The organism is Microbacterium ginsengisoli (assembly GCF_000956535.1).
GTDB lineage: Bacteria > Actinomycetota > Actinomycetes > Actinomycetales > Microbacteriaceae > Microbacterium > Microbacterium ginsengisoli.
This window is the reverse complement of record NZ_JYIY01000064.1, coordinates 1-57,671: the sequence shown is the minus strand read 5'-3', so window position 1 is coordinate 57,671 and position 57,671 is coordinate 1. Positions and strand designations below refer to the sequence as shown.

Annotated in this window: 54 protein-coding genes; 52 read left to right on the top strand and 2 right to left on the bottom strand. The window is 69.3% G+C overall.

What is annotated here, in order from left to right; all coding sequences use genetic code 11:
* The first annotated feature begins 195 nt into the window (after positions 1–195).
* From rpoB to RR49_RS04245, 3 genes are all read left to right on the top strand, one after another.
* On the top strand, positions 196–3,693 hold the full coding sequence (rpoB, locus tag RR49_RS04255) for a DNA-directed RNA polymerase subunit beta (RefSeq protein WP_045246825.1): 3,498 nt from the start codon (positions 196–198) through the stop codon (positions 3,691–3,693).
* Positions 3,694–3,734: 41 nt separating this feature from the next.
* Positions 3,735–7,610 carry a DNA-directed RNA polymerase subunit beta' gene (gene rpoC / locus RR49_RS04250; RefSeq protein WP_045246824.1) on the top strand — a complete coding sequence of 1,292 codons (3,876 nt, stop codon included), beginning with the start codon at positions 3,735–3,737 and terminating at the stop codon, positions 7,608–7,610.
* A gap of 152 nt (positions 7,611–7,762) precedes the next feature.
* The gene (locus tag RR49_RS04245; protein ID WP_045246823.1) at positions 7,763–8,362 is read left to right on the top strand and encodes a hypothetical protein; all 600 of its coding nucleotides are present in this window, start codon (positions 7,763–7,765) and stop codon (positions 8,360–8,362) included.
* 42 nt (positions 8,363–8,404) lie between these two features.
* Here RR49_RS04245 and RR49_RS04240 read toward each other — a convergent pair whose 3' ends face one another.
* The gene (locus tag RR49_RS04240; RefSeq protein ID WP_048809285.1) at positions 8,405–9,016 is read right to left on the bottom strand and encodes a hypothetical protein; all 612 of its coding nucleotides are present in this window, start codon (positions 9,014–9,016) and stop codon (positions 8,405–8,407) included.
* A 164-nt stretch (positions 9,017–9,180) separates the two neighbouring features.
* Between RR49_RS04240 and RR49_RS04235 the strand changes: the two genes are divergently transcribed.
* From RR49_RS04235 to RR49_RS04000, 48 genes are all read left to right on the top strand, one after another.
* Complete coding sequence (locus RR49_RS04235) at positions 9,181–10,134, top strand: hypothetical protein (RefSeq protein ID WP_045246822.1); 954 nt, start codon at positions 9,181–9,183, stop codon at positions 10,132–10,134.
* A 19-nt stretch (positions 10,135–10,153) separates the two neighbouring features.
* On the top strand, positions 10,154–10,555 hold the full coding sequence (locus RR49_RS15095; protein ID WP_048809284.1) for a DUF6121 family protein: 402 nt from the start codon (positions 10,154–10,156) through the stop codon (positions 10,553–10,555).
* Between the two features lie 65 nt (positions 10,556–10,620).
* Positions 10,621–11,298, top strand: a complete 678-nt coding sequence (locus RR49_RS04225) for a hypothetical protein (RefSeq protein ID WP_045246821.1) — start codon at positions 10,621–10,623, stop codon at positions 11,296–11,298.
* 128 nt (positions 11,299–11,426) lie between these two features.
* Entirely contained in the window at positions 11,427–12,560 is a 1,134-nt protein-coding gene (locus RR49_RS04220) for a serine/threonine-protein kinase (RefSeq protein WP_045246820.1), read from the top strand.
* Complete coding sequence (locus RR49_RS04215; protein ID WP_045246819.1) at positions 12,561–18,512, top strand: Ig-like domain-containing protein; 5,952 nt, start codon at positions 12,561–12,563, stop codon at positions 18,510–18,512. It begins immediately after the preceding gene.
* A 47-nt stretch (positions 18,513–18,559) separates the two neighbouring features.
* Entirely contained in the window at positions 18,560–19,525 is a 966-nt protein-coding gene (locus RR49_RS04210) for an AAA family ATPase (RefSeq protein ID WP_045246818.1), read from the top strand.
* Complete coding sequence (locus RR49_RS04205; RefSeq protein WP_045246817.1) at positions 19,522–20,880, top strand: DUF58 domain-containing protein; 1,359 nt, start codon at positions 19,522–19,524, stop codon at positions 20,878–20,880. The genes RR49_RS04210 and RR49_RS04205 overlap by 4 nt, the downstream gene beginning before the upstream one ends.
* Positions 20,877–23,378 (top strand): transglutaminase domain-containing protein, encoded by a 2,502-nt coding sequence (locus RR49_RS04200; protein WP_048809281.1) that lies wholly within the window; start codon positions 20,877–20,879, stop codon positions 23,376–23,378. Before RR49_RS04205 ends, RR49_RS04200 begins: the two co-directional genes overlap by 4 nt.
* Positions 23,379–23,381: 3 nt before the next feature.
* Entirely contained in the window at positions 23,382–25,064 is a 1,683-nt protein-coding gene (locus tag RR49_RS04195; RefSeq protein ID WP_045246816.1) for a DUF5684 domain-containing protein, read from the top strand.
* On the top strand, positions 25,061–25,633 hold the full coding sequence (locus RR49_RS04190) for a hypothetical protein (protein ID WP_045246815.1): 573 nt from the start codon (positions 25,061–25,063) through the stop codon (positions 25,631–25,633). Before RR49_RS04195 ends, RR49_RS04190 begins: the two co-directional genes overlap by 4 nt.
* 290 nt (positions 25,634–25,923) lie before the next feature.
* On the top strand, positions 25,924–26,292 hold the full coding sequence (gene rpsL / locus RR49_RS04185; RefSeq protein ID WP_045246814.1) for a 30S ribosomal protein S12: 369 nt from the start codon (positions 25,924–25,926) through the stop codon (positions 26,290–26,292).
* A 5-nt stretch (positions 26,293–26,297) separates the two neighbouring features.
* Complete coding sequence (gene rpsG / locus RR49_RS04180) at positions 26,298–26,768, top strand: 30S ribosomal protein S7 (protein ID WP_045246813.1); 471 nt, start codon at positions 26,298–26,300, stop codon at positions 26,766–26,768.
* Between the two features lie 81 nt (positions 26,769–26,849).
* Positions 26,850–28,964: an elongation factor G gene (fusA, locus tag RR49_RS04175; RefSeq protein ID WP_045246812.1), complete on the top strand. Its 2,115-nt coding sequence runs from the start codon at positions 26,850–26,852 to the stop codon at positions 28,962–28,964.
* A 168-nt stretch (positions 28,965–29,132) separates the two neighbouring features.
* A complete protein-coding gene (tuf, locus tag RR49_RS04170) occupies positions 29,133–30,326 on the top strand; it encodes an elongation factor Tu (protein ID WP_045246811.1) in 1,194 nt (397 codons plus the stop codon).
* A 449-nt stretch (positions 30,327–30,775) separates the two neighbouring features.
* Positions 30,776–31,084, top strand: coding sequence for a 30S ribosomal protein S10 (gene rpsJ, locus RR49_RS04165; protein WP_045246810.1), 309 nt, complete (start codon positions 30,776–30,778; stop codon positions 31,082–31,084).
* Between the two features lie 8 nt (positions 31,085–31,092).
* Positions 31,093–31,752: a 50S ribosomal protein L3 gene (gene rplC, locus RR49_RS04160; protein WP_045246809.1), complete on the top strand. Its 660-nt coding sequence runs from the start codon at positions 31,093–31,095 to the stop codon at positions 31,750–31,752.
* 4 nt (positions 31,753–31,756) lie between these two features.
* The gene (rplD, locus tag RR49_RS04155; RefSeq protein ID WP_045246808.1) at positions 31,757–32,416 is read left to right on the top strand and encodes a 50S ribosomal protein L4; all 660 of its coding nucleotides are present in this window, start codon (positions 31,757–31,759) and stop codon (positions 32,414–32,416) included.
* Positions 32,413–32,712 carry a 50S ribosomal protein L23 gene (rplW, locus tag RR49_RS04150; RefSeq protein ID WP_045246807.1) on the top strand — a complete coding sequence of 100 codons (300 nt, stop codon included), beginning with the start codon at positions 32,413–32,415 and terminating at the stop codon, positions 32,710–32,712. Before rplD ends, rplW begins: the two co-directional genes overlap by 4 nt.
* 23 nt (positions 32,713–32,735) lie before the next feature.
* Positions 32,736–33,575: a 50S ribosomal protein L2 gene (gene rplB / locus RR49_RS04145; protein WP_045246806.1), complete on the top strand. Its 840-nt coding sequence runs from the start codon at positions 32,736–32,738 to the stop codon at positions 33,573–33,575.
* A gap of 11 nt (positions 33,576–33,586) precedes the next feature.
* A complete protein-coding gene (rpsS, locus tag RR49_RS04140) occupies positions 33,587–33,868 on the top strand; it encodes a 30S ribosomal protein S19 (protein ID WP_045246805.1) in 282 nt (93 codons plus the stop codon).
* 40 nt (positions 33,869–33,908) lie between these two features.
* The gene (rplV, locus tag RR49_RS04135) at positions 33,909–34,301 is read left to right on the top strand and encodes a 50S ribosomal protein L22 (protein ID WP_045246804.1); all 393 of its coding nucleotides are present in this window, start codon (positions 33,909–33,911) and stop codon (positions 34,299–34,301) included.
* Complete coding sequence (rpsC, locus tag RR49_RS04130) at positions 34,301–35,062, top strand: 30S ribosomal protein S3 (protein WP_045246803.1); 762 nt, start codon at positions 34,301–34,303, stop codon at positions 35,060–35,062. The genes rplV and rpsC overlap by 1 nt, the downstream gene beginning before the upstream one ends.
* Positions 35,062–35,481: a 50S ribosomal protein L16 gene (gene rplP, locus RR49_RS04125; RefSeq protein WP_045246802.1), complete on the top strand. Its 420-nt coding sequence runs from the start codon at positions 35,062–35,064 to the stop codon at positions 35,479–35,481. The genes rpsC and rplP overlap by 1 nt, the downstream gene beginning before the upstream one ends.
* A complete protein-coding gene (gene rpmC / locus RR49_RS04120; RefSeq protein WP_045246801.1) occupies positions 35,481–35,795 on the top strand; it encodes a 50S ribosomal protein L29 in 315 nt (104 codons plus the stop codon). The genes rplP and rpmC overlap by 1 nt, the downstream gene beginning before the upstream one ends.
* Positions 35,795–36,121: a 30S ribosomal protein S17 gene (rpsQ, locus tag RR49_RS04115; protein ID WP_045246800.1), complete on the top strand. Its 327-nt coding sequence runs from the start codon at positions 35,795–35,797 to the stop codon at positions 36,119–36,121. The genes rpmC and rpsQ overlap by 1 nt, the downstream gene beginning before the upstream one ends.
* A gap of 35 nt (positions 36,122–36,156) precedes the next feature.
* Positions 36,157–36,525, top strand: a complete 369-nt coding sequence (rplN, locus tag RR49_RS04110) for a 50S ribosomal protein L14 (RefSeq protein WP_045246799.1) — start codon at positions 36,157–36,159, stop codon at positions 36,523–36,525.
* A 2-nt stretch (positions 36,526–36,527) separates the two neighbouring features.
* Positions 36,528–36,887, top strand: coding sequence for a 50S ribosomal protein L24 (gene rplX / locus RR49_RS04105; RefSeq protein ID WP_045246798.1), 360 nt, complete (start codon positions 36,528–36,530; stop codon positions 36,885–36,887).
* Positions 36,887–37,477 (top strand): 50S ribosomal protein L5, encoded by a 591-nt coding sequence (gene rplE / locus RR49_RS04100; RefSeq protein WP_045246797.1) that lies wholly within the window; start codon positions 36,887–36,889, stop codon positions 37,475–37,477. The genes rplX and rplE overlap by 1 nt, the downstream gene beginning before the upstream one ends.
* A 70-nt stretch (positions 37,478–37,547) precedes the next feature.
* Positions 37,548–37,946 (top strand): 30S ribosomal protein S8, encoded by a 399-nt coding sequence (rpsH, locus tag RR49_RS04095; RefSeq protein WP_045246796.1) that lies wholly within the window; start codon positions 37,548–37,550, stop codon positions 37,944–37,946.
* A gap of 6 nt (positions 37,947–37,952) precedes the next feature.
* On the top strand, positions 37,953–38,489 hold the full coding sequence (gene rplF, locus RR49_RS04090) for a 50S ribosomal protein L6 (RefSeq protein WP_045246795.1): 537 nt from the start codon (positions 37,953–37,955) through the stop codon (positions 38,487–38,489).
* A 2-nt stretch (positions 38,490–38,491) separates the two neighbouring features.
* Entirely contained in the window at positions 38,492–38,851 is a 360-nt protein-coding gene (gene rplR / locus RR49_RS04085) for a 50S ribosomal protein L18 (protein ID WP_045246794.1), read from the top strand.
* A 20-nt stretch (positions 38,852–38,871) separates the two neighbouring features.
* Positions 38,872–39,525: a 30S ribosomal protein S5 gene (gene rpsE / locus RR49_RS04080; RefSeq protein WP_052672000.1), complete on the top strand. Its 654-nt coding sequence runs from the start codon at positions 38,872–38,874 to the stop codon at positions 39,523–39,525.
* Positions 39,525–39,710 (top strand): 50S ribosomal protein L30, encoded by a 186-nt coding sequence (gene rpmD, locus RR49_RS04075; RefSeq protein WP_045246792.1) that lies wholly within the window; start codon positions 39,525–39,527, stop codon positions 39,708–39,710. The genes rpsE and rpmD overlap by 1 nt, the downstream gene beginning before the upstream one ends.
* Positions 39,710–40,345 (top strand): 50S ribosomal protein L15, encoded by a 636-nt coding sequence (rplO, locus tag RR49_RS04070; RefSeq protein WP_048809280.1) that lies wholly within the window; start codon positions 39,710–39,712, stop codon positions 40,343–40,345. The genes rpmD and rplO overlap by 1 nt, the downstream gene beginning before the upstream one ends.
* A 143-nt stretch (positions 40,346–40,488) precedes the next feature.
* Positions 40,489–41,811 (top strand): preprotein translocase subunit SecY, encoded by a 1,323-nt coding sequence (secY, locus tag RR49_RS04065; RefSeq protein WP_045246791.1) that lies wholly within the window; start codon positions 40,489–40,491, stop codon positions 41,809–41,811.
* On the top strand, positions 41,808–42,398 hold the full coding sequence (locus tag RR49_RS04060; RefSeq protein WP_045246790.1) for an adenylate kinase: 591 nt from the start codon (positions 41,808–41,810) through the stop codon (positions 42,396–42,398). The genes secY and RR49_RS04060 overlap by 4 nt, the downstream gene beginning before the upstream one ends.
* A 47-nt stretch (positions 42,399–42,445) precedes the next feature.
* On the top strand, positions 42,446–43,231 hold the full coding sequence (map, locus tag RR49_RS04055) for a type I methionyl aminopeptidase (RefSeq protein ID WP_045246830.1): 786 nt from the start codon (positions 42,446–42,448) through the stop codon (positions 43,229–43,231).
* A 63-nt stretch (positions 43,232–43,294) separates the two neighbouring features.
* The gene (locus tag RR49_RS04050) at positions 43,295–44,002 is read left to right on the top strand and encodes a DsbA family protein (RefSeq protein WP_045246789.1); all 708 of its coding nucleotides are present in this window, start codon (positions 43,295–43,297) and stop codon (positions 44,000–44,002) included.
* A gap of 296 nt (positions 44,003–44,298) precedes the next feature.
* Entirely contained in the window at positions 44,299–44,700 is a 402-nt protein-coding gene (locus RR49_RS15090; RefSeq protein WP_048809278.1) for a type IV pilin protein, read from the top strand.
* A 7-nt stretch (positions 44,701–44,707) separates the two neighbouring features.
* Positions 44,708–45,094, top strand: coding sequence for a prepilin-type N-terminal cleavage/methylation domain-containing protein (locus RR49_RS04040; protein ID WP_045246788.1), 387 nt, complete (start codon positions 44,708–44,710; stop codon positions 45,092–45,094).
* A 32-nt stretch (positions 45,095–45,126) separates the two neighbouring features.
* Positions 45,127–45,636, top strand: a complete 510-nt coding sequence (locus RR49_RS04035) for a hypothetical protein (RefSeq protein WP_157013151.1) — start codon at positions 45,127–45,129, stop codon at positions 45,634–45,636.
* Positions 45,633–47,414 (top strand): bactofilin family protein, encoded by a 1,782-nt coding sequence (locus RR49_RS04030; RefSeq protein ID WP_157013150.1) that lies wholly within the window; start codon positions 45,633–45,635, stop codon positions 47,412–47,414. The genes RR49_RS04035 and RR49_RS04030 overlap by 4 nt, the downstream gene beginning before the upstream one ends.
* Positions 47,411–48,229: a prepilin peptidase gene (locus RR49_RS04025; RefSeq protein WP_045246785.1), complete on the top strand. Its 819-nt coding sequence runs from the start codon at positions 47,411–47,413 to the stop codon at positions 48,227–48,229. Before RR49_RS04030 ends, RR49_RS04025 begins: the two co-directional genes overlap by 4 nt.
* 55 nt (positions 48,230–48,284) lie before the next feature.
* Complete coding sequence (gene pilM, locus RR49_RS04020) at positions 48,285–49,289, top strand: type IV pilus biogenesis protein PilM (RefSeq protein ID WP_048809277.1); 1,005 nt, start codon at positions 48,285–48,287, stop codon at positions 49,287–49,289.
* The gene (locus RR49_RS04015) at positions 49,286–49,942 is read left to right on the top strand and encodes a PilN family protein (protein ID WP_045246783.1); all 657 of its coding nucleotides are present in this window, start codon (positions 49,286–49,288) and stop codon (positions 49,940–49,942) included. The genes pilM and RR49_RS04015 overlap by 4 nt, the downstream gene beginning before the upstream one ends.
* Positions 49,943–49,947: 5 nt before the next feature.
* A complete protein-coding gene (gene pilO, locus RR49_RS04010; RefSeq protein WP_045246782.1) occupies positions 49,948–50,601 on the top strand; it encodes a type 4a pilus biogenesis protein PilO in 654 nt (217 codons plus the stop codon).
* A gap of 10 nt (positions 50,602–50,611) precedes the next feature.
* Entirely contained in the window at positions 50,612–51,760 is a 1,149-nt protein-coding gene (locus RR49_RS04005) for a type IV pilus twitching motility protein PilT (RefSeq protein ID WP_048809275.1), read from the top strand.
* A 3-nt stretch (positions 51,761–51,763) separates the two neighbouring features.
* A complete protein-coding gene (locus RR49_RS04000; RefSeq protein ID WP_048809274.1) occupies positions 51,764–53,005 on the top strand; it encodes a type II secretion system F family protein in 1,242 nt (413 codons plus the stop codon).
* Positions 53,006–53,037: 32 nt separating this feature from the next.
* Here RR49_RS04000 and RR49_RS03995 read toward each other — a convergent pair whose 3' ends face one another.
* Positions 53,038–54,708: a GspE/PulE family protein gene (locus RR49_RS03995; RefSeq protein WP_045246781.1), complete on the bottom strand. Its 1,671-nt coding sequence runs from the start codon at positions 54,706–54,708 to the stop codon at positions 53,038–53,040.
* Positions 54,709–54,854: 146 nt separating this feature from the next.
* Between RR49_RS03995 and RR49_RS15355 the strand changes: the two genes are divergently transcribed.
* Positions 54,855–57,659, top strand: coding sequence for a lamin tail domain-containing protein (locus RR49_RS15355; protein WP_211255137.1), 2,805 nt, complete (start codon positions 54,855–54,857; stop codon positions 57,657–57,659).
* Positions 57,660–57,671: the final 12 nt, after the last annotated feature.

The window sequence follows — 57,671 nt, the reverse complement described above, 5'->3', positions numbered from 1 at the left end:
AATCGTGCTGGACATGTCGCCCAGAACGACGTATAGTCAGTAGTTGCGCTCTGTCTCCCCCTGCCTTCATATGGTGGTCGGCTGCTGCGCTCGTGCCCCCGCAGATAGCGGCGTGCGGTGCGAGACCGGGGGAGAGAGCACTCCACCTGACGACAAGGACGATGAGCCCCGTATCGGGCCTCTGGAGGTTACCCCTTGGCTGCCGCGCCCAACGCATCCGCCCCCACCACCCCCAAGAACGGACGCGCGGCTTCGCGCCTCTCGTTCGCGAAGATCAACGACACGCTGACGGTCCCCGACCTGCTGGCGCTGCAGACCGAGTCTTTCGACTGGCTCGTCGGCAACACCACCTGGAAGGCGCGGGTCGCCGAGGCCAAGGCCGCCGGTCGCACCGATGTGCCCGAGCGCAGCGGCCTCGACGAAATCTTCGAGGAGATCTCGCCGATCGAAGACCTCAGCGAGACGATGCAGCTGAGCTTCACCAACCCGTACCTCGAGCCCGAGAAGTACTCCATCGAGGAGTGCAAGGAGCGCGGCAAGACCTACGCCGCCCCGCTCTACGTCGAGGCCGAGTTCATGAACCACCAGACCGGCGAGATCAAGACGCAGACGGTCTTCATGGGCGACTTCCCGCTCCAGACCGACAAGGGCACGTTCATCATCAACGGCACCGAGCGCGTCGTCGTCTCGCAGCTCGTCCGCTCGCCGGGCGTCTACTTCGACAAGGTCGCCGACAAGACCAGCGACAAGGACATCGTGTCCGCGCGCGTCATCCCCAGCCGCGGCGCCTGGCTCGAGTTCGAGATCGACAAGCGCGACCAGGTGGGTGTGCGCATCGACCGCAAGCGCAAGCAGTCGGTTACCGTCTTCCTCAAGGCCCTGGGCCTCACGAGCGAGGACATCCTGACCGAGTTCGCCGGCTTCGACTCGATCGCCGAGACGCTCTCGAAGGACACCATCCTCACCAAGGAAGACGCGCTCCGCGACATCTACCGCAAGCTGCGTCCGGGCGAGCAGGTCGCCGCCGAGGCCGCTCGCGCGCTGCTCGACAACTTCTACTTCTCGCCGAAGCGCTACGACCTCGCGAAGGTCGGCCGCTACAAGCTGAACCAGAAGCTCGGCATCGACAAGCCGCTCACCGACTCGGTGCTCACGGTCGCCGACATCGTCGCGACCATCAAGTACCTCGTTGCACTGCACCGCGGCGACAAGACCTTCGAGGGTGTGCGCGCCGGTAAGCCGGCCGACATCCGCATCGACGTCGACGACATCGACAACTTCGGCAACCGTCGCATCCGCGCGGTCGGCGAGCTGATCCAGAACCAGGTCCGCACGGGTCTGTCCCGCATGGAGCGTGTCGTCCGCGAGCGCATGACCACGCAGGACATCGAGGCCATCACCCCGCAGACCCTGATCAACGTGCGCCCCGTCGTCGCCGCGATCAAGGAGTTCTTCGGAACGTCGCAGCTGTCGCAGTTCATGGATCAGAACAACCCGCTCGCGGGTCTGACCCACAAGCGCACGCTGTCGGCGCTCGGCCCTGGCGGTCTGTCGCGTGAGCGCGCAGGCGTCGAGGTGCGCGACGTGCACCCCTCGCACTACGGCCGCATGTGCCCGATCGAGACGCCGGAAGGCCCGAACATCGGTCTGATCGGCCGTATGGCGACCTTCGGCCGCATCAACGCGTTCGGCTTCATCGAGACCCCGTACCGCAAGGTCGTCGCGGGTCGCGTCACCGAGCAGATCGACTACCTCACCGCCAGCGAGGAGAACGAGTTCCGTGTCGCCCCGGCCAGCACCCCGCTGAACGCCGACGGCACGTTCTCGCAGGACCGCGTCCTCGCCCGTCGTGGCGACGGCGGCGAGGTCGACCTGTTCCCGGCCGACGAGATCGGTTACATGGATGTCTCGCCCCGCCAGATGGTGTCGGTCGCGACCTCGCTCATCCCGTTCCTCGAGCACGACGACGCCAACCGCGCCCTCATGGGTGCGAACATGCAGCGCCAGGCCGTGCCGCTCGTGCGCAGCGAGTCGCCCGTGGTCGGCACCGGCATGGAGGGCTTCGCGGCCATCGACGCCGGTGACGTGGTCACCGCGCAGAAGTCGGGTGTCGTGCTCGAGGTGTCGGCCGACGTCGTCACCATCCAGCTCGACGAGGGCGGCACGCAGGACTACTTCCTGCGCAAGTTCGACCGCTCGAACCAGGGCACGTCGTACAACCAGCGCGTGGTCGTCTCGGCCGGCGAGCGCATCGAGGCCGGCGAGGTGATCGCTGACGGCCCCGCCACCGAGAACGGCGAGCTCGCTCTCGGCAAGAACCTGCTGGTCGCGTTCATGACGTGGGAGGGCCACAACTTCGAGGACGCCATCATCCTCAGCCAGGACCTTGTGAAGGACGACACCCTCTCCTCGATCCACATCGAGGAGTACGAGGTCGACGCCCGCGACACGAAGCTCGGCAAGGAGGAGATCACCCGTGACCTCCCCAACGTCAGCCCCGACCTGCTGAAGGACCTCGACGAGCGCGGCATCATCCGCATCGGCGCCGAGGTGCGTCCCGGCGACATCCTCGTCGGCAAGGTCACGCCGAAGGGCGAGACCGAGCTGAGCGCCGAGGAGCGCCTGCTGCGCGCCATCTTCAACGAGAAGAGCCGTGAGGTGCGCGACACCTCGCTCAAGGTTCCTCACGGTGAGCAGGGCACGATCATCGCGGTCAAGGAGTTCAACGCCGAGGAGGGCGACGACGAGCTCGGCTCGGGCGTCAACCGCCGCGTCGTCGTCTACATCGCCCAGAAGCGCAAGATCACCGAGGGCGACAAGCTCGCGGGCCGCCACGGCAACAAGGGCGTCATCGCCAAGATCCTCCCGGTCGAGGACATGCCGTTCCTCCGCGACGGCACCCCGGTCGACGTGATCCTGAACCCGCTCGGCATCCCCGGCCGCATGAACTTCGGCCAGGTGCTCGAGACCCACCTCGGGTGGATCGCGAAGCAGGGCTGGAAGGTCGAGGGCACCCCGGAGTGGGCCGCCCAGCTGCCGAAGGCCGCGTTCGAGGCCGCGCCGAACACGAAGGTCGCGACCCCCGTGTTCGACGGTGCGTTCGAGGAGGAGATCGCGGGTCTGCTCGACTCGACGAACCCGACGCGCGACGGCGACCGCCTCATCGACCGCTCGGGCAAGACCACGCTGTTCGACGGCCGCTCCGGCGAGCCGTTCCCGGCGCCCATCTCGGTCGGCTACATGTACATCCTGAAGCTGCACCACCTGGTCGACGACAAGATCCACGCCCGCTCGACCGGCCCCTACTCGATGATCACGCAGCAGCCGCTGGGTGGTAAGGCGCAGTTCGGTGGCCAGCGCTTCGGTGAGATGGAGGTGTGGGCCCTCGAGGCCTACGGCGCCGCGTACGCGCTGCAGGAGCTCCTGACCATCAAGTCCGACGACATCCTCGGCCGCGTGAAGGTCTACGAGGCGATCGTCAAGGGCGAGAACATCCAGGAGCCCGGCATCCCGGAGTCGTTCAAGGTGCTCATGAAGGAGATGCAGTCGCTCTGCCTGAACGTCGAGGTGCTCTCGGCGGACGGCACGGCGGTGAACCTCCGCGACACGGATGACGACGCCTTCCGCGCAGCGGAGGAGCTCGGCATCAACATCTCCACCCGGTTCGAGACCTCGTCGATCGACGAGATCTGAACCCGGCCAGGCAAGAACTGAATTTCGACACAGGAGAATTCGTGCTCGACGCAACAACTTTCGATGAGCTTCGCATCGGCCTGGCCACCGCCGACGACATCCGTCGTTGGTCCTTCGGTGAGGTCAAGAAGCCCGAGACCATCAACTACCGCACGCTGAAGCCCGAGAAGGACGGGCTCTTCGGCGAGCAGATCTTCGGCCCCTCCCGCGACTGGGAGTGCGCCTGCGGCAAGTACAAGCGCGTGCGCTTCAAGGGCATCGTCTGCGAGCGCTGCGGCGTGGAGGTCACCAAGAGCTCCGTGCGCCGTGAGCGCATGGGCCACATCGAGCTGGCCGCCCCGGTCACGCACATCTGGTACTTCAAGGGCGTTCCCTCGCGTCTCGGGCACCTGCTCGACATGGCGCCGAAGGACCTCGAGAAGGTCATCTACTTCGCCGCGTACATGGTCATCTCGGTCGACGACGACGCTCGTCACCGTGACCTGCCCACGCACGAGGGCCACATCCGCAACGAGCTGAAGACGATCGCCGATCGTCGTGACTCCCGCATCGCGACCCGTCTCGCGAAGCTGGAGGAGGAGCTCGCCGCGCTCGAGGCCGAGGGTGCGAAGGCCGACCAGAAGAAGAAGGTCAAGGACGCCGCCGAGAAGGACATGGCGACGATCCGCAAGAACGCGGACGAGCAGATCGCCAAGCTCGAGCGCGTGTGGGAGGAGTTCCGCACGCTCGCCGTCGGCCAGCTCAAGAGCGAGGACGAGGTCTTCAACGAGCTCTACGACCGCTTCGGCCAGTACTTCGAGGCGCACATGGGCGCCGAGGCGATCAAGCGTCGCCTCGAGGAGTTTGACCTGCAGACCGAGGCCGACAACCTGCACCTGCAGATCGCCGAGGGCAAGGGCCAGCGCAAGATCCGCGCGATCAAGCGCCTGAAGGTCGTCAACTCGTTCCTGTCGACGGGCATGAGCCCGGCCGCCATGGTGCTCGACGTCGTGCCGGTGATCCCGCCGGAGCTGCGTCCGATGGTGCAGCTCGACGGTGGCCGCTTCGCGACATCCGATCTCAACGACCTCTACCGTCGCGTGATCAACCGCAACAACCGTCTCCGTCGCCTGATCGACCTGGGTGCGCCCACGATCATCGTGAACAACGAGAAGCGGATGCTGCAGGAGGCCGTCGACGCGCTGTTCGACAACGGTCGTCGTGGTCGTCCCGTCACGGGCACGGGCAACCGTGCGCTGAAGTCGCTGTCCGACATGCTCAAGGGCAAGCAGGGCCGCTTCCGTCAGAACCTGCTCGGCAAGCGCGTGGACTACTCGGGCCGTTCGGTCATCATCGTGGGCCCGCAGCTCAAGCTCCACCAGTGCGGTCTGCCCAAGCAGATGGCGCTCGAGCTGTTCAAGCCGTTCGTGATCAAGCGCCTCATCGAGCTGCAGCACTCGCAGAACATCAAGGCCGCCAAGCGCGCCGTCGAGCGCACGCGTCCCGAGGTCTGGGACGTGCTCGAGGAGATCATCCGCGAGCGCCCGGTGCTGCTGAACCGTGCCCCCACGCTCCACCGTCTGGGCATCCAGGCGTTCGAGCCGCAGCTCGTCGAGGGCAAGGCCATCCAGCTCCACCCGCTCGTGTGCGCCGCCTTCAACGCGGACTTCGACGGTGACCAGATGGCCGTGCACCTGCCGCTGTCGGTCGAGGCCCAGGCCGAGGCCCGCATCCTGATGCTCGCCTCGAACAACATCCTCAAGCCGTCGGACGGCCGCCCGGTGACCCTGCCCTCGCAGGACATGATCATCGGCCTGCACCACCTGACCACGGTCAAGGAGGGCGCCGCCGGTGAGGGTCGCGTGTTCGGCTCGGTCGGCGAGGCGATCCTCGCGAAGGACGAGGGCACGCTCGACATCCAGGCGAAGGTGCGCATCCGCGTTCCGGGGCTGACGTTCCTCGAGGGCCAGGCGCCCGAGGGCTACGAGCGCCACGGTCTGCTGGATGCCTCGCTCGGCCAGGCGATCTTCAACGACACCCTCCCCAAGGGCTTCCCGTTCGTTCGCGAGCAGGCCGACAAGGGCAAGCTGTCGCAGATCGTCAACAAGCTGGCCGAGGAGTACCCGCGCGTCGAGGTGGCCGCTTCGCTCGACCGCATCAAGGACGCCGGCTTCTACTGGGCGACCCGTTCGGGCGTCACGGTGGCGCTGAGCGACGTTCTCACCCCGCCGAACAAGGCCGAGATCATCGCCGGCTACGAGAAGCAGGCCGCGAAGGTGCAGGGTCAGTACGACAAGGGTCTGACGACCGACGCGGAGCGCCGCGCCGAGCTCATCAAGATCTGGACCGAGGCCACCGACGAGGTGCAGAAGGCGATGCGCGCCAACTTCCCCGACGAGAACACCATCAACCGCATGGTGTCCTCGGGTGCTCGTGGTAACTGGCTGCAGATCCGCAACATCGCGGGTATGCGTGGTCTGGTGAACAACCCGAAGGGTGAGATCATCGCCCGTCCGATCATCTCCTCGTACCGCGAGGGTCTGTCGGTGGCGGAGTACTTCATCGCGACGCACGGTGCCCGTAAGGGTCTGGCCGACACCGCTCTGCGTACCGCCGACTCGGGTTACCTGACCCGTCGTCTGGTGGATGTCTCGCAGGACGTCATCATCCGCGAGGAGGACTGCGGCACGACCAAGGGTCTCGAGCTGCCGATCGCCTCGGTCGGCGCCGACGGCGTCCTCATCAAGGACCCGAACGTCGAGAACTCGGTGTTCGCCCGCACTCTGGCCGCCGACGCGGTCTCGGAGTCGGGTGAGGTGCTGGCCCCGGCCGGCTCCGACGTGGGCGACGTGCTCATCAACAGCCTGGTCGAGGCGGGCGTCACCGCCATCAAGGTGCGCTCGGTGCTCACCTGCGACTCGGCCGTCGGTGTCTGCGCGAAGTGCTACGGCCGTTCGCTCGCGACCGGCAAGGTCGTCGACATCGGAGAGGCCGTCGGCATCATCGCGGCCCAGTCGATCGGTGAGCCCGGCACCCAGCTGACGATGCGTACGTTCCACACCGGTGGTTCGGCATCGGCCGAGGACATCACGCAGGGTCTGCCGCGTGTCCAGGAGCTGTTCGAGGCCCGTACCCCCAAGGGCGCGTCCCCGATCGCCGAGTCCGACGGTCGCATCACGATCGAGGAGACCGAGAAGCAGAAGAAGGTCATCCTGACGCCCGACAGCGGCGACGAGCCGCATGTCTACCCGGTGCTCAAGCGCGCGACGCTCCTGGTCGAGGACGGCCAGCACGTGACCGTCGGTCAGCCGCTGCAGGTCGGCACGCTCGACCCGAAGGAGATCATGCGCGTGCAGGGCGCCCGCGAGGTGCAGAAGTACCTCGTCGGCGGCGTGCAGGGCGTGTACCGCTCGCAGGGTGTGCCGATCCACGACAAGCACATCGAGGTCATCGTGCGTCAGATGCTCCGCAAGGTCACCGTGGTCGACCACGGCGACACCGGACTCCTGCCGGGTGAGCTCGTCGACTCGCGTCGCTTCATCGACATCAACCGCGAGTCGGTGTCGGAGGGCAAGCGTCCCGCGTCGGGCCGTCCTGAGCTGATGGGTATCACGAAGGCGTCGCTCGCGACGGAGTCGTGGCTGTCGGCCGCGTCGTTCCAGGAGACGACCCGCGTGCTCACGCAGGCCGCCATGGAGGGCAAGCGCGACCCGCTGGTCGGTCTCAAGGAGAACGTCATCATCGGAAAGCTCATCCCCGCGGGAACCGGTCTGTCGAAGTACCGGAACGTCACGGTGGAGGCCACGGAGGAGGCGAAGAGCGAGCGGTACCCCAACCGCATCTTCGCGTCGGACGGCGCGTACAGCGACGCCGACTTCACCTACGTCGACTACGACAGCTTCTCGACGGACGACATCGCTCCCGGTACCTACAACTGAGAGTGAGCGGATGCCGCGGCATCCGTCTCGACCGAAGCGCCCCGGCTCGTGCCGGGGCGCTTCGGCGTTTCCGGGTGCATCCGCCGCGCGCCGTTTCCGGCGTGTCGGCCGCGGGGTCCGTACCGTGGGGGCGGGAGGTGCGGATGGCGCGGGTGGGTGGACGCAACGAGGTCATCGCGTGGATCATCGGGCTGCTGTCGGTGGCCGTGGTGCTCGCGCTGCTCGTGTTGGCGCTGCCGGCGTTGCCGTTCGGCTCGGGGTTCGTGTCGCAGCTGCTCGGCCAGTCGCGTCCGACGACGTCGCCGACGGTCGATGCGACCGAGGCTGCCGTGCCGACGACGGGATGCGGGCCGTATCTGGGCGATGCGCTGTGGCAGTCGGTGGCGCTGCGTCGGGGCGTGCAGCTGGTGGAGGCCAAAGATGCACCGACGAGCGCGGCGAAGGACCTCGTGGGCGCACTCTCGCCGCAGGTGCAGCTCTCGTGCGCGTTCACGGGCCCGGGTGGGACCGAGAAGATCGTGACGTCGATCTCGACGGTGACCGTGGGTGCCGAGCAGGTGGCGACCGCGGCACTGGGGAGCACCGGATTCCAGTGCGTGCCGTTCGGTCAGGGCACCCGCTGCACCCGCACGATCGGGGCGGTCACCGAGGACGACGTCATCGAGGGGCAGACGTGGCTGTCGACGACCTTCACGAACTGGCGGCCGCTCGGCTACACCGAGGCATTCGCGGCGAAGATCTGGCCGAAGTGAGCGGATGCCGCGGCATCCCCGCCGGCGGGTGGGAGGGGGCGGTCAGCCCCAGAGGTGCGCGACGATCGCGGCGGTATACCCGGTGGGGGCGAGGTTCGACCAGAGGGTGTCGAGCAGCACGCCGTCCTTCCAGAACACCGTGCGCCCGTCCATGACGGGGTAGGTGGCGTCCTTCCAGGTCTTGCCGCAGCGTGAGCCGCCGTTCTCGGGGTAGCAGTCGAACTTCTGGTCGACCTGCAGCGTGGCGAACAGGGTGGCCGCGTCGCTCTGCGAGAGCTTCGAGATGCGGGTGCTGATGCCGGTGGTGTCCGATTTCGGGTCCCGCCAGTTGCACACCAGCGATCCGTCGGCCTGCACTCCGCCGCCGACGGCCGGGTCGTTGAGGGGCGTCTTGCCGAGCTGGGTCAGCACGTCGGCGGTGAGCAGAGACCGGCAGTCGGTGGGGATCGCGATGGGGGTGGCGGACGGCTCGGGACTCGGGGTGACCAGAGCGGATGCCGCCGGCGTCGGCGTCGCGCCGGCGGTCGGTGTCGCGCTCGAGCCCTCGGGTGACGGCGTGACGGCGCGCGGAGGTGCGGTGTAGCTGCCGCAGCCCGCCAGGGCGAGTCCGGCCGCGAGCAGGAGGGCGACGGCGGGCAGACGGCGGGCGGGCATGCTGGGAGGGTAACCCGCGGCATCCGCCTCTCGGCCCGCCACACCCGGACCGTCGCCGGATCGTGTCGCGGTGTGGCGTGGGAGGTGTGTGGTTCCGGCGCGTCGCGCGTGTGCGGCGGTACCCTCGCCATGCGGACGCACGTCCGCGTGAGGAGCAAGGTCTGATGAGCGACGCCACCCCGAAGGACACCGACGCCGCACCGGAGCAGCCGGTCTCCGACGCCTCCGTGGAGACGGCGCCCGAGGCCGCGCCGGTCGTCGAGGCCGCCCCGGCGTCGGCCGCCGACACCCCTGCGACAGTCGAGCCGGTCGTCGCCGAGCCGGTCGCCGCTGAGCCCGTCGTGGTCGAACCCGCCGCCGAGCCCGTCTTCATCGAACCTGCGCCGGTCGCCGAGACCGCGGCATCGGACTCGACCCCGTGGTACGAGCGTCCCGAGGTCGTCGCCGCCGCAGCCGCGGCGCCCGAACCCGCCTATGTTCCGGCAGCCGCGTACTCCGCCGAGACCACGACACTCGCTGAGCAGCCGCCGACCGTCGCCTACGCGCCGAGCCCGATCTTCGTGCAGGCGCCCGAAGCGCCGCTTCCGCGCGGCAACCGCGCCGCCGCCGGTGGCATCGGTCTGATCGCGGCTGTCGCGTTCGGCGTGGTGCTGGCCGTCGCCACGCTCATCAGCGGTTTCGTCGACCGCACCGTCGACTTCGGCAATGTCGGCACCGCCGCCTTGGCGCTGCTGCCGAGCTGGTCGTTCTGGCTGCCGATCGCCGCGTTCTTCGTCGCATTCTGGTTCCTCGGGGCGATCCTCAACCGCGCCCGCTGGGGACTGTGGGTGATCTTCGGCATCCTCGTCGGCGTGGCCGCGTGGGCCGGTGTCGTGCTGGGTGCGCTCATCGATGCGCCGTTCTGGCAGCTGACGGCACGCCAGACCCTCACGCTCGCCGAGGCCAACGTGCTCACGCCGCTCTCGGTCGTCGCATTCATCGCCGGTCGTGAGCTGACCATCTGGTTCGCGGCGTGGGTCGCGGCCCGCGGACGTCGCATCACCGCGCTGAACGAGGAGGCGCAGGCCGAGTACGAGCGCACGCTCGAGGCGGGTCCCCAGCTCGTGCACCAGGCCTGATCGCCGCCGGAGCGATCGGATGCCGCGGCGCCTCGCGGTCGCGATGGCCACGGTGCTGTTCGTGGCGCTGGTGGTCTGCGGGTTCGGCTTCGGCACGCTGCTGACCGATGTCGACGTGGTGTCGGCAGGCGGCGTCGGACCGGTGCCGGGAGCGTTGGCGGTCGTGGCGGCAGCGGGCGCCCTGGCGCTCGTGATCCTTCCGCCCGGGCGAGCGGTCGTGGCGGTGCCGGCCGCCGTCGCGGCGGCCTTCCTCTCCTACGTGGTGGTTCTCGGTGCGGGGGTGCTCGTCGCCTCGAGCGATCCGGCGGTGGCGTTGTCGGCCGTCGGGCGGGCCGCGGCATCCTGGCCCGGAATCGTCGTGGCGGGCGCGGCGGCGCTCGCCGCGCTGTCGGTACGGGTGTTCACTCCCCGTCGCGGCTGACCAGATCGGATGCCGCACCGCGCGCCCCGTGACCGTGGGCGTCGGGCGCACTACCGTGTTCTCCTGTGGAGCGTTCGCTCGAGACACAGGTCAGCCAGGCGGTGGACGCCTGGCTGCGCTGGCTGCCGCGGTGGGAGCCGGCGACGCATCGGGGTCGGTCCGCACCGTGCCGACGCTGCTTCGGATCGCCGGTGCTGTCGGCCGCGGGTCTCGGCTCGGACGTGCCGCACGGCGTGCAGCACGGGCTGTCGACCCGGGTCAAGGCAATCGTCGATCACGCGGTCGCCGACTACACGGCCAAGAACCTGCCGCTGCTGAACGCCGAACTCGACCAGCAGGCCGCCCGCAACCGGGAGCGCACCTACCGCCCGACCGAGGGGCTCGAGCCCGAGTTCGAGGGCATGCCGCTGGACCCCGACCCCGTTCCGGGGATGCCGTTCCTGTTCACGATCGCGGGGCTTGCCGCCGAGGCCGACGGGGATGTCCCGAGCCTGCCGCCTCTCTCGGACGAGGCCAAGGCCGCGCTTCGACAGGAGGTCGGCCTCGCCGACGACTACGCGAACATGGTCGGCCGGGAGGTGTGCAGCATCCTTCTGCACCATCGCATCCGCATCCAGGCCGCGGTCGCCGAGTACGTCGAGCCGCAGATCGCGCTGATGCTCGAGGAGCTCACCCGCACCCTCGACGCCCCGTTCTGGGCCGATCCCGATTCGGATGCCGGGGGCACCACCCCGCTCGTCTGAGCCATCCACAACGCCGTGTCAAGCATCCGGGGGCGACCTATCGCTTTGTTAGCATGAGCGGGCTCCGGGGCGCACCACACCACCCACACCGCTTCGCGTGACCGGAGGACGGTTCCGGGGGTTCGATGATGGCGCAGCGAATGCCTTCCGCGCCGCCCGTCCTGCCCGGGCTGACCTACGTGAGACCTCTCGGATCCGGCGGATTCGCCGACGTCTTCCTCTATGCGCAGGATATGCCGCGCCGACAGGTCGCCGTGAAGGTGCTACCGAGCGATGTCGGCGACCCCGACCTGCTTCGCATGTTCAACGCCGAGGCCGACGTGCTCGCGCACCTGTCGGCGCACCCCTCGATCGTCACCGTCTACCAGGCCGGCATCTCGGCCGACGGACGCCCGTACATCGTGATGGAGTACTGCCCGGGGTCGCTCGCTCAGCGGTACCGCCTCGAGCGGCTGCCGGTCGACGATGTGCTCGCCACGGGTGTGCGTATGGCGAGCGCCCTCGAGTCGGCGCACCGTGCCGGCCTCATCCACCGCGACGTCAAGCCCAGCAACATCCTCGTGACGACCTTCGGCTCACCGGTGCTCGCCGACTTCGGCATCGCGTCGGCGCTCGCCCGCTCCTCGAGCGAGGAGGTGCTCGCGATGTCGATCCCGTGGAGCGCGCCCGAGGTCGTCGAGGAGCAGAGCAGCGGCACGATCTCGAGCGAGGTGTGGAGTCTCGGCGCCACCGTCTATTCGCTTCTCGCCGGCCACAGCCCGTTCGAACGACGTGAACGCGGGCAGAACTCGAAGGACCAGCTGCGCCGACGCATCGCCCGGGCGAGCTACACCGAGATCGCCCGCACCGACGTGCCCGCCGAGCTGCAGCAGGTGCTGCAGCGGGCGATGAGCCGGGATCCACGGAAACGGTATCCGACGGCGTTGGCCTTCACCGAGGCGCTGCGCGAGGTGCAGCGCGACCTCGGCCTGGCTCTGACCCCCCTCGAGGTGGCGCAGGGTGAGTGGGAGCCCGGGGTCGCCGCGGTCGATCTGACGGATGCCACGCTCCGCGGCAGCGTGCGCTCGCACGTCGTCCACGACTCACGCCGCAAGAAGCGGGAGCAGTCCGGTGTGCGCGGGCTCGCGCGCGATGAGGACTCCGACATCTCCGCGCCGACGCGCGGCGGTGCGCGGGTGCCCTGGGTGCTGGCCGGTGTCGCGGCCGCGGCGGTGGCCGCTCTGGTCGTGATGGTCGTGCTCGTCGTGGTCGGAGTGATCTGAGTGCGGCGCGTCGGGATCATCGCCACCGTCTCCGCGGTGGTGGTCGCCGGTCTCGTCGTCGCGCTCGCGGTGGTCTGGCCCGGTCTCGATGCGCAGGAGACGCCGAAGTACGACACCTCGGTGTGGGCGCTGCAGACCGGCGACGGCCGGCGGTACGCGCGGGTGAACACCAGCATCGGAGAGCTCGACACTGTGCGCTCGATCAGCAACCCGAGCGAGGTGGCGCAGGGACCTGACGGGGCGTACCTCTACTCGGACAGCTTCACGAAGCTCACGAAGATCGACCCCGCGCAGCCGGTGAACCTCGACGAGGAGACCCTGCGCGCATCCGACTCGACACCGTCGGGAACGAAGGATGTCGCCACCTCCGGCGACTTCGCGGCCTACCTGACCGACGCGGGCGCCGTGTTCGCGGGCCGGCTGTCCACAGGATCGTCGAGCCTCGTCGACCCGGACGCCGCCACCGACAACGCGCCCCAGTATGCGGCGGATGCGATCGCGGTCGATGCCCGCGGCCGGCTGTACGCCTATTCGAAGCGCGACAAGCAGGTGCTCGTCTACGACATCGTCACGGGGAAGCAGCTGCGCCGGGACGACGCGAGCGCGATCGATCCGGCGACGCCGCTGATCTCGGCCGCGGGGGACACGTGGGTGCTGGTGGGCGCCGACACCGGCGACGTCCTCGTGCAGGGGCGCGCCGCCGAGAAGATCCCGGTCACCGGCACGGCCGTGGTCGGGGCACCCTCCACCTCCGTGGGTGCGGTCTACGTCGCGTCGGCCTCGGCACTCGTGAGCGTGCCGGTCGACGGGTCGTCCCCGCGGGTCGAGGAGGGGTCCGAAGGAGGCGCGAGCCTCGGTGTTCCGGCGACCCCCGTCGTGCACGACGGCGAGGTCTTCGCGGCGTGGGTCGGCACGGGCGCCGACGGCGGGGTGCTGTGGAGCTCGAAGACCGGTCGCAAGACGCTCGACTACGGCGGATTGAGCCTCCCCAACGACGTGCGCCCGGCGTTCGTGCAGAGCGCGAACGCGGTCATCCTCAACGAGACGCGCTCCGGATGGGTGTGGCTCGTGCCCGACGGCACCCTCGTGACATCCAGCCAGGACTGGTCGCTGGATGATCGCACCGATCCGACGCAGGCGCAGAGCGATCAGCAGCAGCAGGTGGTCATCGACCCGAAGCCGCCGATCGCGGAGCCCGACACGTTCGGGGTGAGAGCGGGCGCTCTCGTGTCGCTGCCGGTCCTCCTGAACGACCACGACCCCAACCAGGACGTGCTGAGCATCGATCCGGCCTCCGTCACCGGACTCGATCCCGGCTTCGGCACCCTCAGCATCACCGACAACCGTCAGCAGTTCGCCGTGCAGGTGGCGCCGGGTGCGAGCGGCACGGCCACGTTCCAGTACGCGGTGAGCGACGGCACGACCTCCGACGGCCTTCTCTCGAAGCCGACGACCGTGACGCTGACCGTCGTGCCGCCGTCCCAGGACGGTGCGCCGGTGTGGTGCGGCGTCGAGAAGTGCCTGCAGCCGTGGCCGACCCCGGAGGTCGCGCGAGGGGGCACAGTGACGGTGCCGGTGCTGCCCGGCTGGGTCGACCCCGAGGGCGACCCGGTGTTCCTGCTGAGCGTGCAGAACCCGTCGGGCGTCGGCACCGTCGCGGCATCCCCGTCGGGGGAGGTCGTCTATCAGCACGCCGACGACGGGTCGGGTGGCGAGCAGCAGATCGACCTCATCGTCACCGTGTCGGATACGACCGGCAAGACCGCCGAGCGCACGCTGACGATCAGGGTGACGCCCCAGCCGAAGCTCACCGTGCAGTCGTTCGCGTCGGTCGACGTCGTCGGCGCGGGTGCCGAGATCGACGTGGCCCCGCACGTGACGGGTACGGCGGGTTCACTGCACCTCACCTCGGTGCGGGTGCTCGATCAGGCCGCCGCGAGCGCGACGATCGTGGACGGCTCGACCCGTTTCGACTTCTCGGCGCAGGCGGCGGGCACCTATCGCGTCGACTTCACGGTCTCCGATGGGCAATCGGATGCCACGGGCACCGCCAAGATCACCCTGCTCCCCGCCGACGCGCCCGCGCAGCTGGCGACGGCCCCGGTCGTCGCGTTCGTGCATCCGCAGCAGGACGCCACCCTCGACGTGCTGAAAGCCGTCTCGAACCCGACCGGCCGGGTGCTTCTGATCAACGACATCGTCGGCACCGCGGCGTCGGGGGCGAGCCTGTCCGTGGACGGTGTGGGTCAGAGCTACATCCGCGTCTCGGGTACGACGGCGACGGGCGCGTCGGGACTGCTCGGCACCGTGACCTATGCGGTCAGTGACGGCACCGATGACGCGGGCTCCCGCGTCACCGGCACCGCGACGGTCTACCTGCTCCCCGAGGCGCCCGCACTCGCCCCCATCGCCGTCGACGACACCGTCACCGTGCGCGAGGGAACTCAGATCGACATCCCCGTGCTCGACAACGACATCTCGCCGGCCGGAGGGGTGCCGGTGCTCGATCCCTCCTCGGTGCGCTCCTCGACGCCGGATGCGCTCGCCTTCGCCTCGGGAAGCACGCTGCGCTACCTCGCCCCGGCCACCCCCGGCGACTACACCGTGGAGTACTCCGACTACACATCGGGCTCGCCGAGGCTGCAGTCCACCGCGACCGTGCACGTGCACGTGCTGTCGAACGACACGAACCGTGCCCCGACCCCGCGCACGCTCGAGGGTCGCGTGCTCGCCGGTCAGTCGGTGCTGATCCCGTTCGACGGGTACGGCATGGACCCCGACGGCGACACCGTCACCCTCACCGGCATCGACGGGCAGCCGCAGAGCGGTGTCGCCACGATCTCGCCCGACGGCGCCTCGATCCTCTACACGTCGGTGTCGGGCTACCGCGGTCAGGTGTCTTTCACCTACGAGGTGACGGACGAGTTCGGCGCGGTCGGCAAGGGCACGGTGCGGGTCGGGGTGCTCGACGACCAGTCGAACCCGAGCCCGGTCACCTTCACCGACTACGTGCAGGTGCAGGCGAGCGAGACCAACAGTGTGCGGGTGAGTCCCCTCGCCAACGACATCGATCCGACGATGCAGGGTCTGACGCTCACCGACGTGCGCCCCGACCTCCCGGCGACTCTCGACGACGGATCTCCCAACCCGCAGTACGAGGCCGAGAAGGCGCGGGTGACCTCGACGACCGACGGCATCGTGGTCATCACGGCCGGCACCGATCCGGGAACCACGTCGTTCCTCTACGACGTGAAGTCGGGATCCGGCAACACCGGTCGTGGACTCATCGTGGTGCAGGTCATCCGCGATCCCGTGCCGGATTACCCGATCGTCGCCGACACCGTGCTCACTCCCGAGAATCGAGACGACATCGTCGGCGGTGTCGACGTGCTCACGGGCAGGTCGAGCTGGTCGGCGGGCGATGTGTCGTCGCTGACGGTGTCGCTGTGGCATCCCGTCGCGGGCTTCACCGCCGACGGACGCACGATCTCCGGCGCGGTGCCCGAGGCGACCGAGCTGATCCCGTTCGTCGTCACGGGGAAGATCGGCGACACGCAGGTCTCGACGTACGCGTTCCTGCGTGTACCGGGGCGCAACGACATGTCGGTGTCGCTGCAGCCGAGCATCCGGCCGGTGCAGGTCACCGAGCTGGAGTCGGCGGAGTTCGACATGACCGACCTCGTCAGCGCACCGCGCGGGACGACGATCGAGGTCGGCCCGGATGTCTCGGCCTCCGGGGCGCGGCAGGGTGCCCTGTGCTCCGTGGTCTCGGGCACCGTGCTGCGGTACGACGCGAACGCGAACGCCCCCTGGGTCGACGCATGCCGCGTGCCGGTCCGCGTCGTCGGCCAGCACCAGTGGACCTACCTGTCGGTGCCCATCACCGTCATCCCGCGCGACCCGCAGCCGCAACTGTCCCCGGCCTCGATCACCGTCGGCCCGGGGGAGACCCAGACGTACGAACTCAAGACGATGACGACGTGGCAGCTGCGCCCCGACTGGGAGAACATCCGCTACGCGGTGCAGTACTCCGGGTCGCTGTTCCAGGTCTCGCTCGCGGGCTCGGTGCTCACTGTCACCGGAAACGACCGGGCGCTCCCGGGTGCCCAGGACGCCGTGGTGGTCACCGTCACGAACTACACCTCGGTGCAGCCGGCGCGTCTGATCCTGAGGGTGGGCGCGGCGCCGTCGACGCTGCCCGCGGGCGGCACCGTGGCGCGGCAGTGCTCCCAGGCGAACGGCTCCTCGTGCACGTTCGCGGTCATCGGCGCGAGCGGCGAGGTCAATCCGCTGCCGCGCACGCCGCTGATCGTCGTGGCGGCGCGTCCGGTCGGCGCGTGCGTCGGGGTGAGCTTCCAGGTCGCGTCGCCCACGAGCGTCACCGCCTCGTGGACATCGGATGCCCCGGGCGCGACGTGCACGGCTGCGTTCTCCGTGCAAGATGCGCAGGGCCGCATCACGACCGCCGAGCGCGACGGCACGATCCTGCTCGATCTGCAGGGATACCCCAAGGCTCCCGCGAGCGTGCGGCAGACCGACTACGCCGACGGCACCTTGACGCTCCGGGTCGACCCCGGTGCCGCCGCGCTGGCGTACCCGGCGCTCACCGGGTTCGTCGTGCGCTGGCAGGGACAGGTCGTCGCCCAGTGCGCCCCGAACGGTGTCTGCCCCGACATCTCTGCGCCCAACGGCGAGCAACGCACCTACGAAGTCTGGGCGGTCAACGCCGTCGGCGAGTCGCGATCGAGCGTGCGCACCCTGGGCTGGGCGTACGACGCGCCGGCCACGCCGGGTCAGGTCACCGCGACCCCCCTCGTCACCGCCGACGGGTCGGGCAAAGTCGTCGACCTGCAGGTGAGCGGGATCGACGCGGCCCAGACGGGCTCGCTGCGCATCCAGAGCGCCGTCGGCGAGACGCGCACCGTGACCATCGCGCCGAACCAGACGAGCGTCTCGGTGTCACGGTTCGTGGTCGGATCGAACACCCAGACCCCGGTGACCGTGACACCCGTCTCGCGCTACTCGCTCCCGCCCGGGCTCGCGGGGTCGACAGCCGGGTCGGCGGCGACGGTGAACACGAACGGCGTGGGTGCGCCGGTGAACGCCGCCCTGGCGCTGCAGGCCACCTCGAATGGGAACGGCACGTCGACGATCCTCGCCACCGGCACGGCCCAGCCCGGCGGCGATGGGTCGCAGCTGCGCTTCGGCGTCGTGCAGGGCACCGGCGGGTGCACTGCATCACAACCTCCCACGAGCGGGTCCGGCACGTATCAGGTCGAGTCGACGGTGCCCGACGGGATCGTGTACACCTTCACGCTCTGCGTGCGGTCGATGATCGGCGGCACGTCCTTCGGGGACGCGGGCGACACCGAGCAGGTGCGCGCCGTGCAGAGCCAGGCCGCCCCGCAGGGCTACACCTTCACGGTCGCCCCCGCACCGCAGGTCTCCGCCAGCACGCCGAACCAGGTGTTCTGGACGATCCAGAGCGCGCCGACCTCGACCGAGCAGCCGCCGACGAACAACCACGCGGAGTTCTCCGGATACCCGACGAACGTCGTCGGCTCCGACCCGGGGATCCGGGTGCGGTACGTGCACAACGACTGGGGCACGACCAGCAATTGGGCCGATGTGACGCCCGCCGCCGGGTCCGCGCCGTACCAGCTGCAGGCGCGGTGGAGCGCCGTCTGCACGACCGGCTCCGATCTGCAGCGCACAGGGGCCTCGTCGAACAGCCGGGCCGCCCTCACGTTCTCCGACGTGCATTACTACCGCAACGGACTGCTCGGACCGGTCGAGCTCACCCCGGACGCGAACGATCCCTGGCTGGTTCCGGCGGGCGCCGACTACGCGACCCTGTCGGTCGCCGTCGACTGGTCGGCGACCGGGTGGAACGTGAACGGCTACTCCACCAGCTTCCGCGTCGACTGCAACCCGCCCAGCGCGGGCGGCTGAGCCGCGGCATCCCTCTGTTCCCCGTCCCCTCACGCAAAGGATTCCCGATGACCCTCACGCAGGAGCAGGCCACCTGGTTCGCGCAGACGTTCGGTCAGATCGCCGACAACGTCGAACGGGCGATCCTCGGCAAGCGGCACATCGTGGAACTGGTGCTCACCTCGATGCTGAGCGACGGGCACGTGCTGCTCGAGGACGTCCCCGGCACCGGCAAGACATCCCTCGCGCGGGCGCTCGCGCAGTCCGTGCAGGGCACGAACACGCGCATCCAGTTCACCCCCGACCTGCTGCCCGGCGACATCACCGGCATCACCGTGTACGACCAGAAGTCGGGGTCGTTCGAGTTCCACTCCGGGCCGATCTTCGCGAACATCGTGCTCGCGGACGAGATCAACAGGGCGAGCCCCAAGACCCAGTCGGCGCTGCTCGAGGTGATGGAGGAGGGCAAGGTCACCGTCGACGGCGTGTCCCGCGCGGTCGGCGATCCGTTCCTCGTGCTCGCGACCCAGAACCCGGTGGAGCAGGCGGGCACCTACCGGCTGCCGGAGGCGCAGCTGGACCGGTTCCTGATGCGCACCTCGCTCGGGTATCCCGACCACGCGGCGACGGTGCGCATCCTCGACGGCGCCGCGGTCGCCACGGCCGATCTCCCTCCGATCGTCACGCCGCAGGCGCTCGCCGGCATGGCCGACCTCGCGTCGCACACCTATGTCGATGCCCTCGTCCTCGACTACATCGCGCGCATCGTCGACGCGACCCGCTCGGCCGACGAGGTGCGCCTCGGGGTGTCGATCCGCGGGGCGCTCGCGCTCACTCGCGCCACCCGCACGCGCGCCGCCTCGCAGGGGCGCACCTACGCCACCCCCGACGACGTGAAGTCCCTCGCGGTCGCGGTGCTCGCCCACCGGCTGATCCTGCACCCGGAGGCCGAGTTCGACGGCGTCACCCAGGAGGCCGTCGTCGGCGAGGTGCTGCTCGACGTCGCGCCTCCCACCCAGCGCGAGACCGCATGACGCTGAACGACTCGCGCGTCGCGCGCACGCAGACCTCGGGGCACACGACCACCGCCCGCACGCAGGTGACCACCGTCGGTGGCCGTCGCATCGTGGGCGCCGTCGTGTGGCTGACCGAGGTGTGGGGCGTGCTGCGGCGGGCGGGTGCGGCCACCGCGGAGTGGCTGCGCGACACGGTGCGTCCGGCGGGTGCGGTGCTGGCGGTCGCCGGCACGGCAGGCCTCGTGCTCGGGCTCGTGTTCGGGTGGGTGGAGGCGATCGTCGCCGGATGCCTCGGACTGCTGCTGCTGGCGATGGCGGTGCCGTTCCTGTTCGGCGGCCGGTCGTACGACGTCGACCTCACGATGACGCATCAGCGCGTGGTGGCGGGCGACGCGGTGGACGGTCGCATCGTGGTGCGAAACGTCGGTCGACGCACCGCCCTTCCGGGGCGTCTCGACGTGCCGGTCGGGCGTGGGCTCATCGAGATCGGGGTACCGCTGCTGCGTCCCGCCCAGCAGGTGGTTCAGCCGGTGGAGATCCCGTCGCTGCGTCGCGGCATTGTGACGGTGGGCCCGGTGACGACCGTACGGGGCGATCCGATCGGGATGCTGCGCCGCGAGCGTGCGTTCGAGGACGTCCACGAGCTGTTCGTGCACCCGCGTACGGTCACGCTCCCGTCGACGAGTGCGGGCCTCATCCGCGACCTCGAGGGTGCCGCGACCCGCCGGCTCGTCGATGCGGACATGTCGTTCCACGCCATCCGCGAGTACGCACCGGGCGACTCTCGCCGACAGGTGCACTGGAAGTCGACCGCGAAGACGGGGCGGCTGATGGTGCGCCAGTACGAGGAGTCGCGTCGCTCGCGCATGGCTGTCGTGCTCGCGGTCGCGGCGACAGAGTACGCCGACGCCGACGAGTTCGAACTCGCCGTCTCCTGCGCGGCGTCGCTCGGGCTCCGTGCCGTTCGCGACGCGCGCGAGCTCGACATCCTGGCCGGGTCCGCGATCCCCCGGGTGGTGCGAGGTCGGCTGCGCGCGGTGCAGCACCTGCCGACGATCGCGGCGCGGCCGCTCCTCGACGGTTTCAGCGGCGTCGAAAGGCTGGAGAACACGGTTCCGGTCGACGAGGTGTGCCGGGCCGCCGTCGAGGCGAACGAGCGGCTCTCGGTCGCGTTCCTCGTGCTGGGGTCCACGCTGACCCTCAGCCGGGTGCGGCAGATCGCGCTCGCGTTCCCGGCGGACACCGCGGTGTTCGCCGTCATCTGCGATGAGCGCGCGCATCCGCGCCTGCAGGTGCTCGGCTCTCTCACGGTGCTCACCGTCGGCACCGTCGACGACCTCGCAGGTCTGCTGCTGCGGGGGGCGACGTCGTGAGCGCCGCACGCGGTCGCACCGCGTCGCCCTGGCCGCGGGTGGTGGCCGGGGCATCCTATGTGCTGACGATGGTCGTGCTCGGAACGGTCGCGACCTGGCCGATCTACCGCACCGCGTGGCTGCTCGTCGTCGTCGCGGTCGCGGCGGTCGTGGGTGCGGTGATCGCCGCGGCGGTGACGCGGCGACGACTGCCGTGGTGGGTGGTGGTGCTCGCGCTTCTCGGTGCCGTCGCCGTGCTGGGCGTGCCCGTGACGATGCCGGGGCGCCTGAGCGCGCTCGATCAGCTCGGCGGCGGGTTCGTCGAGCTCGCGCGCGGAGTCGCGCTCGCGTGGAAGGACCTGCTCACGGTCGACCTTCCCGTCGGCGACTACCGCAACCTGCTCGTCCCCGTGTTCGTGACCTTCCTGGTCGCGACGACCCTGGCGCTGCTGGCGGCCTGGCGGGCCGACCGCCGTGCGGTGCTCGCGGTGCCGGCGGCCGTCGCGATGCCCGTGTTCGGTCTGCTCTTCGGCCGCTCCGTGACGAGCGATCCGCTCGTGCTCGGCCCGGTGTCCGTCCCCGCCCCGATCGAGACCTTCGTGGGGGTGGCGACCGTGGTCGCCGCCCTTCTCTGGCTCGCATGGCGGGAGCGGGATCAGCGGCTGCGCCTGCTCGAGGCCGCGGCCGGGGCCAGCGGCATCCGCGCCCGGCGACTGCGCACGGGGTTCTCGGGTGGCCGGCTCGCCCTCGCCGCCGGAATGGTGGTCGTGGCTGTCGTTGTCACGGCGGCGGTCGTGCCGTTCGCCGCCCTCGGCGTCGACCGCGAGGTGCTCCGCAGTGCGGTCGGGCCGACGATCGACCTCGCGGCCGAACCGAGCCCGCTCTCCACCTATCGGTCGCTGTTCAGCGACACCCAGGCCGACCAGGTGCTCTTCCAGGTGACGACGACGGGCACCGCGCCCGCTCGAGTGCGGCTTGCGACCCTCGACGTGTACGACGGCGAGATCTACCGTGCCGGTTCCTCCGGTGACGGGCGCTTCGTGCGCGTGCCGTCGAGCCTCGATGCGGGTGCGGGCACCGCGATCGACGCAACCGTGACGATCGGCGGCCTCAGCGGCATCTGGCTGCCGACCCTCGGCCAGGTCTCGTCGGTCGACTTTCAGGGGTCGCGGGCCGCGGGCCTCAGCGACGGCTTCTACTACAACGCCGATGCGCAGGCGGGCGTCGACACCGTGCCGAACGGCCTCGGCGCGGGTGACGTCTATCGCGTGACAGGGGTCGACCCGATCACCCCCGATCTCGCGACCGTGCGGGCTCCGGGAGGCGCGGCCACCTCGGTGACCCTGCCCGACAACCTCACGAAGTGGGTCGAGGTCCACCAGACCGGCACGGGGGGCGAGGCGCTGTCGGGGCTGGTCGCCCTGCTGAGGGCGCGCGGCTATCTCAGCCATGCCCTGTCGGTGTCGACCGGGGAGACCCCGGTGTGGATGGCGGGGCTCGCGGACTACACCTTCCAGCCCAGTGCGGCCGGTCACTCGCTCGCGCGCGTCGACCAGCTCTTCGCCAAGCTGCTGCAGCGCGAGGCCGACCCGCAGGCGGCGGCGACCGACAACTACGTCGCAGCCGTCGGCGACGACGAGCAGTTCGCCGTCGCGGTCGCCCTCATCGCGAACAAGCTCGGCTTCCCGGCCCGCGTGGTTCTCGGCGCCCGTCTCAGCTCGGCGGACGCGACGGTGCCCGTGTGCGTGGACGGAGCTTGCCGTGCCGACGACCTGAGCGCCTGGACGGAGGTGCGCGACGACCAGGGACAGTGGATCGCGGTGGATGCCACCCCGCAGCACGCCCAGTCGCCGAGCCTCGAGGTGACGCGACAGCGCGACCCCGAGAACGTCACCGAGGTGCGTCCCGACTCGGTCGACGAGGTCGCACCGCCGAACCCTGTGCAGCAGGACTCCGATCGGCAGGCTTCGTCGGCGGGTGACTCCGGCTGGGACCTCGCCTGGCTGTGGGCGACGCTGAAGATCGGCGGCCTCGTGCTGCTCGTGCTGCTTGTGCTCGGGGGGCCGTTCCTCCTCGTGGCCGGGGCGAGGTTCTTCCGGCGTCGCTCGCGCCGGCTGCAGGCGGATCCGGCGCAGAAGGTGGCGGGGGGCTGGGATGAGTACGTGGATGCCGCGATCGACGCGGGTCGTGCGCGGCCGGCGAGCCGCACGCGGCGCGAGCTCGCCGCGCTCTACGGCACACCGAGCGGGACGGTGCTCGCCGACGGCGCCGATGAGGCGGTGTTCTCGCCCCGCCCGCCCAGCGCCGAGGAGGCGGACGCGTTCTGGCGCATCGTCGACGAGGAGCGCCGCGGCTTCGCCGGTGGCCAGGGGTTCTGGCGAAAACTCGCCACGGCTCTATCGTTGAGATCATTCGTGCGGTTCGCCGCGCCGAGGTTCACGCGCTCGTCCACCCGATCGGGCGCCCGTGCAGGATCGACCGGAAGGGGGACGCGCCGGACTCGCCGTCCCGCGCGCTAGGACATGTCGAACTCGTCCACTCTGGCCATCGTGCTGGTGCTGTACCTCGTGATCGTTGTGGCCCTGTACGTCTGGGTCGCGTTGTCGCTGTCCGCCGTGTTCCGCAAGGCGGGCGTCGAGAGCTGGCGCGCGTGGGTGCCGGTGTTCAACATCGCGAGCCTCCTGCAGCTCGGCGGGCTCTCGCCGTGGCTGGTGCTGCTGGGGCTCGTGCCGGTGTTCGGCTGGCTCTTCCTCTGGGTCGTCGTGGTCGTCGCGGCGCACCGCGTCAACCAGGGTTTCGGGCTCGGCAGCGGGTTGACCGTGCTCGCGGCGCTGCTCTTTCCGGTGTGGGCGACCGTCGTCGGATTCGGCTCCGCTCGATGGATAGCGGGTCCGGTCGCCGGTCCCGTCCGCTCATCGCTGCGGGCGCCTGCACGCGTGTCGTCGCCGATGGATGCCGCGGCGCCCCCGTCGTCCGCCGCGCCACTGCCGGCTCCGGCAGACCTCGCGGTCGCCGATGATGCCGCCCGTCCCGCATCGACCGGTGCGGCGCCTGCCGCGCCGCTTCCCCCCGCGGCCGCGACTGCCGCTTCCGCGCCGACGCCGGCCGCCGCCGCGGCGGCCCCTGCCGCGTGGACTCCGCCGACGACGCCGCCTGCGGCGCCCGCATCCTCCGTCCCTGCGGTCGCCGAGACCCCGTGGCAGGCGCCCGCCGCGCCGTCCCCCGCGCCGGGCTCGTCGATCTTCGCGGACCTGTGGCCGGAGGAGGACAGCGAGCGGTTCGACCGACCCACCTCGGAGTCCCCGGCCCCCGCGTCAGCGGCACCGACACCGCCGGCTGAGGTGCCGGTGGATGCGAACGGTTTCCCTGCCCGCCCCGTCTTCGGGGACGGCCGTGACGAGATCGACGAGCTGAGCGCGGGCATCTCGTTCCGCTCGGTGCCCTCGGCTCCGGTGTCGTCGGTCCTGCCCGCCGATCGTGGCGACGCACTGGTCCCGCCGATGCGTTCCGACGAGCCCGTCGCCGACAACGAGACGGTCGATCTCTCCGATGCGGCCTCGGGTGCGCGCCGGGCCTCCGCCGCCGTCGACGATCCCGCGAGTCCCGTGCCGTGGCGCGCCCCCGAGGCGACCGGCGGCCTCTCCGACACGACGGATGCCCCGTCTCTCACCCGTTCGCCGGCGCGGGGGGCGTGGCAGCCCCCGATCGTCGACCCGGTGTTCCCCGAGATCACCGGCGAGGTCTCGGCGGTGGCCGGAGCGCCCGTCGCCGGGGTGCCGCGTTCGGCGGCCGGCGCGGTCTCGGCGCAGTGGCATGCCGAGGACGACCTCGAGGACGGGGCCGACGCGACGGTGATCGCCCGGCGGAGGAAGGTGCGCTGGTCGCTTGCCACCGCCCGGAACGCGAGCGTGGAACTGACCGCCGACGTCGTCATCGTGGGGCGCCGGCCCGCCGCCGATCCCGCGCATCCCGGTGCGCAGCTGGTGCCGCTGAGCGATGACACCAGGACGGTGTCCAAGACCCATGCGCTTCTGCGCCTGCAGAGCGACCGGTGGTACATCACCGATCTGCACTCGACGAACGGCGTGCTGTTCTCCACCGTCATGGGCACCGACGTCGAGATCGAGCCGGGGGTCGAGGCGGAGGCAGGTGACCGGTTCTTCCTCGGCGACGTCGAGGTGCGGCTGAACCGGGTCGAGGGGTGAGCGATCCGCTCGACGATCGCACCGAGCTCAGCGCTCGGCGGGTCGATCCGGCCGACGATCGCACCCAGGTGAGTGCTCGGCGGGCCGACCCTGTCGACGATCGCACCGAGCTCAGCGCTCGGCGGGCCGACCCTGCCGGCGACCGCACCGAGGCGAGTGCGAGGCGGGCCGCGGCATCCGTCGCCGGAGTCCAGCCGCCGGTCGCGGACCCACCTGAGGAGGCGACCGCGGTCTCGGCCCGTCGGGTGCCCGACGACGTCACGGCACCTCGGGTCTCGCGGCGAGCCACCCCGCCCGTGCCCGGCGCTCCCGACGCGCTGTTCCCCGCACGTGAGGGTCGCGCGCCGGCCGCGGATTCGCCGATCTATCGCCCGCGTCCGCCCGCCGCGGTGTTCGCCGAGCGGGCCCCCGCGCCGGTGCGCCCCGCGCAGCATCGGGTGGATGGGGCATCCGTCATCGCGGCTCGTCGTCGTGCCGCACGCAGGCGCCTCGCCGTGCTGATCATCGCCGCCGCGGGCCTCGCGGTGCTCGGGGTGGCGGTGGCCGTGCTGCTGCTGGTGTTCCGGTGAATCCGCGCGTTTGACCGACCCCGAAAATCCCGCGTATCATTGATCGGGTGTGCGCCCAAGCGCGCCCTGTGCTGTGCCCCGGTGCAACGCAGGCGTTCATCGCCCACACATCTCAGGGAAGGGCCTGCGAACAGGTCACCCCCACGGCATATCCATCACAGAACGCGGTGCAGTCATTCTGCGCCGCCGATGGATCCACGTGAGCCCGGAGCGACACGGAACGCAAAGAACCGTGACGAGCCGGGGGAGACACGAACGCTGTCACCGTGCAGCACAAACAAGGAGAGAACGTGCCAACCATTCAGCAGTTGGTTCGCAAGGGCCGGTCGCCGAAGGTCTCCAAGACCAAGGCTCCCGCACTGAAGTCGAACCCGCAGCAGGCGGGCGTCTGCACCCGCGTGTACACGACGACCCCGAAGAAGCCGAACTCGGCGATGCGCAAGGTCGCCCGTGTGAAGCTCCGCAACGGCGTCGAGGTCACCGCCTACATCCCCGGTGAGGGCCACAACCTGCAGGAGCACTCGCTCGTGCTCGTGCGCGGCGGCCGTGTGAAGGACCTTCCCGGTGTCCGCTACAAGATCGTCCGCGGCGCGCTCGACACGCAGGCCGTGAAGAACCGCAAGCAGGCCCGTAGCCGCTACGGCGCGAAGAAGGGTTGAGTTAGATGCCTCGTAAGGGTCCCGCCCCTCGCCGCCCCGTCGTCAACGACCCGGTCTACGGCGCTCCGATCGTCACCCAGCTCGTCAACAAGATCCTTGTCGACGGCAAGAAGTCCCTCGCCGAGTCGATCGTCTACGGCGCCCTCGCCGGCGTCGAGTCGAAGAACGGCCAGGACGCGGTCACCACGCTCAAGAAGGCGCTCGACAACGTGCGCCCCACCCTCGAGGTCAAGAGCCGCCGCGTCGGCGGCTCGACCTACCAGGTTCCCGTCGAGGTCAAGGCGCACCGCGCCAACACCCTCGCGCTGCGCTGGCTCGTGAGCTACGCGAAGGGCCGTCGTGAGAAGACGATGACCGAGCGTCTGCAGAACGAGATCCTCGACGCGTCGAACGGTCTCGGTGCCGCGGTCAAGCGCCGTGAGGACACCCACAAGATGGCCGAGTCGAACCGCGCCTTCGCGCACTACCGCTGGTAACAGCCCCCTGCCGGCTCCGGAGCCTCGTGCCCCGGAGCCGGCACCCCCGCGACATCCCTCCCTCTACGTAAGGAAGAACCCGTGGCACAAGAAGTGCTCACCGACCTCACGAAGGTCCGCAACTTCGGCATCATGGCGCACATCGATGCCGGAAAGACGACGACGACCGAGCGCATCCTCTTCTACACGGGCATCACCCACAAGATCGGGGAAGTGCACGACGGTGCGGCGACGATGGACTGGATGGCCCAGGAGCAGGAGCGCGGCATCACGATCACGTCGGCCGCGACCACGTGCTTCTGGAACGGCATCCAGCTCAACATCATCGACACCCCCGGTCACGTGGACTTCACGGTCGAGGTCGAGCGCAACCTTCGCGTGCTCGACGGCGCCGTCGCCGTCTTCGACGGCAAGGAGGGCGTGGAGCCCCAGTCCGAGACCGTGTGGCGCCAGGCCGACAAGTACGACGTCCCCCGCATCTGCTTCGTCAACAAGATGGACAAGCTCGGCGCGGACTTCTACTTCACCGTCGACACCATCGTGAAGCGCCTGGGCGCGAAGCCGCTCGTGCTGCAGCTTCCGATCGGTGCCGAGTCCGACTTCCTCGGTGTCATCGACCTCGTCGAGATGCGCGCCCTGGTGTGGCCCGGCGACGCCAAGGGTGACGTGACCATGGGCGCCAAGTACGAGGTGCAGGAGATCCCCGCCGACCTCGCCGACAAGGCCGCCGAGTACCGCGAGAAGCTGCTCGAGACCGTCGCCGAGAGCGACGAGGCCCTCCTCGAGAAGTACTTCGGCGGTGAGGAGCTCACGGTCGACGAGATCAAGGGCGCCATCCGCAAGCTCACGATCGCCAGCGAGCTCTACCCGGTGCTCTGCGGCTCGGCGTTCAAGAACCGCGGCGTGCAGCCGATGCTCGACGCGGTCGTGGACTACCTCCCGTCGCCGCTCGACATGCCGGCCGTCGAGGCTCACGACCCGAAGGACGAGGAGAAGGTGATCCTGCGTCACGCCGACGCCACGGAGCCCTTCGCCGCTCTTGCGTTCAAGATCATGACGCACCCCTTCTTCGGTCGACTCACCTACATCCGCGTCTACTCGGGCGGACTCGACTCCGGCGCCCAGGTCATCAACTCGACCAAGGGCAAGAAGGAGCGCATCGGGAAGATCTTCCAGATGCACGCCAACAAGGAGAACCCGGTCGACTCGGTCACCGCCGGTCACATCTACGCGGTCATCGGCCTCAAGGACACCACCACCGGTGACACCCTGAGCGACCCGAGCCAGCAGGTCGTGCTCGAGTCGATGACCTTCCCCGACCCGGTGCTCGAGGTGGCCATCGAGCCGAAGACCAAGGCCGACCAGGAGAAGCTGGGTCTCGCGATCCAGAAGCTCGCCGAAGAGGACCCGACGTTCCGCGTCGAGCAGAACTCGGAGACCGGCCAGACCGTCATCAAGGGCATGGGCGAGCTGCACCTCGACATCCTGGTCGACCGCATGAAGCGCGAGTTCAAGGTCGAGGCCAACGTCGGCAAGCCGCAGGTCGCCTACCGCGAGACCATCCGCAAGGAGGTCGAGCGTCACGACTACACCCACAAGAAGCAGACGGGTGGCTCGGGCCAGTTCGCGAAGATCCAGTTCAAGCTGGAGCCTCTCGAGGTCACGGCCGAGCAGACGTACGAGTTCGTCAACGCCGTCACCGGTGGACGCATCCCGCGCGAGTACATCCCGTCGGTCGACGCCGGTTTCCAGGACGCCATGAACGTCGGCGTGCTCGCCGGCTACCCGATGGTCGGTGTCAAGGCGACCCTCACCGACGGTGCGGCGCACGACGTCGACTCGTCGGAGATGGCGTTCAAGATCGCCGGCTCGATGGGCTTCAAGGAGGCCGCCCGCAAGGCCAACCCGGTTCTTCTCGAGCCGGTCATGGCCGTCGAGGTGCGTACCCCCGAGGAGTACATGGGTGACGTCATCGGCGACCTGAACTCCCGCCGCGGACAGATCCAGTCGATGGAGGATGCCTCGGGCGTCAAGGTCGTGCGTGCCCAGGTGCCGCTGTCCGAGATGTTCGGCTACATCGGCGACCTGCGCTCGAAGACCTCGGGTCGCGCCGTCTACTCGATGGTGTTCGACAGCTACGCCGAGGTCCCGCGCGCCGTCGCGGACGAGATCATCCAGAAGAACAAGGGCGAGTGATCGCCTGGATGTCGCGGGCGCTGCGGTGCCCGCGACATCCCTTCCGGATCCCACAACTTCACATGAACCAACCAAAAACCTCTCTACTACACTGAGAACCATCCCCGTAGCGAACCGGTCGCAATCCAGCGACCGGGGCATCTACACGACCGTCCTGAGGAGGACCCAGTGGCTAAGGCCAAGTTCGAGCGGACCAAGCCGCACGTGAACATCGGAACGATCGGTCACGTCGACCACGGCAAGACCACGCTCACCGCCGCAATCTCGAAGGTGCTCGCCGACAAGTACCCGTCGGCCACCAACGTGCAGCGCGACTTCGCGTCGATCGACTCGGCTCCCGAGGAGCGTCAGCGCGGTATCACGATCAACATCTCGCACGTCGAGTACGAGACCCCGAAGCGTCACTACGCTCACGTCGACGCCCCCGGTCACGCCGACTACATCAAGAACATGATCACCGGTGCCGCCCAGATGGACGGCGCGATCCTCGTGGTCGCCGCCACCGACGGCCCGATGGCTCAGACCCGCGAGCACGTGCTGCTCGCCAAGCAGGTCGGCGTGCCCTACCTGCTGGTCGCGCTCAACAAGAGCGACATGGTCGACGACGAGGAGATCCTGGAGCTCGTCGAGCTCGAGGTTCGCGAGCTGCTGTCGTCGCAGGACTTCGACGGTGACAACGCTCCGGTCGTCCGCGTCTCGGGTCTGAAGGCTCTCGAGGGCGACGCCGAGTGGACCGAGAAGATCATCGAGCTCATGGACGCTGTCGACGAGTCGATCCCGGACCCGGTGCGCGACAAGGACAAGCCGTTCCTCATGCCGATCGAGGACGTGTTCACGATCACCGGTCGTGGCACCGTCGTCACCGGCCGTGCCGAGCGTGGCACGCTGGCGATCAACTCCGAGGTCGAGATCGTGGGTCTGCGCCCGACGCAGAAGACGATCGTCACGGGTATCGAGATGTTCCACAAGCAGCTCGACGAGGCCTGGGCCGGCGAGAACTGTGGTCTGCTCCTGCGCGGCACCAAGCGTGACGACGTCGAGCGCGGCCAGGTCGTCGTGAAGCCCGGTTCGGTCACCCCGCACACGAACTTCGAGGGCACCGCGTACATCCTGTCCAAGGACGAGGGTGGCCGCCACAACCCGTTCTTCACGAACTACCGCCCGCAGTTCTACTTCCGCACCACCGACGTGACCGGCGTCATCACGCTGCCCGAGGGCACCGAGATGGTCATGCCCGGTGACACCACCGACATGACGGTCGAGCTGATCCAGCCCATCGCCATGGAAGAGGGCCTCGGCTACGCGATCCGTGAGGGTGGCCGCACCGTCGGCGCCGGCACGGTGACGAAGATCATCAAGTAAGCACTGCGCTTCCTGCGACGGGGTCGGGCCTTCGGGTCCGGCCCCGTCGTCGTTGTAGCGGGCGGATGCCGCGGAACGACGCGGATGCCGCGACACGCCCGGGTTTGCGACACGCCCGGGCTGCACGTACACTAGTGAGGTTCCACATTCCGGGGCTGTTGTCGCGCGTGAGCGCGGTTCCTCCGGATCACTGCCAGGGCAGTGCATAGGCAGCGCGACAGCGCGGGTCTAGGCCGCGGGCAGCAGAACATCCCACCAAACTCCACGATCCGGAAACGGTCGGCGCACGCGTGCGTGCGGAGAGCGGTGGCCGGGTGGAGACATCCGGCATGACACCAGAACAGCGGTGCAGGATCCGCGAGAGCGGAAGAAGTGCCATGGCGCGCGAGCGCCACCGTGCGTCCGATGCGTTCACGACGTAAGACGCGAGAAAGAGAGTGAGCAGACAAATGGCGGGACAGAAGATCCGCATTCGCCTGAAGTCGTACGATCACGCGGGCCTCGACAGCTCCGCGCGCAAGATCGTCGACACCGTGACCCGTGCCGGCGCGACCGTGGTGGGCCCCGTGCCCCTGCCGACCGAGAAGAACGTCGTGGTCGTCATCCGGTCGCCCCACAAGTACAAGGACAGCCGCGAGCACTTCGAGATGCGCACCCACAAGCGCCTCATCGACATCATCGACCCGACGCCCAAGGCCGTCGACTCGCTGATGCGTCTCGACCTCCCGGCCGATGTCAACATCGAGATCAAGCTCTGAGGCCCACGATGACTGACATCAACTCCAAGGTTTCGAAGGGTCTGCTGGGAACCAAGCTCGGCATGACCCAGGTCTGGAACGAGAACGGCAAGCTCGTTCCCGTCACCGTCATCCAGGTGACGCCCAACGTCGTGACGCAGATCCGCACCGTCGAGAAGGACGGCTACAACGCCGTTCAGATCGCCGCGGGCCAGATCGACCCCCGCAAGGTCACCAAGCCCCTCGGGGGCCACTTCGAGGCAGCCGGCGTCACGCCGCGCCGCCACGTGACCGAGATCCGCACCGCCGACGCCTCCGACTACTCACTCGGTCAGGAACTGACGGCTGAGGGCGTGTTCGAGTCGGGCCAGCTGGTCGACGTCGTCGGCACCAGCAAGGGCAAGGGCACCGCCGGTGTCATGAAGCGCCACAACTTCAAGGGTGTCTCCGCGTCGCACGGTGCGCACCGCAACCACCGCAAGCCCGGTTCGATCGGCGCCTCGTCGACCCCGAGCCGCGTCTTCAAGGGCATGCGCATGGCCGGCCGTATGGGTGGCGAGCGCGTGACCGTCCTCAACCTCACGGTGCACGCCGTCGACGCCGAGAAGGGTCTGCTGCTCGTCAAGGGCGCCGTCCCCGGTGCCCGCGGCCGCCTCGTGTACGTCCGCAACGCAGTGAAGGGGGCCTGAGTCCATGTCTGACACGACTCTCGCGCTCGACGTCCACAGCGCCGCCGGCACGAAGGCCGGCTCGGTGGAGCTTCCCGCCGCGCTCTTCGACGTCAAGACCAACGTCCCGCTCATCCACCAGGTCGTCGTGGCGCAGCTCGCCGCGGCTCGCCAGGGCACTCACTCGACCAAGCGTCGCGGTGAGGTCTCCGGTGCCGGCCGCAAGCCCTTCAAGCAGAAGGGCACGGGTAACGCCCGTCAGGGTTCGATCCGCGCGCCGCACATGACCGGTGGTGGCATCGTCCACGGCCCGAAGCCGCGCGACTACTCGCAGCGCACCCCCAAGAAGATGATCGCCGCCGCGCTCCTCGGTGCGCTGAGCGACCGCGCTCGCGGCGAGCGTCTTCACATCGTCGACTCGTTCGCGATCGACGGTGCACCTTCGACGAAGGCTGCGGCTGCGGTTCTCACCGCTCTCGCGCCGACGAAGAACGTGCTCGTCGTCGTCGAGCGCGATGACGAGCTCACGCTCAAGAGCGTGCGCAACATCTCGTACGTGCACGTGCTCTCGTTCGACCAGCTGAACGCCTACGACGTTCTGGTCTCCGACGACATCGTGTTCACCAAGGCCGCCTACGACGCGTTCGTCGCGGCGAAGACGGCCACTGAGGAGGTCTCCGCATGAGCACCGTCGGCAAGGACCCGCGCGACATCATCCTGAAGCCGGTCGTCTCCGAGAAGAGCTACGGGCTCATCGACGAGGGCAAGTACACGTTCCTCGTGGACCCGCGCTCGAACAAGACCGAGATCAAGCTCGCGATCGAGAAGATCTTCGGCGTCCAGGTGGCGTCGGTCAACACGATCAACCGCACGGGCAAGGCCCGTCGCACCCGCTTCGGCGTGGGCAAGCGCAAGGACACCAAGCGCGCCATCGTCACGCTCAAGTCGGGCACCATCGACATCTTCACGAGCGTCGGCTGACGTCGGGATAGAGGACTAGAGAAATGGCTATTCGCAAGTACAAGCCCACGACCCCCGGTCGTCGCGGCTCGTCGGTCGCCGACTTCGCCGAGATCACGCGTTCGACGCCGGAGAAGTCGCTGCTGCGCCCGCTCGCCAAGACCGGTGGCCGCAACAACCAGGGCCGCATCACCACCCGTCACATCGGTGGTGGCCACAAGCGTCAGTACCGCGTCATCGACTTCCGTCGCAACGACAAGGACGGCATCAACGCGAAGGTCGCTCACATCGAGTACGACCCCAACCGCACCGCGCGCATCGCGCTCCTGCACTACGTCGACGGCGAGAAGCGTTACATCCTCGCCCCGAACAAGCTGCAGCAGGGCGACGTGATCGAGTCCGGTCCCGCGGCCGACATCAAGCCCGGCAACAACCTGCCGCTGCGCAACATCCCCACCGGTACCGTCGTGCATGCCATCGAGCTGCGCCCGGGCGGCGGCGCGAAGCTCGCCCGCTCGGCCGGCGCCGGTGTGCGTCTCGTCGCGAAGGACGGCCCCTACGCCCAGCTGCGTCTCCCCTCGGGTGAGATCCGCAACGTCGACGCACGCTGCCGCGCCACGATCGGCGAGGTCGGCAACGCCGAGCAGTCGAACATCAACTGGGGCAAGGCGGGCCGCAAGCGCTGGCTCGGCGTGCGTCCCACCGTCCGTGGTGTCGCGATGAACCCGGTCGACCACCCGCACGGTGGTGGTGAGGGCAAGACGTCCGGTGGTCGTCACCCCGTCACGCCGTGGGGTCAGGCGGAGGGTCGTACCCGTCACGCCAACAAGGAAAGCGACAAGTACATCGTCCGCCGTCGCACCGCCGGCAAGAAGCGCAAGTAGGAGTCAAGAAGATGCCACGCAGTCTGAAGAAGGGCCCCTTCGTCGACGAGCACCTGCTTCGCAAGGTTGTCTCGCAGAACGAGGCGGGTTCGAAGAACGTCATCAAGACCTGGTCGCGTCGCTCGATGATCATCCCGGCCATGCTCGGGCACACGATCGCCGTGCACGACGGTCGCAAGCACATCCCCGTGTTCGTGACCGAGACCATGGTCGGCCACAAGCTGGGCGAGTTCGCGCCCACCCGCACCTTCCGCGGCCACGAGAAGGACGACAAGAAGGGTCGCCGCCGCTGACGCGGGGGCGCTCCTGGAGAGAGAAAGAGGAGGAGAGAACATGGTGGAATCCATCGCACGCGTGAAGCACATCCGCGTGACCCCTCAGAAGGCTCGTCGTGTCGTCGCGCTCATCAAGGGCAAGCAGGCCGGTGAGGCCCTCGCCATCCTGAAGTTCGCGCCGCAGAGTGCGTCCGAGCCGATCTACAAGCTCGTCGCCTCGGCTGTCGCGAACGCTCGCGTGAAGGCCGACCAGCTCAACGAGTACCTGGACGAGCAGGACCTGTACGTGAAGAACGCGTACGTCGACGAGGGCACGACGCTCAAGCGTTTCCAGGCCCGCGCGCAGGGCCGTGCCTTCCAGATCAAGAAGCGCACGAGCCACATCACGGTCGTGCTCTCGACCCCCGAGGTCGCCGAGACCTCGGCCGCTGCGAAGAAGGCGAGCAAGTAATGGGACAGAAGGTCAACCCGTACGGCTTCCGCCTCGGCATCACCACCGACCACGTGTCGCGGTGGTTCTCCGACTCGACGAAGCCGGGTCAGCGTTACGCCGACTACGTGGCCGAGGACATCAAGATCCGCAAGCTGCTCCTCACGAGCCTCGACCGTGCCGGTGTGAGCAACATCGAGATCGAGCGCACCCGTGACCGCGTGCGCGTCGACATCCACACCGCCCGCCCGGGCATCGTGATCGGTCGCCGCGGCGCCGAGGCCGAGCGCATCCGTGCCGACCTCGAGAAGCTCACCGGCAAGCAGATCCAGCTCAACATCCTCGAGGTCAAGAACCCCGAGGCCGACGCCCAGCTCGTCGCTCAGGGCATCGCCGAGCAGCTCTCGGCTCGTGTGGCGTTCCGTCGCGCGATGCGCAAGGGTCTGCAGGGCGCCCAGCGCGCCGGCGCCAAGGGCATCCGGATCCAGGTCTCGGGCCGCCTCGGCGGCGCGGAGATGAGCCGGTCGGAGTTCTACCGCGAGGGTCGGGTGCCGCTGCACACGCTGCGCGCGAACATCGACTACGGCTTCTACGAGGCCAAGACCACGTTCGGCCGCATCGGTGTGAAGGTCTGGATCTACAAGGGCGATCTCACCAACAAGGAACTCGCTCGCGAGCAGGCGAACGCGCCCAAGTCCCCCCGTGGTCGCGATGACCGCGGCGGCGACCGTCGTCGCGGTCCCCGCAACGAGGCCCCCGTGGCAGAAGGAGCGTCGGCATAATGCTCATCCCCCGCAAGGTCAAGTACCGCAAGCAGCACCACCCGGGGCGCGATGGCCAGGCGACCGGCGGCACGAAGGTGTCGTTCGGTGAGTTCGGCATCCAGGCTCTGACCCCCGCCTACGTGACCAACCGTCAGATCGAGTCCGCTCGTATCGCGATGACTCGTCACATCAAGCGTGGCGGCAAGGTGTGGATCAACATCTACCCCGACCGTCCGCTCACCAAGAAGCCGGCCGAAACCCGCATGGGTTCCGGTAAGGGTTCGCCGGAGTGGTGGGTCGCCAACGTCAAGCCGGGCCGTGTCCTCTTCGAGGTCGCCGGCGTCAACGAGCAGCTCGCTCGCGAGGCCCTCCAGCGGGCCATCCACAAGCTGCCTCTCAAGGCACGAATCATCAAGCGCGAGGAGGGCGACGCGTAATGGCTGTCGGCACCAAGCAGCTCGCCCCGAGCGAGCTCGACACGTTCGAGAACGAGCGCCTCGTTGAGGAGCTCCGCAAGGCCAAGGAGGAGCTGTTCAACCTGCGCTTCCAGTCGGCCACCGGCCAGCTCGAGAGCCACGGCCGCATCCGCGCCGTGAAGCGCGACATCGCCCGCATCTACACCGTGATCCGCGAGCGCGAGCTCGGTATCCGTGCCACCCCGGTGGCCGCGGCTCCGGCGAAGAAGGCCAGCAAGAGCAAGGCGAAGAAGACCGAGGATGCCCCGGCTCCCGCCGAAGGAGAGGCTGAGTGATGGCCACCACGAAGAAGACCGCTGAGGCGACCGAGGTCGTCGAGCACGGCGCCCACGATGTCCGCGAGGAGGGCGCGCGCGGTTACCGCAAGGCCCGCCGCGGCTACGTCGTCAGCGACAAGATGGACAAGACGATCGTCGTCGAGGTCGAGGACCGCGTGAAGCACCCGCTCTACGGCAAGGTCATCCGCCGCACCTCGAAGGTCAAGGCGCACGACGAGGCGAACTCCGCCGGCATCGGCGACCTGGTCCTCATCAACGAGACCCGTCCGCTCAGCGCCACCAAGCGCTGGCGCCTGGTCGAGATCCTCGAGAAGGCCAAGTAAGCCCTCGCGGCTGCTTGGAACCCAAGGAGTAAGAAGTGATTCAGAACGAGTCCCGCCTCAAGGTCGCCGACAACACCGGCGCCAAGGAGCTGCTGACGATTCGTGTGCTGGGCGGCTCCAACCGGCGTTACGCGGGCCTGGGCGACGTGATCGTCGCCACGGTCAAGGACGCGATCCCCGGTGGAAACGTCAAGAAGGGCGACGTGGTCAAGGCCGTCGTCGTCCGCACCGTCAAGCAGACCCGTCGTCCCGACGGTTCGTACATCAAGTTCGACGAGAACGCCGCCGTGATCCTGAAGAACGACGGGGAGCCCCGCGGCACCCGCATCTTCGGCCCGGTCGGTCGTGAGCTTCGCGACAAGAAGTTCATGAAGATCGTCTCGCTCGCCCCGGAGGTCATCTGATCATGGCGAACATCAAGAAGGGTGACCTGGTTCAGGTCATCTCGGGCGCCAAGCCCGAGCGCGGCGGAGACCGCGGCAAGCAGGGCAAGGTCCTCGAGGTCCTCGTCGAGCAGAACCGCGTCATCGTCGAAGGCGTGAACTACGTCACCAAGCACACCCGCGTCGGCCAGACCGACCGCGGCACCAAGACGGGTGGCATCGAGACCGTCGAAGCCCCCATCCACATCTCCAACGTCGCGCTGGTCGACCCCTCGACCAAGAAGCCGACCCGCGTGGGCCACCGCGTGGAGGAGAAGGTCAAGGACGGCGTGAAGCGCACCGTGCGCGTCCGCTACGCGAAGAAGTCAGGTAAGGACCTCTGATGAGCACCGCTACTGCCGCGGCGGCTGGCAAGATCCAGCCCCGCCTGAAGCAGATCTACAAGAACGAGATCCAGAAGAAGCTGCAGGAAGAGTTCCAGTACGCGAACGTCATGCAGATTCCCGGCCTCGTGAAGGTCGTCGTCAACACCGGTGTCGGTGAGGCGGCTCGTGACAGCAAGGTGATCGATGGTGCGGTCGACGACCTCACCAAGATCACCGGCCAGAAGCCGATCGTCACCAAGGCCCGCAAGTCCATCGCGCAGTTCAAGCTGCGCGAGGGCCAGGCCATCGGTGCCCACGTCACCCTGCGCGGCGACCGCGCGTGGGAGTTCATCGACCGCCTGGTGAACCTCGCCCTGCCCCGCATCCGCGACTTCCGCGGCCTCTCGGACAAGCAGTTCGACGGTCACGGCAACTACACGTTCGGTCTGCAGGAGCAGTCGGTCTTCCACGAGATCAACCAGGACCGCATCGACCGCGTGCGTGGTTTCGACATCACGATCGTCACCACCGCGTCCACCGACGACGAGGGCCGTGCGCTCCTGCGTCACCTCGGCTTCCCGTTCCGCGGAGCGGACGCCCAGGCGTAACACCCATCCACCACAGGTCGAGTGCCGTGTACGGCTCCTCGAAACCTGGTGAACAAAGGAAACAACACTCATGACGATGACAGACCCGGTCGCAGACCTGCTGACCCGTCTGCGCAACGCGAACTCGGCTCACCACGACGCCGTCTCGCTGCCGAGCTCGAAGCTCAAGACGCACATCGCCGAGATCCTCAAGCAGGAGGGCTACATCTCGGATTGGGGCGTCGCTGAGGCTCGCGTGGGCCAGACCCTCACCCTCACGCTGAAGTACGGCCCGAACCGCGAGCGGTCGATCGCCGGCATCAAGCGCGTGTCGAAGCCCGGCCTGCGCGTGTACGCCAAGTCGACCGAGCTTCCCAAGGTGCTCGGCGGACTCGGCGTCGCCATCCTGTCCACCTCCTCGGGCCTCCTCACGGACCGCCAGGCTGAGCAGAAGGGCGTGGGTGGGGAAGTCCTCGCCTACGTGTGGTGACCTGACATGTCTCGTATCGGACGTCTTCCCATCGACATCCCCGCCGGCGTCACTGTGACCGTCGAGGGCCAGGATGTCGCGGTCAAGGGCCCCAAGGGCGAGCTCACGCTCGCCGTGGCCCGCCCCATCGAGGTCAAGGTCGAGGAGAACCAGGTTCTCGTCACCCGCCCCGATGACGAGCGCGAGTCGCGGTCGCTCCACGGCCTGACCCGCACGCTCATCAGCAACAACATCGTCGGCGTGACCCAGGGCTACTCCAAGGGCCTCGAGGTCGTCGGCACCGGTTACCGCGTGGCCCAGAAGGGCTCCTCGGTCGAGTTCGCCCTCGGCTTCTCGCACCCGGTCCTCGTCGACCCGCCGGCCGGCATCACGTTCACCGTCGAGGGCAACAACAAGCTCACAGTCAGTGGCATCGACAAGCAGGCCGTCGGCGAGGTGGCCGCCAACATCCGCAAGATCCGCAAGCCCGAGCCCTACAAGGGCAAGGGTGTGCGCTACGCCGGCGAGGTCGTTCGGCGCAAGGCCGGAAAGGCTGGTAAGTAACCATGGCTACGACTTCCAAGTCCGCCTCGCGCTCGCGCCGTCACGCGCGTCTGCGCAAGAAGGTCGTGGGCACCGAGGCGCGTCCGCGCCTGGTCGTCACCCGGTCTGCGCGCCACGTGTTCGTGCAGCTCGTCGACGACAGCAAGGGCCACACCGTGGCATCCGCCTCGACGCTCGAGGTCGACCTGCGCTCGTTCGAGGGTGACAAGACCGCCAAGGCGCGCAAGGTCGGCGAGCTCGTCGCCGAGCGCGCCAAGGCCGCCGGTGTCGCCGACGCCGTGTTCGACCGCGGTGGCAACCGCTACGCGGGTCGCGTCGCGGCGATCGCCGACGGCGCCCGTGAAGGGGGGCTGAACCTGTGAGTGACAACAAGGAGACCGAAGTGACTGACGCCACCGCGCAGGCCGCCCCCGAGCAGGCCGACGCCGCGCGCGAGCGCGAGCCCCGCCGCGGCGGTCGCGAGCGCAACCCCAACCGCGACCGCAACTCGCGCGACCGTTCGGAGAGCCAGTTCCTCGAGCGCGTCGTGACGATCAACCGCGTGTCGAAGGTCGTCAAGGGCGGACGCCGCTTCAGCTTCACCGCGCTCGTCGTCGTCGGTGACGGCAACGGCGTCGTGGGTGTGGGCTACGGCAAGGCCCGCGAGGTCCCGCTCGCCATCTCGAAGGGTGTCGAAGAGGCCAAGCGCAACTTCTTCCGCGTGCCCCGCGTCGGCTCGACCATCCCGCACCCGGTGCAGGGTGAGGCGGCCGCCGGTGTGGTGCTGCTGCGTCCCGCCGCCGCCGGTACCGGTGTTATCGCCGGTGGTCCGGTGCGTGCGGTGCTCGAGTGCGCCGGCATCCACGACGTGCTGTCGAAGTCGCTCGGCTCGTCGAACACGATCAACATCGTGCACGCGACCGTCGAGGCGCTGAAGCAGCTCGAGGAGCCGCGTCACGTCGCCGCCCGTCGTGGTCTCGACTTCGACCAGGTCGCCCCCGCGCGTCTGGTGCGTGCCGAGGCCGAGGCTGCGGCCGCACAGAAGGTAGGTGCCTGATGTCCGCACGTCTGAAGGTCACCCAGATCAAGTCCAAGGTGAGCGAGAAGCAGAACCAGCGTGACACGCTGCGCAGCCTCGGTCTCAAGCGCATCGGCGACTCCGTTGTTCGCCCCGATGACGCTCAGACCCGCGGCTACGTGCGTGCCGTCGCTCACCTCGTGAAGGTTGAGGAGCTCGACTGATGGCTGAGAACGCCAACGAGAAGGCCGAGGAGAAGGCGCCCAAGGCGCCGGCTCGCAAGCCCGCCGCGAAGGCTGCGGACAAGCCCGCCGCCGAGAAGGCCGCCGCCAAGCCGGCTGCCGAGAAGGCCCCCGCCAAGAAGCCGGCCGCCAAGGCCGCGCCGAAGGCCGCCGAGAAGAAGGATGTCGCGACCTCGCGTCCCGGCGTCCTGAAGGTGCACCACCTGCGTCCGGTCCCCGGCGCCAACACCGCGAAGACCCGTGTCGGTCGCGGTGAGGGCTCGAAGGGTAAGACCGCGGGCCGTGGTACCAAGGGCACGAAGGCCCGCTACCAGGTCCGTCAGGGCTTCGAGGGCGGCCAGATGCCTCTGCACATGCGTACGCCGAAGCTGCGCGGGTTCAAGAACCCGTTCCGCGTCGAGTACCAGGTCGTGAACCTCTCCAAGCTCGCCGAGCTCTACCCGTCGGGTGGTGATGTCACCATCAGCGACCTCGTCGCCAAGGGTGCCGTGCGCAAGAACGAGAAGGTGAAGGTCCTGGGCGATGGTGACCTCGAGGTGGCGCTGAACGTCACCGTCGACAAGGTCTCCGGCTCGGCCGAGCAGAAGATCGTCGCCGCGGGCGGCAGCGTCAAGTAAGTCGCAGACAGGGGTCGGAGCATGCTCCGGCCCCTGTTCGCATTCCCTCGCAACCTCCGCCGTCTGCTCTGCGGCGGCTGTGGGATAACCTGGGACTCTGTGCGCGCGGCGCGCGCCGGCATCCCGTTCTGGAGGACATCCACGTGTTCAGCGCTATCGCGCGCGTTCTGCGCACGCCCGACCTGCGTCGCAAGATCGCGTTCACCCTGGGGATCATCGTCGTCTACCGCCTGGGTGCGCACATCCCCTCGCCGTTCGTCGACTTCTCGAACGTGCAGTCGTGTCTCGCGGATGCCTCGGGCACCCAGGGTCTGCTCTCGCTCGTCAACCTGTTCTCGGGTGGCGCGCTGCTGCAGCTGTCGATCTTCGCGCTGGGTGTCATGCCGTACATCACGGCCACGATCATCGTGCAGCTGCTGCGCGTGGTCATCCCGCACTTCGAGACCCTCTACAAGGAGGGCCAGTCGGGCCAGGCGCGTCTGACGCAGTACACGCGCTACCTGACGATCGCGCTCGCGCTGCTGCAGTCCACGACGCTCGTGACCGTCGCCCGCTCGGGCCAGCTGTTCGGAACGACCGGCGTCGCGGCGTGCAACCAGCTGCTCACGAACGACGCCTGGTGGGCGCAGGCGCTCATGATCCTCACGATGACCGCCGGCACCGGTCTCATCATGTGGTTCGCCGAGCTCGTCACCGAGAAGGGCATCGGCAACGGCATGTCCCTGCTGATCTTCACCTCGATCGCGGCGACCTTCCCCGCGGCGATGTGGTCGATCTGGCAGACCCGCGGCTTCGAGGTGTTCCTGCTGGTGCTGCTCGTGGGCATCATCATCATCGGGTTGGTGGTGTTCGTCGAACAGTCGCAGCGTCGCATCCCGGTGCAGTACGCCAAGCGCATGGTCGGTCGCCGCACGTACGGCGGCACGAACACCTACATCCCGATCAAGGTCAACATGGCCGGCGTCGTGCCGGTGATCTTCGCCTCGTCGCTGCTGTACATCCCCGCGCTCATCGCCCAGTTCAACCAGGGCGCGGCGGGCACGACGCCGCCCGACTGGGTGCTGTGGATCCAGAACTATCTGACGAAGGGCGACCACCCGCTCTACTGGGCGCTCTACTTCCTGCTCATCGTCGGGTTCACGTACTTCTACGTCGCGATCACCTTCAACCCCGAGGACGTCGCCGACAACATGAAGCAGTACGGCGGCTTCATCCCCGGCATCCGTGCCGGGCGTCCGACGGCCGAGTACCTCGACTACGTGCTCACGCGCATCACCCTGCCCGGCTCGATCTATCTGGGTCTCGTCGCGCTCATCCCCCTCATAGCCCTGGCGACGGTCAGCGCGAATCAGAACTTCCCGTTCGGCGGCACCTCGATCCTGATCATGGTCGGCGTGGGGCTGGAGACGGTGAAGCAGATCGACGCCCAGCTGCAGCAGCGTCACTACGAAGGGCTCCTGCGATGACCGCACGCCTCCTGATCGTCGGCCCGCAGGGGTCGGGCAAGGGCACGCAGGGCGTGCGCATCGCGGAGGCGTTCGGCGTGCCGGCGATCTCCACGGGCGACACGTTCCGCGCCGCCATCCGCGACCAGACGCCGCTCGGTGTCGAGGTCAAGGCGATCATCGAGGCGGGGAACCTGGTTCCCGATGAGGTCACGAGCGCCGTCGTGCGCGAGCGTCTCGCGCAGGACGACGCCGCGCCCGGCTTCCTCCTCGACGGCTACCCGCGCAATCTCGGTCAGGTGAACGACCTTGACGCGTTCCTCGAGTCGCGCGACGAGCAGCTCGACGCCGTCATCGAGCTGAGCGTGCCCCGCCAGGAGAGCATCGACCGGCTCATCACGCGCGCCGCGGAGCAGGGTCGCACCGACGACACCGCCGAGGTGATCGCGCACCGGCTGTCGATCTACGAGAACGAGACCGCGCCAATTCTCGGTGTCTACGGCGAGCGGGGCCTCGTGGTCTCGATCGACGGTGTGGGAACGCTCGACGAGATCACCGAGCGCATCGTGACCGCGCTGGTGGCTCGCGGGCTCACTCCCCAGGGCTGAGCGTGCTGCGCCGTTCGATCTACAAGACCCCGGCCCAGCTGAGGTCGATGGTCGAGCCCGGCCTGATCACGGCGGCGGCGCTGCAGGCGGCGCGGGAGCTCGTACGCCCCGGCGTCACGACGGCAGAGCTGGATGCCGCGGCATCCGCTGTCATCACGGGCCGTGGCGCGCGATCGAACTTCCAGCTGGTGCGCGGCTACCGTCATACGACCTGCATCTCGGTGAACGACCAGGTCGTGCACGGCATCCCGGGGGAGCGCGTGCTCGAGCCGGGCGACATCGTCTCGATCGACGCGGGCGCGGAGTTCCGGGGCTGGAACGGCGACTCGGCGATCACGATCGTCGTGCCCGATGAGGCGCGCCCCGACCTCGTGGCATCGCGCACCGAGCTGTCACGGGTGACCGAGGGCTCGATGTGGGCGGGCATCGCGGCACTCGCGTCCGCGCAGACGCTCCGCGATGTGAGCGGCGCGATCGAAGATCACATCGTCGGGGCAGGTCACGGCTACGGCATCCTGCGCGAGTACGTCGGCCACGGGATCGGACGCAAGATGCACGAGTCGCCGAGCCTGTTCAACTACCGCACGCCCGATGCCGGCCCGGCTGTCGAACCGGGTCTCGTGCTCGCCATCGAGCCGATGGTGGTCGCCGGGAGAGAGGCCACCTACGTCGAGGACGACGACTGGACGGTGACCACGATCGACGGATCAGACGGCTCACACTGGGAACACAGCGTGGCCGTCCATGATTATGGTCTGTGGGTGCTCACCGCACCCGACGGCGGCGCCGCCGGGCTTGCCCCTTTCGGAGTCACCCCGGTCCCGATTCCCTGACGGACGCGTCGCCGCACCAGAGAAGTCCTCTGCGACCACAAGAGAACGGATACGACTGACGTGATGGCCGCTATTGCTCGAAAAACGAACTGGTTCGCGATCTGGGTGACGGTGGCTGTCGTCGTCGTGATCGGCGCCGTGGCCGGTGCTGTGGTGTGGATGAACGCCGACAAGAGCAGCCCCGGAACCCTGCCCACCGCCGCCCACATCAACACCGACACGGGCGCGATCTCCGTCGGCACCGGCTCGAAGACCCTCGACACGTGGATCGACCTGCAGTGCCCGATCTGCCAGTCCTTCGAGTCGACGTACGGCTCGGAGATCCAGTCGCTCGTGACCGCGAACACGATCACCCTCAACATCCACCCGATCTCGATCCTCGACCGGGTGACGGCCAGCGCCGCCGCATCCAACCAGCAGTACTCGACCCGCGCCGCCAGCGCGATGTACTGCGTCGCGATCAACGACTACGACAAGCTCTACACGTTCATGCAGACGATGTACCAGAACCAGCCGTCCGAGTCGTCGGGCGCGGGCCTGAGCAACGATGAGATCGCCGCCTACGCACAGCAGGCGGGGGCGACGAACTCCGCTTCGTGCATCGCCGGCAACACCTACACGCAGTACGTGGGCTACATCACGAAGAAGACGCCGACGCAGCCCGGGTCGACCGGCATCGGCACCCCGACGATCGCCATCAACGGCTCGGTCATCTCGAACAACTCGATCCCGTCGAGCCCGAGCGACTTCGCCGCGCTGATCACCAAGTGACGTCCGGGGCGGATGCCCCGACCCACCCACGGAGCCCCGCTCGCCTGTCGGCGAGCGGGGCTCCGTCGTTCCCGGTATCCCCTCGGATGAGACCGAGTGTCATGCGCAAACGCACGAATCTAGCGGCACCTTCAGGCTTCCGCAAGGCCTTGGGAAAAGTCCGTTCCCGCGCAGAACATGTGTGTGGGGGATCCGCATCCGCGGATCGATCTCCTATCCGCCAATGACGGTTGATGAGGGGAGTTTGGGCATCAACCGTGCGCGGAACATGCGTCAAACGAATTGGGGAGCAAGAAATGCACGCAACACTGAACCACTACGTCGCCGCGGCAAAGCGGCGGCGCTCCGGAGAGCAGGGCGAAGACGAGGGGTTCTCCCTCATCGAGCTGATCGTGGTCGTCGCGATCCTCGGCATCCTGGTCGCGATCGCGATTCCGGTGTTCCTGAATATCCAGGACACGGCGAAGGTCAACTCGCTCAAGACCGTCGCCGCCAACGGCGCGACGACCGTGGCGACGGCGATCGCCAACGGAAGCGACCCGGCCGCGGCGCTCGCGCAGATGAACCCCGACGGCGCGACCCTCGCTCTCGTGCCGGCGACGGGTGCGAGCCTCACCGTCTACTGTGTGACCGCGACGGCGACATCGGGTGGACCGTTGTCCGGCGCTGCTGCGCAACAGTCCGGACCGACCTGCTGAGGTCGCCATGACCCGCAGCCAGGACGACGGCGGCTTCAGCCTCGTCGAGGTGGTCGTCGCCGTCGTCCTGCTCGGGCTCGTCGCGATCGCGATCCTGCCGGCCCTCGTGATGGGCTTGCAGGCGACCGCCACCCAGTCGTCGGTGGCGACCTCCACCCGTGAGGTCAGCCAGATGATCGACTCCGCCCGTCAGCAGACCACCTGTGCGGGCCTCGCCCAGGCGCTGCAGGCGCAGACGTTCTCGGACGGTCGAGGACGCTCGCTGACCGTCACGGGAACGATCGACAACCTGACAGGAGCAACGTGTCCGACTCTCGCGCACGTCTCGGTCACCGCGACCAGCGGTACGTCGACGCTCACGAGCTCCACGGCGCTCGTCTACGTCACCGGCTGATGCGCGTCGGGGCGGCACGTGGCGACGAGGGGATGACCCTCGTCGAACTCATCCTGTACTCCGCCCTCACACTGCTCGTGGTCGGAGGCCTCGCCGGTGTTCTGGTGAACACCTGGACCGCCCAGGCGAACGCCACCACGGTCGGCCAGGCCACCACCCGCGGAACCGTGTTCGCCGAAGGGATCGAGAAGGCTATGCGCAACGCCTACGCGTTCCGGGTCACCGGCAGCGGTTCCACGCTCTCGGTGTGGACCGGTCTCGGCGGCGCGGCGGTGTGCCAGGGGTACACCGTCGACGGCTCCGGTGCGCTGCGCATGACCGCGACGGCGGGCTCGGCGGTGCTGCCCGCGGCATCCACCTGGCCGGTGTGGCAGACCGGCGCGGCGCAGATCGGCTCCACCGCGTACTTCACGGCCACCTCGACGGCCGTCAGCTACAGCTTCCGCGTCACGACCGCGGGTGCGCCCGTGGCCTTCACCGGCACCGAAACCGTGCGCACCTCGACCGTGCCCGCCTCCGCGGGGGTGAACCCGTGCTGGTGATCCCTCGTTCTGCCCGCGCCCCGCGCGCCCGCCTCGGAGACGACGGCGCCTCGCTCGTCGCCGTCGTCGTGGTGATGCTGGTCGGTTTCGTCGTCGCCGTCACGATCGCCGGAGTCAGCATCTTCGCGATCACGCAGAATCAGCGCAGCGCCTCGAGCCTGCAGGCCTTCACGGCGGCCGAGTCGGGCCGCGACGCGGCGGTCGCGATGCTGGCCGCGGCATCCGCCGGCACGGCCGGCTGCAGCACGACCGGCACCGGCACCTACTCGGGCACCGCGGGCACCTACACGTACTCGTACTCGGTGTTCTCGACCACCAGCACCGTGCAGCCCTCCCGCAGCACCGCGCTCGGCGCGGCCGCCTGCCCCACGATCACCAGCACCTTCGTCCTCGTGCACGCCGTCGGCACCTCGCCGTCGGGCGCCACCACGGCCGTCGATGCTGTCTACCCGTGGGCGGGCAGCACAGTGAAGACCGACTCCCTCGGCTACATCAACAACGGGTTCTCCCCGCTGCTGAGCAACTTCACCGGCGGTGACCTGGTGGTGCGCTCCGGCGACTTCGCGTGCAACGCGACCACGATCTCCGGCAACGTCTACGTCCTGGCCGGCAACGTCACCATCGGGGCGGGCTGCATCATCCAGGGCAGCGTCTACGCGAGCGGCACCGTCACCGCGAGTCTGTCGGTCGTGAACAGCACGGTCACGGTCGGCTCGGTGAGCGCGGTCTCGATCATCACGGGAGACATCACCGCCCTCGGCAACGTGAGTCTCGTGCCGTTGACGACCCTCTCCCTCCCGGGACTGCCGCTCGGGCTGTCGGTGGGCGGCGGCATCCACTCGGGCGGCAACGTCACCCTCGACACCGCCATCAACCTGTCCCTGCTCGGCACGTACGCCGGCACCGTGGGCGGCGACGTCACCGCGCGCGGCACGATCTCGATCAAGGCGTGGAAGGTGGGCGGGAAGGCGCAGGCCACCGGCACCGTCACGGTGAACACGTCCCTCGGGGTGCTTTGCCTGATCATCCCGTGCGGCACCCTCGGCCCCACCTCGCAGGTGCCGAACTCGTCCTCGACGCCGCAGCCGGCGTTCTCGCCCAGCCAGGCGCAGCTGCTGGCGCAGTCGGCCTGGGTAGACCTCAACGCGTCGACCAACTGGAGCAGGTACACCGGCAGCGCGTGGACGGCATACGCGACCTTCACCGGGGACTCCTGCTCGGCGTCGTCGATCAACTCGGCCATCTCGGCGGCGACCGCGCCCATCGTCATCAACGCGACGGCGTGCGCGTTCTCGCCCTCGTTCCTGCTGTCGATCACGAACGTGCCGCAGGACACCGTGCTGCTGGTGACCAACACCATCAACACGTTGGCGATCCAGGGATCCACGACGGCGACCGCCGCGAACCCGCGCCAGCTCTTCCTGGTGCAGGTCGACAACATCGCGAACGGCGTGCCCGACTGCGCCGGGCGGGGCGCCGTGACGAACCTGCTCAGCGCCGTCCCCACGTCGACGAACTTCCGGCTGATGGTCTACAGCCCGTGCGCGGCGAGCCTGCTCGGGCTCGGCAACGCCGCGAGCACGATCACGGGCCAGTTCATCGTGCCCACGACCAACTGGACGATCGTCGGCAACACCCTCAAGCAGGTCATCTGCGCCCCCATGACCGTGAACCCGAACATCCAGTTCGGGTGCAAGGCGACGGATGCCGCGACCGGCACGCCGATCGGATCGTTCACGACCGCGAAGGCGATCGCCCAGGTGGAGGTGTCGCCATGAGTGTCGCCGCACAGGTGTTCGTGATCGTCGTCGCCGGCGTGCTCGGTCTCGTCGTGGGATCGTTCCTGAACGTCGTCGTCTACCGCGTGCCCGCCGGTGTCTCACTGCTGCGGGCGAGCGCGTGCCCGACGTGCGACGTGCCGATCCGGTGGCAGCAGAACGTCCCCGTGCTCTCGTGGGTGGCACTTCGCGGACGCTGCGCGCACTGCGGCTCGGCGATCTCGCCGCGCTACCCGCTCGTCGAGGCTGCGACCGCCCTGGGATTCGCGCTGGTCGCGTCGGTGGCCGTCGTCGTCCCGCAGGCGGGCGATGCCTCGTGGTGGCTCGCGCTCGCGGCGTTCCTCTATCTCGCCGCGATCACTGTCGCCCTCGCGCTCATCGATGTCGACGTGCGTCGACTGCCCGACGGGATCGTGCTGCCCTCGTACGGCGTCGCGATCGTGCTGCTCGCGCTGTCGACCCTCGTCGGCCACGACCTGTGGCCCATCGTGCGGGCGACGATCGGCATGGCCGCGCTGTACACCTTCTATCTGCTGCTGTGGCTGATCCGGCCCGACGGCATGGGAGGCGGCGACGTGAAGCTCGCGGGCCTGCTCGGCTGGTACCTGGCCTGGCTCGGCTGGGGGCCGCTCGTCGTCGGCGCGTTCACGGGCTTCCTCTGGGGCGGGATCTTCGGCGTCGCGCTGCTGCTCAGCCGGCGGGGTTCGCGGGCCAGTCGCATCCCGTTCGGGCCGTGGATGCTCCTCGGCGCATGGACGGGGATCGTGGTCGGCGCACAGCTGACCCGGATGTATCTGGGGGTCTACACGTCATGAATCACAGGGGTGGACGTGCGCGCATGTCGGTGCGCGCCGGAACGGGGGAGGACGAATGACCGCACAGACAGTGGTCGGGCTCGAGATCGCTCAGTCGCACGTGCGCGCGGTCGAGGTGGCGCCGGGGGCGACGCCGCGCGTCGTGGCCTGGGGGGAGGTGCCGCTGCCCGAAGGGGTGGCGGAGGACTCCGAGGTGATCGACGCCGCAGCGCTCACGCTCGCCCTCGACCAGCTCTGGGTGCGCAGCCGCATCTCGCACAAGAAGGTGGTGCTGGGTCTCACGAGTCGGCGCATCCTGGTGCGCGAGTATGCGACGCCGCTCACCTCGCGCACCGCGATCATGCAGTCGCTCCCGTTCGAGGTGCAGGATGTGCTGCCGGTGCCCGTGGACCAGGCCGTGCTGGACTTCTACGCGATCGATCACGTCGACTCACTCGTGCGCGGGTTGGTCGTCGCGGCGATCGCCGAACCGATCGATGAGCTGCTGCGGGTGCTCGAGCGCTCGCGGATCGTCGCGGCATCCGTCGATCTCACGGCGTTCGCCCTCGCCCGGATCGCCCCGGCGGTCGCGGCGCCCGGGGAGACGGTCGCGCTGCTGCACATCGGCGAGCACACGACGACGGTGACCATCGTGCAGGACGGGGTGCCGCGGTTCGTGCGCACCCTCCCGGCGGAGATCCCGGCGTCGGCCCCGGTGGTGATCGAGAACGAGTGGATCGGCGCCGCCGTCGACGACGGAGCCACCCGCGCCGAGTTGCGCGCGGGACGCACCGCCGTGCTGGCGCCCGCCGACGAGACGCCCGACCTCGTGCAGCGGGTGCGCAGCACGCTGCAGTTCTACGCGGCGCGCAGCGGTGCGGCGCCGGTCGAGCGCGTCCTCGTGAGCGGTGCCGGGTCGCTGCACCCGGGGGTGCTCCCCGCGCTCGCCGCCGCCCTCGACCAGAGCATCGACCGGGTGCCGATCGATCGCCTCGCGGTCTTCCCCGGTGAACCGCCCGAGCCCCGCCGGGCCGCGGACTTCGTCTCGACCATCGGACTCACGATCGGAGGCGAGCGATGAGCGCGGCCGTCGACACCCTCGTGCTCGGCGGTGCCGCCCGGGTCAACCTGCTGCCGCCCGCAGAGGTCGAGCGCCGGGCCCGCGTGCGGCTCGGGCGACGCTGGATCGGTGCGCTGGTGGGCACCGCGGTCGTCGTCGTGCTGATCATCGCCGCCGCCGTGGCCTACAGCGTGGTGGGCTCGGCGAGGCTCGCGTCGGAGCAGGCCCGCACGCAGCAGCTCGTCGCCGAGACGCAGAGCTACCAGTCGGTCGCGACCGCCGTGGCGACCCGCACCGAGCTGACCCAGTTCCGCGCCGATGCCCTCGGCTACGACATCCGCTGGGGCGCCGTGTTCGACACGATCTCCGCACACCTGACGCCCGGGGCATCCGTCACCGGATTCAGTCTCACGGCCGGCGCCCAACCGCAGGCAGGCACCACCGCGCAGCGCGGACTGGGCGGCTCGCTCACGGTCAGCGTCGCGAACCCCGCGGATGCCGCGTCCCTCGCCCGCGCGCTGCGGGGCGTGTCCGGCGTGCTCGCAGCGGACGCGGGCGACGTCACGTCGTCGACGACGGCGGGGACGCAGGCAGCGCCCACGTACGACGTGACGATCGACGTCGTCTTCGACCAGTCGGTGTACTCCGGCCAGTTCTCGCAGGAGGGGAAATGAGGAACATGTCGAGGGGGCTCATCTCCGCGCTCGGCGCGCTGATCGCGGTGGTCCTCGTGGCCGCGGGCGTCTTCCTCGTCGCGCTGCCGATCTATCTCAGCGCGACGGGAGTGCACGGCCAGGCCGATGCCGCGGCCGCCACGAACGACCAGCTGCAGGTACGGGTCGACGCGCTCGCCGCTCAGGCGAAGGACACCACCCAGCTCACCCAGGCCGTCGCGCAGCTGCGTACGCAGATCCCGTCGGCGGCGGGGGTCGACCAGCTGGTGGACCTCGTCACCACGGCCGCATCGGCAGCGGGCGTCACGATCACGTCGATCACGCCGTCGCCCGCGGTGGCCTTCGCTCCCCGCACGAGCGAGGTCGCGGCCGCCGATGCGGCGAACACGGCTACGGCGGGCAGTGCCGGCTCATCCGCCACGACACCGGCGACGGGCACCACCGCGGCGCCGGTCGGTCGACTGCAGGTGCCGATCGCGATCACGGTGACAGCGAAGGATGCCGCCCAGGCGGCGTCGTTCCTCGACGCGCTGCGCGCCGGCCCGCGTCTGCTGGCGATCGTCGGCACGAGTGCCACCGAGACGGGCACGGGCTCGTCGACGGGCGGCGCGCTCACGGTCACCGTCAGCGCGCTCGCGTTCGCCGAGACGGAACAGTGAGGACCCGCAGATGACCACCACGATCACGCTTCCCACGCTCGATGCGATCCTCGCGAGCGCCGCCGATGCCGGGGCATCCGATGTTCACCTGACGGGGGGTCTGCCGGCGGTCTGCCGCATCGACGGTGACCTCACCGAGGTGCAGGGGTTCGGACAGGAGCTTCCCGGCGATTGGGTGGAGGGTGCGCTCGCCGGCATCATGACGGCCGAGCAGCGAAAGCAGTTCGCCGTAGCCGGTGAGGTCGACCTCGCCTACTCCGCTGCGGGGATCGGTCGGTTCCGGGTGAACGTCTTCCGCCAGATGGGGGATGTCGCGGCCGCGCTGCGACTCATCCCCGACGAGGTGCGGTCGCTGAAGGCGCTCGGCGTGCCGGAGATCGCGCGCGACCTGGCGCTCAAGCCGCGGGGACTCGTGCTGGTCACGGGGCCGACCGGCTCGGGCAAGTCGGCGACCCTCACGGCGATGGTCGACATCATCAACCGGGAGCGCGCCGCGCACATCATCACGATCGAGGACCCGATCGAGTTCGTGCACTCCAGCCGGCACTCGCTCGTCCACCAGCGCGAGGTCGGGTCCGACACCGCGTCGTTCGGCGAGGCGCTGCGGCGCGTGCTGCGGCAGGACCCCGATGTGATCCTGCTGGGCGAGCTGCGCGACGCGGAGTCGATCGCCGTTGCGCTGTCCGCCGCCGAGACCGGGCACCTCGTGCTGGCGACCCTTCACACCCAGGGGGCCGCGAAGAGCATCAACCGCATCGTCGACGTGTTCCCTGCCGAACGCCGCGATCAGGTGCGCGCGCAGCTCGGGGACACCCTTCAGGGGGTGCTCAGCCAGACGCTCCTGCCGGGGCTGCGCGGTGGGCGTGTGCTCGCCACCGAGGTGATGGTGCAGACCCCGGCGGTCGCGAACCTCATCCGGGAAGGGCAGATCCAGCAGCTCTACTCCGCCTTGCAGTCGGGGTCGGAGTTCGGGATGCACACGCTCGACCAGAGCCTGCGCGAGCTTGTGAAGGACGGCCGCATCGAGAAGTCGCTGGCGCAGCAGTTCGCGGTCGATCAGCGTTCGCTCGAGAAGACGCGGGCTGTGCCCGCCGACCTCGACGACGAGGTGTGGGCGACGCGCGGCGGAGTCGCGCGACCCGCGAACTGGGGGGTGTGAGCCATGCCGGTGCTGGAGCGGTTCTCCTACCGGGCGGTCGCGCCCGGCGACGAGGCGGTCGTCAAGGGCACGATGGATGCCGCGAACGAGGCCGCCGCGGTCGGCAAGATCCACGCGCAGGGCCTCATCCCGCTCGAGGTGCGCTCCCTGGCGCGCACCGGGCTCCGGCGGGAGGTCTCGCTCACGGGGTCGGGTCGCGTGAAGGTCAAGGCGCTGGCGCTCATGACCCGTCAGATGGCGGCGCTCACGGAGGCGGGGCTGCCGCTGCTGCGCACTCTCGAGATCCTCACCGAGCAGACCGACGACAAGGCGCTGCGCGCGGCGCTCGTGGGCGTCGTCGCGGACGTGGAGTCCGGGGCATCCCTCTCTCTCGCCTTCAGCCGGCAGCCGAAGGCGTTCGCGCCGCTGATGGTGAGTCTCGTGCGGGTGGGGGAGGCGGGCGGATTCCTCGCCGAGTCGCTCACGTCCATCGCGCGTTTCTACAAGTCCGAGGCCGAGCTGCGCGACAAGGTGAGGGCGGCGACGACCTACCCGGCCGTCGTGCTGGTGGTGGCCTTGCTCGCGGTGCTGGGCATGGTGACGTTCATCGTTCCGGTCTTCGAGAAGATGTTCGCGAACCTCGGCGGGCAGCTTCCCGTGCCCACGCAGATCCTCGTCACGATCTCGCACAACATGGTGTGGATCCTTCCGCTGCTCGCCGTCGTCCTCATCGGCGGTGCGGTGTGGTGGACGCGCTCCCGCAACACCCCGAGGGTGCGTGCCGTCGTCGATCCGTGGAAGCTGCGCCTGCCGATCTTCGGCTCCCTGAACACGAAGATCGCGGTGGCCCGCTTCGCCCGGAACCTGTCGATGATGCTGCAGGCGGGGGTGCCGTTGATGCAGGCGCTCGACACGGTCGGCGAGGCGGCCAACAACGTGAAGATCGTCGCGGCACTCGAGAAGGTCAAGGAGTCGGTGCGGCAGGGCAAGTCGCTGGCGGCGCCGCTCGCGGCGGCGGGCGTCTTCCCTCCGATGGTGTCGCAGATGGTGTCCGTCGGCGAGGAGTCGGGCACGCTCACCGAGATGCTCGACAGCATCGCGACGTTCTACGAGGCCGAGGTCGCGTCGGCCACCGAGCAGTTGACCGCGGTGATCGAGCCCGTGCTGATCGTGATCCTCGGTGTCGTCATCGGCGGCATGGTGATCTCGCTCTACCTGCCCGTCTTCAACCTCTACGCGCAGCTGAACCACTCCGCCGGCGCGTGAGCGGTCGCGAGCCCTGATCGGATGCCGCGGCCTCACGCGGTGACGCGCAGCACCTCGTCGATCGTCGTGATCCCGGCGACGACCTTCGCCCAGCCGTCGTCGCGCAGCGGCACCATGCCCTGGGCGAGGGCGATGTCTCGCAGCTCCCGACCGCGGCTGCGTCCGACGACCTGCTGCTCGAGGTCCTCGGAGAGGGTCATCACCTCGTGCAGCGCCACCCGGCCGCGGTATCCGGTGTACGAGCAGGCGCGGCATCCGACCGGACGGTAGAACGCGTCGACGCCGTGCTCGGGGCGCTCGAACCCCGCGGACTGCAGCGTCTCGTCGTCGAGGTCGGCCCGCTCGCGGCACTCGACGCACAGGCGGCGCGCGAGACGCTGGGCGACGACGGCGGTGAGGGCGGTGCCGACGAGGTAGGGCTCCGCGCCGATCTCGACGAGCCGGGTCAGTGCGCTCGGCGCGTCGTTGGTGTGCATCGTCGAGAGCACGAGGTGGCCGGTGAGCGCCGCTTCGATCGAGGTGATGGCGGTCTCCCGGTCGCGGATCTCGCCGACCAGCAGCACGTCGGGGTCTGCGCGCAGGATCGACCGCAGCGCGGTCGAGAACCCGAGACCGGCGCGAGGGTTCACCTGCATCTGGCTGATGCCCGGGAGCCGGTACTCGACCGGGTCCTCGATCGTGACGACGTTGACCTCGGGCGACGCGATCTCGCTGAGCGCCGTATAGAGGGTCGTGGATTTGCCCGACCCGGTCGGTCCGGTGACGAGCACCATGCCGTGCGGCCGGCGGATCGCCTCGCGGAACCGGGCGTCGTTGCCGGGAGACATCAGCAGTTCGGCCATCGAGACGCGGCGCTCGCTGGTGTCGAGGATGCGCATGACGACCTTCTCGCCCCACACCGTCGGCAGGGTCGCGAGGCGCAGGTCGACGGTGCGGCCCTCGAGCGTGACCGAGATGCGTCCGTCCTGCGGGCGGCGCTTCTCGGCGATGTCGATCTGCGCCATGATCTTCAACCGGGAGAGCACGCCGTCCTGGATGGTGCGGTCGGCGCGCTGCACCTCGTGCAGCACCCCGTCGATCCGGAAGCGCACAGTGAGGTCGGCCTCCCCCGGCTCGATGTGGATGTCGCTCGCGCGGTCGGTGATCGCCTGCGCGATCAGCAGGTTCACGAAGCGCACGACCGGGGTCGCGTCATCCCCTTCGTCGAGGGAGAGGGTGAACGACGTGCGCGCCGCCGTGCTCGCACCTTCGATGACGGTGGAGAGCTCGGTGAGCTCCTCGTCGGAGCGCAGGAACCGGCCGAACACTGTCTGCAGCGCATCGCGCGCCACGACGACCGGGTCGACGACGAGGCCGGTGGCGGTCGAGACGTCGTCGAGGGCGACGAGGTCGGTCGGATCGACGATCCCGACGGTGAGGCGGTGTGCGCTGCGTTCGATCGGCAGCAGCTGGAACCGACGGCACAGCGAGCTCGGCACGAGCGCGAGCACGGCCGGGTCGATCGTCACCGCGGCGAGGTCGAGGAAACGGGTGCCCGTGCTCGCGGCGACGCTCTCGGCGAGGGTGCGTTCGCTGACGACGCCGCGCGAGATCAGTTCACGCCCGAGCGCCGTGCCGTCCCCGAACCTGTCGACGTCCGCCGCGATCTCCTGCGCGTCGACGGCTCCGGCCGCGACGAGCGCCTGCGCCAGACCAGTCACCATCGGATCCCCCTTCGGCCTCCGTGCCCCCATCCGTAGTGTACGAGCGCCGGGATGCCGCGGCACGGGGGTTGTGCGCGAGCGATCGGCGTGCTGCAGGGCGACGGGCCGCGGCATCCGTTCGCCCGCTGTTCACCGACCGTTGCCCCGTGGCTGTGAAGATGCCCAGCGCGACCGATGAGCCGGCCGCATCCGCCCGATTGGAGCTCCGTCCGATGCGACGTCTCGCGGCGCTGTGCGCTGCCACCCTCACCTTCGCCGGTCTCGCCGCCGTGCCCGCCGCCGCGGTCGCCGTCGAGCCCCTGCCGACTCTCGTCATCAACGAGGTCGAATCCAATGGCGGAATCCCCGGCGACTGGATCGAGCTCTACAACACGGGCGATGCGCCGGTGGATGCCGCGGGGCTCGTGCTGAAGGACAACGACGACACCCATCGGTTCGAGATCCCGGCGGGCACCACGATCGCCGCGCACAGCGCTGCGGCGTTCGACGTCGAGACCGCGTACGGGCTCGGCAAGGCCGACTCGGCGCGGCTGTACCTCGGCGACGGCTCGACGCTGATCGACTCCTACTCCTGGACGGCGCATGCCGACGAGACGTACGGGCGCTGCCCCGACGGCATCGGCGCCTTCGTCGACACCGATGCCGCGACCAAGGGGGCGCCCAACCAGTGCCCGCCGCCGGCGGGGGCCGCAGACATCCGCATCAACGAGGTCGAGTCCAACGGGGGCACACCGGGCGACTGGGTCGAGCTCTACAACACCGGTTCGGCGGCGGTCGACCTGACCGGGTGGATCTTCCGTGACAACGACGACAGCCACACGCTGCTCGTGCCCGCGCAGACGCTGCAGCCGGGCGCCTACACGTGGTTCCAGACCGACGTCGCGAACGGGTTCGGGCTCGGCTCGGCCGACTCGGCGCGGCTGTTCCTGCCGGACGGCGCGACGGTCATCGACTCCTACACCTGGTCGGCGCACGCCGCGACGACCTACGGCCGCTGCCCCGATGGCACGGGCGCGTTCGTCACCACGCTCTCGTCGACGCAGGGTTCCGCGAACGACTGCCAGCCGCTGCGCCTGAGCGAGATCGAGTCGAGCGGCGGCACGCCCGGCGACTGGATCGAGCTGGTCAACCTGTCGAACACGGATGTCGACGCCTCCGGCTATGTGCTGAAGGACAACGACGACAGCCATGTCTTCACGATCCCGGTCGGCACTACGATCCCCGCGCTCGGCTACGCGGCGTTCGACGTCGAGTCGGCGTTCGGGCTCGGGTCCGCGGACAGCGCGCGGCTCTTCTCGCCTGCGGGGGACCTCGTCGACACGTACTCGTGGACGGCGCACGCCGCGACGACCTACGCCCGCTGCCCCGATCCGCGAGGAGCCTTCGCCGTGTCGGCCGCGCCCACGAAGGGCGAGGCGAACTCCTGCATCGGCGAGGTGTCGGTGAGCCCGTGGCCCGGCAGCGGCGACGTGCGCATCGTCGACACGTCCGCGACGGTGTTCGCCCCCGACGGCAAGGATCTCAGCGGTCTCGTGTACGAGGCATCCGGCACCGGAGAGCGCGGAACCCTGTGGGCTGTGAACAACGGCGGCGGCACGCTCTTCCGGCTGCAGTGGACCGGCACCGACTGGGCTCCGGCGCCGGGCTCGGCATCCTCGGGCACGGTGCTGCACTACGCGGACGGCACCGGCGCGATCGACTCCGAGGGCGTCACGATCGCGGGCGGCTCGTCCGCGGGTGGTGTCTATGTGGCATCCGAGCGCGACAACTCGAACAAGAACGTCGGCCGTCCGTCGGTGCTGCGCTACGACGTGACCGGCGCCGGTGCGAGCCTCAACGCGTCCGACGAGTGGAACCTGAGCGCCTTCCTCCCGGTCGGCCTCGGTGCCAACTCGGGTCTCGAGGGGATCGCCTGGATCCCGGATGCGGCGCTCGTCGCGGGCGGCCTGATCGACGAGAGCACGCTCGCCGCCTACAGTCCGGCGTCGTATGCGGGGCACGGCGATGGCCTGTTCTTCGTCGGCGTCGAGGGCACCGCGAAGGTCTACGCCGTGGCGCTTCTGCCCGGCGGCGTCTCGAAGCTCGTGGCGACGATCGATCCCGGACTCGGGGTCGTCGCCGAGGTCGCCTACGACGCCGCGTCAGATCAGCTGTGGGCGCTGTGTGACGACGCGTGCAACGGCGAGGCGGCGATGCTGCAGATCGCGGACTCGGGCCCGCACGCGGGTTCGTTCCAGGTCGTGGAGCGCTACGCGAACCCGGCCGGGATGCTCGACTCGATCGCGAACGAGGGCTTCGCGTTCGCGACCGCCGACCTGTGCGTCGACGGTACGAAGCCGGTCTTCTACGCCGACGACAACGGCACCGACGATCACGCGCTGCGCGAGGGGTCGATCGACTGCACTGCGGTGCCCGGAGGCACGGACCCCGGCGACGGATCGGGCGGCGGGACGCCGGGCGACGGCTCGGGTGGTGGGTCGGGCGGCGGGACCCCCGGTGACGGCTCGGGTGGTGCCGGCGGCCTCGCGCCGAGCGGACCGGATGCCTCGGTGCCTGCGGCCCCGGGTGAGGGCGATCTGATCGACGCGAACCGTGGCGGCGCCACCGCCCCCGGATCTGCCGTCGCCGGCTCGGTCGTGACGATTGCGGTCGATCCGGCGCACGCGGGCAAGATCGTGCACGGCTGGATCTTCTCGACCCCCACCTACCTCGGCGTGGGTGTGGTCGCGCTGGACGGCTCGGTGTCGTTCACCATCCCGGCGGGCTTGCCGGCCGGCGATCACCGCATCGCGGTGGTCGACGCGAGCGGCGCCGTGCTCGGCTGGAGCCCGCTGACGGTCGAGCTCGCGCAGACCGGCGCGGCGGCCTCGGGCTGGCTGCCCGCGGGCGCGCTGCTCCTCGGCGTCGGCGTGGTGTTGGTCACCGCGGCGCGGCGTCCCCGCCGCGCGTGAGGTGGGGGCGCT

What these genes read in the sequence shown, in the direction of transcription:
- RR49_RS04240 (WP_048809285.1), bottom strand. Translation starts at nt 9,016, where the DNA reads ATGCCCGCCCGCCGTCTGCCCGCCGTCGCCCTCCTGCTCGCGGCCGGA.
- RR49_RS04235 (WP_045246822.1), top strand. Translation starts at nt 9,181, where the DNA reads ATGAGCGACGCCACCCCGAAGGACACCGACGCCGCACCGGAGCAGCCG.
- RR49_RS15095 (WP_048809284.1), top strand. Translation starts at nt 10,154, where the DNA reads ATGCCGCGGCGCCTCGCGGTCGCGATGGCCACGGTGCTGTTCGTGGCG.
- RR49_RS04220 (WP_045246820.1), top strand. Translation starts at nt 11,427, where the DNA reads ATGGCGCAGCGAATGCCTTCCGCGCCGCCCGTCCTGCCCGGGCTGACC.
- RR49_RS04210 (WP_045246818.1), top strand. Translation starts at nt 18,560, where the DNA reads ATGACCCTCACGCAGGAGCAGGCCACCTGGTTCGCGCAGACGTTCGGT.
- RR49_RS04205 (WP_045246817.1), top strand. Translation starts at nt 19,522, where the DNA reads ATGACGCTGAACGACTCGCGCGTCGCGCGCACGCAGACCTCGGGGCAC.
- RR49_RS04195 (WP_045246816.1), top strand. Translation starts at nt 23,382, where the DNA reads ATGTCGAACTCGTCCACTCTGGCCATCGTGCTGGTGCTGTACCTCGTG.
- rpsG (WP_045246813.1), top strand. Translation starts at nt 26,298, where the DNA reads ATGCCTCGTAAGGGTCCCGCCCCTCGCCGCCCCGTCGTCAACGACCCG.
- rpsJ (WP_045246810.1), top strand. Translation starts at nt 30,776, where the DNA reads ATGGCGGGACAGAAGATCCGCATTCGCCTGAAGTCGTACGATCACGCG.
- rplC (WP_045246809.1), top strand. Translation starts at nt 31,093, where the DNA reads ATGACTGACATCAACTCCAAGGTTTCGAAGGGTCTGCTGGGAACCAAG.
- rplD (WP_045246808.1), top strand. Translation starts at nt 31,757, where the DNA reads ATGTCTGACACGACTCTCGCGCTCGACGTCCACAGCGCCGCCGGCACG.
- rplW (WP_045246807.1), top strand. Translation starts at nt 32,413, where the DNA reads ATGAGCACCGTCGGCAAGGACCCGCGCGACATCATCCTGAAGCCGGTC.
- rplB (WP_045246806.1), top strand. Translation starts at nt 32,736, where the DNA reads ATGGCTATTCGCAAGTACAAGCCCACGACCCCCGGTCGTCGCGGCTCG.
- rpsS (WP_045246805.1), top strand. Translation starts at nt 33,587, where the DNA reads ATGCCACGCAGTCTGAAGAAGGGCCCCTTCGTCGACGAGCACCTGCTT.
- rplV (WP_045246804.1), top strand. Translation starts at nt 33,909, where the DNA reads ATGGTGGAATCCATCGCACGCGTGAAGCACATCCGCGTGACCCCTCAG.
- rpsC (WP_045246803.1), top strand. Translation starts at nt 34,301, where the DNA reads ATGGGACAGAAGGTCAACCCGTACGGCTTCCGCCTCGGCATCACCACC.
- rplP (WP_045246802.1), top strand. Translation starts at nt 35,062, where the DNA reads ATGCTCATCCCCCGCAAGGTCAAGTACCGCAAGCAGCACCACCCGGGG.
- rpmC (WP_045246801.1), top strand. Translation starts at nt 35,481, where the DNA reads ATGGCTGTCGGCACCAAGCAGCTCGCCCCGAGCGAGCTCGACACGTTC.
- rpsQ (WP_045246800.1), top strand. Translation starts at nt 35,795, where the DNA reads ATGGCCACCACGAAGAAGACCGCTGAGGCGACCGAGGTCGTCGAGCAC.
- rplX (WP_045246798.1), top strand. Translation starts at nt 36,528, where the DNA reads ATGGCGAACATCAAGAAGGGTGACCTGGTTCAGGTCATCTCGGGCGCC.
- rplE (WP_045246797.1), top strand. Translation starts at nt 36,887, where the DNA reads ATGAGCACCGCTACTGCCGCGGCGGCTGGCAAGATCCAGCCCCGCCTG.
- rpsH (WP_045246796.1), top strand. Translation starts at nt 37,548, where the DNA reads ATGACGATGACAGACCCGGTCGCAGACCTGCTGACCCGTCTGCGCAAC.
- rplF (WP_045246795.1), top strand. Translation starts at nt 37,953, where the DNA reads ATGTCTCGTATCGGACGTCTTCCCATCGACATCCCCGCCGGCGTCACT.
- rplR (WP_045246794.1), top strand. Translation starts at nt 38,492, where the DNA reads ATGGCTACGACTTCCAAGTCCGCCTCGCGCTCGCGCCGTCACGCGCGT.
- rpmD (WP_045246792.1), top strand. Translation starts at nt 39,525, where the DNA reads ATGTCCGCACGTCTGAAGGTCACCCAGATCAAGTCCAAGGTGAGCGAG.
- rplO (WP_048809280.1), top strand. Translation starts at nt 39,710, where the DNA reads ATGGCTGAGAACGCCAACGAGAAGGCCGAGGAGAAGGCGCCCAAGGCG.
- RR49_RS04060 (WP_045246790.1), top strand. Translation starts at nt 41,808, where the DNA reads ATGACCGCACGCCTCCTGATCGTCGGCCCGCAGGGGTCGGGCAAGGGC.
- map (WP_045246830.1), top strand. Translation starts at nt 42,446, where the DNA reads ATGGTCGAGCCCGGCCTGATCACGGCGGCGGCGCTGCAGGCGGCGCGG.
- RR49_RS04050 (WP_045246789.1), top strand. Translation starts at nt 43,295, where the DNA reads ATGGCCGCTATTGCTCGAAAAACGAACTGGTTCGCGATCTGGGTGACG.
- RR49_RS15090 (WP_048809278.1), top strand. Translation starts at nt 44,299, where the DNA reads ATGCACGCAACACTGAACCACTACGTCGCCGCGGCAAAGCGGCGGCGC.
- RR49_RS04040 (WP_045246788.1), top strand. Translation starts at nt 44,708, where the DNA reads ATGACCCGCAGCCAGGACGACGGCGGCTTCAGCCTCGTCGAGGTGGTC.
- RR49_RS04035 (WP_157013151.1), top strand. Translation starts at nt 45,127, where the DNA reads ATGACCCTCGTCGAACTCATCCTGTACTCCGCCCTCACACTGCTCGTG.
- RR49_RS04025 (WP_045246785.1), top strand. Translation starts at nt 47,411, where the DNA reads ATGAGTGTCGCCGCACAGGTGTTCGTGATCGTCGTCGCCGGCGTGCTC.
- pilM (WP_048809277.1), top strand. Translation starts at nt 48,285, where the DNA reads ATGACCGCACAGACAGTGGTCGGGCTCGAGATCGCTCAGTCGCACGTG.
- RR49_RS04015 (WP_045246783.1), top strand. Translation starts at nt 49,286, where the DNA reads ATGAGCGCGGCCGTCGACACCCTCGTGCTCGGCGGTGCCGCCCGGGTC.
- pilO (WP_045246782.1), top strand. Translation starts at nt 49,948, where the DNA reads ATGTCGAGGGGGCTCATCTCCGCGCTCGGCGCGCTGATCGCGGTGGTC.
- RR49_RS04005 (WP_048809275.1), top strand. Translation starts at nt 50,612, where the DNA reads ATGACCACCACGATCACGCTTCCCACGCTCGATGCGATCCTCGCGAGC.
- RR49_RS04000 (WP_048809274.1), top strand. Translation starts at nt 51,764, where the DNA reads ATGCCGGTGCTGGAGCGGTTCTCCTACCGGGCGGTCGCGCCCGGCGAC.
- RR49_RS03995 (WP_045246781.1), bottom strand. Translation starts at nt 54,708, where the DNA reads ATGGTGACTGGTCTGGCGCAGGCGCTCGTCGCGGCCGGAGCCGTCGAC.